The organism is Algoriella sp. (assembly GCF_036647415.1).
In the GTDB taxonomy this organism is placed as follows: domain Bacteria; phylum Bacteroidota; class Bacteroidia; order Flavobacteriales; family Weeksellaceae; genus Empedobacter.
The window spans coordinates 1-57,671 of the sequence record NZ_JAVXKG010000014.1 but is presented as its reverse complement, the minus strand read 5'-3'; the positions used below and the strand labels follow the sequence as shown (position 1 = coordinate 57,671).

General features: G+C 29.9%; 60 protein-coding genes (1 of these 60 running past the window's edge). 50 read left to right on the top strand and 10 right to left on the bottom strand.

Going from position 1 to position 57,671, the window contains the following annotated elements; genetic code table 11:
- The 3 genes from rlmF to RSC72_RS07910 all read left to right on the top strand — a co-directional run.
- Positions 1 to 174, top strand: the final stretch of a protein-coding gene (gene rlmF / locus RSC72_RS07920; protein ID WP_332544104.1) for a 23S rRNA (adenine(1618)-N(6))-methyltransferase RlmF. 741 nt of this gene lie to the left of the window's left edge; the window shows 174 of its 915 coding nt (coding positions 742-915); the start codon falls outside the window, past its left edge; the stop codon is at positions 172 to 174.
- 111 nt (positions 175 to 285) lie between these two features.
- Positions 286 to 780, top strand: a complete 495-nt coding sequence (locus RSC72_RS07915) for a c-type cytochrome (RefSeq protein WP_332544105.1) — start codon at positions 286 to 288, stop codon at positions 778 to 780.
- Between the two features lie 68 nt (positions 781 to 848).
- Complete coding sequence (locus RSC72_RS07910) at positions 849 to 1,196, top strand: hypothetical protein (protein ID WP_332544106.1); 348 nt, start codon at positions 849 to 851, stop codon at positions 1,194 to 1,196.
- Between the two features lie 63 nt (positions 1,197 to 1,259).
- On the opposite strand, the gene RSC72_RS07905 is transcribed toward RSC72_RS07910, so the two are convergent.
- Positions 1,260 to 2,339, bottom strand: coding sequence for a TerC family protein (locus RSC72_RS07905; protein WP_332544107.1), 1,080 nt, complete (start codon positions 2,337 to 2,339; stop codon positions 1,260 to 1,262).
- 111 nt (positions 2,340 to 2,450) lie between these two features.
- On the opposite strand from RSC72_RS07905, the gene RSC72_RS07900 reads away from it, so the two are divergent.
- The 6 genes from RSC72_RS07900 to RSC72_RS07875 all read left to right on the top strand — a co-directional run bounded on the left by RSC72_RS07900 (position 2,451) and on the right by RSC72_RS07875 (position 11,746).
- Positions 2,451 to 4,205: a glycoside hydrolase family 3 protein gene (locus RSC72_RS07900; protein WP_332544108.1), complete on the top strand. Its 1,755-nt coding sequence runs from the start codon at positions 2,451 to 2,453 to the stop codon at positions 4,203 to 4,205.
- Between the two features lie 44 nt (positions 4,206 to 4,249).
- A complete protein-coding gene (locus RSC72_RS07895; RefSeq protein ID WP_332544109.1) occupies positions 4,250 to 5,332 on the top strand; it encodes a serine hydrolase domain-containing protein in 1,083 nt (360 codons plus the stop codon).
- A gap of 23 nt (positions 5,333 to 5,355) precedes the next feature.
- Entirely contained in the window at positions 5,356 to 6,492 is a 1,137-nt protein-coding gene (gene bshA / locus RSC72_RS07890) for an N-acetyl-alpha-D-glucosaminyl L-malate synthase BshA (RefSeq protein WP_332544110.1), read from the top strand.
- 42 nt (positions 6,493 to 6,534) lie between these two features.
- Complete coding sequence (locus RSC72_RS07885) at positions 6,535 to 7,146, top strand: hypothetical protein (protein WP_332544111.1); 612 nt, start codon at positions 6,535 to 6,537, stop codon at positions 7,144 to 7,146.
- Positions 7,147 to 7,335: 189 nt separating this feature from the next.
- The gene (gene lon / locus RSC72_RS07880; RefSeq protein ID WP_332544112.1) at positions 7,336 to 9,774 is read left to right on the top strand and encodes an endopeptidase La; all 2,439 of its coding nucleotides are present in this window, start codon (positions 7,336 to 7,338) and stop codon (positions 9,772 to 9,774) included.
- A gap of 190 nt (positions 9,775 to 9,964) precedes the next feature.
- On the top strand, positions 9,965 to 11,746 hold the full coding sequence (locus RSC72_RS07875) for a WG repeat-containing protein (RefSeq protein WP_332544113.1): 1,782 nt from the start codon (positions 9,965 to 9,967) through the stop codon (positions 11,744 to 11,746).
- A 72-nt stretch (positions 11,747 to 11,818) separates the two neighbouring features.
- Here the strand turns inward: RSC72_RS07875 and RSC72_RS07870 are convergent, their stop codons facing one another.
- Genes RSC72_RS07870 through rlmD form a run of 3 tightly spaced genes read right to left on the bottom strand, consistent with a single transcriptional unit; the run spans position 11,819 to position 14,492 of the window.
- Complete coding sequence (locus RSC72_RS07870; RefSeq protein ID WP_332544114.1) at positions 11,819 to 12,505, bottom strand: DUF6048 family protein; 687 nt, start codon at positions 12,503 to 12,505, stop codon at positions 11,819 to 11,821.
- Complete coding sequence (locus tag RSC72_RS07865) at positions 12,459 to 13,058, bottom strand: DUF6452 family protein (RefSeq protein WP_332566006.1); 600 nt, start codon at positions 13,056 to 13,058, stop codon at positions 12,459 to 12,461. The genes RSC72_RS07870 and RSC72_RS07865 overlap by 47 nt, the downstream gene beginning before the upstream one ends.
- A gap of 15 nt (positions 13,059 to 13,073) precedes the next feature.
- The gene (gene rlmD / locus RSC72_RS07860; RefSeq protein WP_332545360.1) at positions 13,074 to 14,492 is read right to left on the bottom strand and encodes a 23S rRNA (uracil(1939)-C(5))-methyltransferase RlmD; all 1,419 of its coding nucleotides are present in this window, start codon (positions 14,490 to 14,492) and stop codon (positions 13,074 to 13,076) included.
- A 179-nt stretch (positions 14,493 to 14,671) separates the two neighbouring features.
- Between rlmD and RSC72_RS07855 the strand changes: the two genes are divergently transcribed.
- Genes RSC72_RS07855 through RSC72_RS07840 form a run of 4 tightly spaced genes read left to right on the top strand, consistent with a single transcriptional unit; the run spans position 14,672 to position 18,685 of the window.
- Positions 14,672 to 15,697: a hypothetical protein gene (locus tag RSC72_RS07855; RefSeq protein ID WP_332545359.1), complete on the top strand. Its 1,026-nt coding sequence runs from the start codon at positions 14,672 to 14,674 to the stop codon at positions 15,695 to 15,697.
- Positions 15,698 to 15,701: 4 nt separating this feature from the next.
- A complete protein-coding gene (locus RSC72_RS07850; protein ID WP_332545358.1) occupies positions 15,702 to 16,631 on the top strand; it encodes a hypothetical protein in 930 nt (309 codons plus the stop codon).
- On the top strand, positions 16,631 to 18,139 hold the full coding sequence (locus RSC72_RS07845) for a hypothetical protein (RefSeq protein ID WP_332545357.1): 1,509 nt from the start codon (positions 16,631 to 16,633) through the stop codon (positions 18,137 to 18,139). Before RSC72_RS07850 ends, RSC72_RS07845 begins: the two co-directional genes overlap by 1 nt.
- Positions 18,140 to 18,685, top strand: coding sequence for a thermonuclease family protein (locus RSC72_RS07840; protein WP_332545356.1), 546 nt, complete (start codon positions 18,140 to 18,142; stop codon positions 18,683 to 18,685). It abuts the gene before it with no gap.
- Between the two features lie 4 nt (positions 18,686 to 18,689).
- Here the strand turns inward: RSC72_RS07840 and RSC72_RS07835 are convergent, their stop codons facing one another.
- Positions 18,690 to 19,478 (bottom strand): hypothetical protein, encoded by a 789-nt coding sequence (locus tag RSC72_RS07835; RefSeq protein WP_332545354.1) that lies wholly within the window; start codon positions 19,476 to 19,478, stop codon positions 18,690 to 18,692.
- Between the two features lie 337 nt (positions 19,479 to 19,815).
- Between RSC72_RS07835 and RSC72_RS07830 the strand changes: the two genes are divergently transcribed.
- The 3 genes from RSC72_RS07830 (at position 19,816) to RSC72_RS07820 (ending at position 22,428) form a co-directional block, all read left to right on the top strand.
- Positions 19,816 to 20,004: a hypothetical protein gene (locus RSC72_RS07830; RefSeq protein WP_332578467.1), complete on the top strand. Its 189-nt coding sequence runs from the start codon at positions 19,816 to 19,818 to the stop codon at positions 20,002 to 20,004.
- A 63-nt stretch (positions 20,005 to 20,067) separates the two neighbouring features.
- Positions 20,068 to 21,747, top strand: a complete 1,680-nt coding sequence (locus tag RSC72_RS07825) for a tetratricopeptide repeat-containing sensor histidine kinase (RefSeq protein ID WP_332545351.1) — start codon at positions 20,068 to 20,070, stop codon at positions 21,745 to 21,747.
- A gap of 15 nt (positions 21,748 to 21,762) precedes the next feature.
- On the top strand, positions 21,763 to 22,428 hold the full coding sequence (locus RSC72_RS07820; protein ID WP_332545349.1) for a response regulator: 666 nt from the start codon (positions 21,763 to 21,765) through the stop codon (positions 22,426 to 22,428).
- Positions 22,429 to 22,491: 63 nt separating this feature from the next.
- On the opposite strand, the gene RSC72_RS07815 is transcribed toward RSC72_RS07820, so the two are convergent.
- The 3 genes from RSC72_RS07815 to RSC72_RS07805 form a co-directional block, all read right to left on the bottom strand.
- Positions 22,492 to 23,148 carry an SCO family protein gene (locus tag RSC72_RS07815; protein WP_332545347.1) on the bottom strand — a complete coding sequence of 219 codons (657 nt, stop codon included), beginning with the start codon at positions 23,146 to 23,148 and terminating at the stop codon, positions 22,492 to 22,494.
- Positions 23,141 to 23,437, bottom strand: a complete 297-nt coding sequence (locus RSC72_RS07810) for a YHS domain-containing protein (RefSeq protein ID WP_332545345.1) — start codon at positions 23,435 to 23,437, stop codon at positions 23,141 to 23,143. The genes RSC72_RS07815 and RSC72_RS07810 overlap by 8 nt, the downstream gene beginning before the upstream one ends.
- Before the next feature lie 101 nt (positions 23,438 to 23,538).
- Complete coding sequence (locus RSC72_RS07805; protein WP_332545343.1) at positions 23,539 to 23,904, bottom strand: hypothetical protein; 366 nt, start codon at positions 23,902 to 23,904, stop codon at positions 23,539 to 23,541.
- Positions 23,905 to 24,059: 155 nt separating this feature from the next.
- Here RSC72_RS07805 and ppk2 (RSC72_RS07800) point away from each other — a divergent pair, with 155 nt between their 5' ends.
- From ppk2 (RSC72_RS07800) to rplS, 4 genes are all read left to right on the top strand, one after another.
- Entirely contained in the window at positions 24,060 to 24,911 is an 852-nt protein-coding gene (ppk2, locus tag RSC72_RS07800; RefSeq protein WP_332545341.1) for a polyphosphate kinase 2, read from the top strand.
- A gap of 12 nt (positions 24,912 to 24,923) precedes the next feature.
- Entirely contained in the window at positions 24,924 to 25,742 is an 819-nt protein-coding gene (gene ppk2, locus RSC72_RS07795) for a polyphosphate kinase 2 (protein ID WP_332545339.1), read from the top strand.
- Between the two features lie 12 nt (positions 25,743 to 25,754).
- Positions 25,755 to 26,561: a polyphosphate kinase 2 gene (ppk2, locus tag RSC72_RS07790; protein ID WP_332545337.1), complete on the top strand. Its 807-nt coding sequence runs from the start codon at positions 25,755 to 25,757 to the stop codon at positions 26,559 to 26,561.
- A 124-nt stretch (positions 26,562 to 26,685) separates the two neighbouring features.
- Complete coding sequence (rplS, locus tag RSC72_RS07785; protein ID WP_092908369.1) at positions 26,686 to 27,036, top strand: 50S ribosomal protein L19; 351 nt, start codon at positions 26,686 to 26,688, stop codon at positions 27,034 to 27,036.
- Between the two features lie 92 nt (positions 27,037 to 27,128).
- Here the strand turns inward: rplS and RSC72_RS07780 are convergent, their stop codons facing one another.
- Positions 27,129 to 27,989 (bottom strand): cupin-like domain-containing protein, encoded by an 861-nt coding sequence (locus RSC72_RS07780; RefSeq protein WP_332545333.1) that lies wholly within the window; start codon positions 27,987 to 27,989, stop codon positions 27,129 to 27,131.
- 54 nt (positions 27,990 to 28,043) lie between these two features.
- Positions 28,044 to 29,303, bottom strand: coding sequence for an NAD(P)/FAD-dependent oxidoreductase (locus RSC72_RS07775; RefSeq protein WP_332545363.1), 1,260 nt, complete (start codon positions 29,301 to 29,303; stop codon positions 28,044 to 28,046).
- 86 nt (positions 29,304 to 29,389) lie between these two features.
- Here RSC72_RS07775 and RSC72_RS07770 point away from each other — a divergent pair, with 86 nt between their 5' ends.
- From RSC72_RS07770 to RSC72_RS07625, 30 genes are all read left to right on the top strand, one after another.
- Positions 29,390 to 30,901, top strand: coding sequence for an HAL/PAL/TAL family ammonia-lyase (locus tag RSC72_RS07770; protein ID WP_332566005.1), 1,512 nt, complete (start codon positions 29,390 to 29,392; stop codon positions 30,899 to 30,901).
- 3 nt (positions 30,902 to 30,904) lie between these two features.
- Complete coding sequence (locus RSC72_RS07765) at positions 30,905 to 32,017, top strand: WG repeat-containing protein (RefSeq protein ID WP_332545327.1); 1,113 nt, start codon at positions 30,905 to 30,907, stop codon at positions 32,015 to 32,017.
- Between the two features lie 17 nt (positions 32,018 to 32,034).
- Entirely contained in the window at positions 32,035 to 32,766 is a 732-nt protein-coding gene (fabG, locus tag RSC72_RS07760; protein ID WP_332566002.1) for a 3-oxoacyl-ACP reductase FabG, read from the top strand.
- Positions 32,767 to 32,772: 6 nt separating this feature from the next.
- A complete protein-coding gene (locus RSC72_RS07755; RefSeq protein WP_332544681.1) occupies positions 32,773 to 33,999 on the top strand; it encodes a beta-ketoacyl-[acyl-carrier-protein] synthase family protein in 1,227 nt (408 codons plus the stop codon).
- Between the two features lie 2 nt (positions 34,000 to 34,001).
- A complete protein-coding gene (locus RSC72_RS07750) occupies positions 34,002 to 34,250 on the top strand; it encodes an acyl carrier protein (protein ID WP_332544679.1) in 249 nt (82 codons plus the stop codon).
- Between the two features lie 5 nt (positions 34,251 to 34,255).
- Positions 34,256 to 35,125 carry an LpxL/LpxP family acyltransferase gene (locus RSC72_RS07745; protein ID WP_332544677.1) on the top strand — a complete coding sequence of 290 codons (870 nt, stop codon included), beginning with the start codon at positions 34,256 to 34,258 and terminating at the stop codon, positions 35,123 to 35,125.
- A gap of 50 nt (positions 35,126 to 35,175) precedes the next feature.
- Positions 35,176 to 36,084: a dialkylrecorsinol condensing enzyme DarA gene (locus tag RSC72_RS07740; protein ID WP_332544675.1), complete on the top strand. Its 909-nt coding sequence runs from the start codon at positions 35,176 to 35,178 to the stop codon at positions 36,082 to 36,084.
- 2 nt (positions 36,085 to 36,086) lie between these two features.
- A complete protein-coding gene (locus RSC72_RS07735) occupies positions 36,087 to 37,226 on the top strand; it encodes a beta-ketoacyl-ACP synthase III (protein ID WP_332544673.1) in 1,140 nt (379 codons plus the stop codon).
- Position 37,227: 1 nt separating this feature from the next.
- On the top strand, positions 37,228 to 37,668 hold the full coding sequence (locus RSC72_RS07730; RefSeq protein WP_332544671.1) for a hypothetical protein: 441 nt from the start codon (positions 37,228 to 37,230) through the stop codon (positions 37,666 to 37,668).
- Between the two features lie 3 nt (positions 37,669 to 37,671).
- A complete protein-coding gene (locus tag RSC72_RS07725) occupies positions 37,672 to 38,127 on the top strand; it encodes a hypothetical protein (RefSeq protein ID WP_332544669.1) in 456 nt (151 codons plus the stop codon).
- Positions 38,124 to 38,531 carry a hypothetical protein gene (locus RSC72_RS07720; RefSeq protein ID WP_332544667.1) on the top strand — a complete coding sequence of 136 codons (408 nt, stop codon included), beginning with the start codon at positions 38,124 to 38,126 and terminating at the stop codon, positions 38,529 to 38,531. Before RSC72_RS07725 ends, RSC72_RS07720 begins: the two co-directional genes overlap by 4 nt.
- On the top strand, positions 38,527 to 39,522 hold the full coding sequence (locus RSC72_RS07715; protein WP_332544684.1) for a BtrH N-terminal domain-containing protein: 996 nt from the start codon (positions 38,527 to 38,529) through the stop codon (positions 39,520 to 39,522). Before RSC72_RS07720 ends, RSC72_RS07715 begins: the two co-directional genes overlap by 5 nt.
- Positions 39,522 to 40,247, top strand: a complete 726-nt coding sequence (locus RSC72_RS07710; protein ID WP_332544665.1) for an ABC transporter ATP-binding protein — start codon at positions 39,522 to 39,524, stop codon at positions 40,245 to 40,247. The genes RSC72_RS07715 and RSC72_RS07710 overlap by 1 nt, the downstream gene beginning before the upstream one ends.
- Positions 40,247 to 41,527: an ABC transporter permease gene (locus RSC72_RS07705; RefSeq protein WP_332544663.1), complete on the top strand. Its 1,281-nt coding sequence runs from the start codon at positions 40,247 to 40,249 to the stop codon at positions 41,525 to 41,527. Before RSC72_RS07710 ends, RSC72_RS07705 begins: the two co-directional genes overlap by 1 nt.
- Positions 41,502 to 41,939: an acyl-CoA thioesterase gene (locus tag RSC72_RS07700; RefSeq protein WP_332544662.1), complete on the top strand. Its 438-nt coding sequence runs from the start codon at positions 41,502 to 41,504 to the stop codon at positions 41,937 to 41,939. The genes RSC72_RS07705 and RSC72_RS07700 overlap by 26 nt, the downstream gene beginning before the upstream one ends.
- Positions 41,939 to 43,060, top strand: coding sequence for a beta-ketoacyl-[acyl-carrier-protein] synthase family protein (locus RSC72_RS07695; protein WP_332566001.1), 1,122 nt, complete (start codon positions 41,939 to 41,941; stop codon positions 43,058 to 43,060). Before RSC72_RS07700 ends, RSC72_RS07695 begins: the two co-directional genes overlap by 1 nt.
- Positions 43,053 to 43,592, top strand: coding sequence for a 3-oxoacyl-ACP synthase (locus RSC72_RS07690; protein WP_332544658.1), 540 nt, complete (start codon positions 43,053 to 43,055; stop codon positions 43,590 to 43,592). The genes RSC72_RS07695 and RSC72_RS07690 overlap by 8 nt, the downstream gene beginning before the upstream one ends.
- A 30-nt stretch (positions 43,593 to 43,622) precedes the next feature.
- Positions 43,623 to 43,880, top strand: coding sequence for a phosphopantetheine-binding protein (locus tag RSC72_RS07685; protein ID WP_332544656.1), 258 nt, complete (start codon positions 43,623 to 43,625; stop codon positions 43,878 to 43,880).
- The gene (locus tag RSC72_RS07680) at positions 43,880 to 45,073 is read left to right on the top strand and encodes a beta-ketoacyl-[acyl-carrier-protein] synthase family protein (RefSeq protein WP_332544654.1); all 1,194 of its coding nucleotides are present in this window, start codon (positions 43,880 to 43,882) and stop codon (positions 45,071 to 45,073) included. Before RSC72_RS07685 ends, RSC72_RS07680 begins: the two co-directional genes overlap by 1 nt.
- Positions 45,073 to 46,074: a beta-ketoacyl synthase chain length factor gene (locus RSC72_RS07675; protein ID WP_332544653.1), complete on the top strand. Its 1,002-nt coding sequence runs from the start codon at positions 45,073 to 45,075 to the stop codon at positions 46,072 to 46,074. The genes RSC72_RS07680 and RSC72_RS07675 overlap by 1 nt, the downstream gene beginning before the upstream one ends.
- Before the next feature lie 116 nt (positions 46,075 to 46,190).
- A complete protein-coding gene (locus RSC72_RS07670; protein WP_332544651.1) occupies positions 46,191 to 46,844 on the top strand; it encodes a polysaccharide deacetylase family protein in 654 nt (217 codons plus the stop codon).
- On the top strand, positions 46,834 to 47,460 hold the full coding sequence (locus RSC72_RS07665) for a LolA family protein (RefSeq protein WP_332544649.1): 627 nt from the start codon (positions 46,834 to 46,836) through the stop codon (positions 47,458 to 47,460). The genes RSC72_RS07670 and RSC72_RS07665 overlap by 11 nt, the downstream gene beginning before the upstream one ends.
- Positions 47,438 to 48,055 carry a hypothetical protein gene (locus RSC72_RS07660; RefSeq protein ID WP_332544647.1) on the top strand — a complete coding sequence of 206 codons (618 nt, stop codon included), beginning with the start codon at positions 47,438 to 47,440 and terminating at the stop codon, positions 48,053 to 48,055. Before RSC72_RS07665 ends, RSC72_RS07660 begins: the two co-directional genes overlap by 23 nt.
- Before the next feature lie 61 nt (positions 48,056 to 48,116).
- Positions 48,117 to 48,488: a 3-hydroxyacyl-ACP dehydratase gene (locus tag RSC72_RS07655; RefSeq protein WP_332544646.1), complete on the top strand. Its 372-nt coding sequence runs from the start codon at positions 48,117 to 48,119 to the stop codon at positions 48,486 to 48,488.
- Complete coding sequence (locus tag RSC72_RS07650; protein ID WP_332544644.1) at positions 48,488 to 48,970, top strand: hypothetical protein; 483 nt, start codon at positions 48,488 to 48,490, stop codon at positions 48,968 to 48,970. The genes RSC72_RS07655 and RSC72_RS07650 overlap by 1 nt, the downstream gene beginning before the upstream one ends.
- A gap of 5 nt (positions 48,971 to 48,975) precedes the next feature.
- A complete protein-coding gene (locus RSC72_RS07645) occupies positions 48,976 to 50,157 on the top strand; it encodes a DUF2062 domain-containing protein (RefSeq protein WP_332544643.1) in 1,182 nt (393 codons plus the stop codon).
- A complete protein-coding gene (locus RSC72_RS07640; RefSeq protein ID WP_332578466.1) occupies positions 50,150 to 53,809 on the top strand; it encodes a 1-acyl-sn-glycerol-3-phosphate acyltransferase in 3,660 nt (1,219 codons plus the stop codon). The genes RSC72_RS07645 and RSC72_RS07640 overlap by 8 nt, the downstream gene beginning before the upstream one ends.
- On the top strand, positions 53,784 to 55,352 hold the full coding sequence (locus RSC72_RS07635; protein ID WP_442879136.1) for a phytoene desaturase family protein: 1,569 nt from the start codon (positions 53,784 to 53,786) through the stop codon (positions 55,350 to 55,352). The genes RSC72_RS07640 and RSC72_RS07635 overlap by 26 nt, the downstream gene beginning before the upstream one ends.
- A complete protein-coding gene (locus tag RSC72_RS07630; RefSeq protein WP_332544636.1) occupies positions 55,345 to 57,006 on the top strand; it encodes a C45 family peptidase in 1,662 nt (553 codons plus the stop codon). The genes RSC72_RS07635 and RSC72_RS07630 overlap by 8 nt, the downstream gene beginning before the upstream one ends.
- Positions 56,973 to 57,671: phenylacetate--CoA ligase family protein (locus RSC72_RS07625; RefSeq protein WP_442879428.1), on the top strand; the 699-nt coding region annotated here is incomplete at its 3' end. The genes RSC72_RS07630 and RSC72_RS07625, both read left to right, overlap by 34 nt.

Below are 57,671 nucleotides of genomic sequence, written 5' to 3'. Positions count from 1 at the left end.
AAAGAAAGTGCCGAATTTAAACATCAAGTGAAATGGTTTTCTACATTAGTTTCGCGCAAAGAAAATTTACATAGTTTAGAAAGTGTTTTGAAACGTGAAAAAGTAAGAGATTACAAAATCGTGAATATGCAACAAGGGAATAAAATCTCTAGAATTTTAGTGTGGCGTTTTTAATTATCTGTAAATAAAAGAAATAAAGAAGTTATTTAAAATTAATCCAAATTTTATTGATCAATAATTAAGATTAATAATTGTTTTAACTTGTCTTAATCAAAAAGAGACAACATGAAAACAAAAAAAATAATTGCTTCATTAGGTGTAATAGCACTTCTGTTTAGTATTTTTTCATTTACAACTTCACGCCAAGTTGACACAGGAAAAGAAGTATCTGATTCGCAATGGAAAAACTTAAAAGTTTTGCCGCAAAATATATCAGAAGATAGTTTAAAAGGATTAATGCGCGGTTATAACACAGCATTAGGAGTAAAATGTAATTTTTGCCATGCCGATAATCCAGAAACAAAAAAGATGGATTTTGCGAGTGATGCAAAAAAAGAAAAAGAATTTGCACGTCACATGATTGTGATGACTCGTGATTTAAATGCAAAGAATTTCAATTGGAATAATGCAAAAAATCCAGAACAAATCAATGTTGTAACATGTGTTATGTGCCACAGAGGAAATGAAAGTCCTACAAAATCATTACAAGAGACAACAAAAATAGAAAGTGTTACGGAGGTTGTAAAACCAATGAAAGAAGCAATAAAGAAAACAAAATAAAAAATACAAATATAAGCTCCATTTTTTTGGAGCTTTTTTATAAATTTAAACTTGTTAACATTGTTGATATGATTAAATTTTTATACATTCTTATTACTTTATTAATATTTAGTTGTAATAAAACAGAAAGAAATTTTCAAAATAAAGATAAAATAGATTCTAAAAGCCCAATGGTTAAAAAATATTACTATGGTTTTGGTAGATATTCTCATCCTTTATATCTATATGATGAGTTTGAAATGAAAGATTCAACTAACTTTAAAAACGCTTATTATATAGGATTTTATAGAGATAATCGATTAATTAAGATTGAAAAATATCTTCGCCAAAATTTTGAATTTGGATTTATTTATAATTATAGCGAAAATGGAGATTTGGATAAAGTAATAAATTTACCAATTAAAACTGAAAAATGAAATTTATAAAAATAAAAAAGCCGTTCTTACGAACGGCTTTCAATTTATCTATAAGAAATTATTCTACTTTTTAGCTTCCTCTTTCTTATTTGCAAGTAAAGACCAAATAATTGTTATTGCTAAAACTCCACCAATAATTGCAAGTGAAACAGTTGATTCGAAATGATAAAAAGGCATAATAATCATTTTAAGTCCAATAAAGCTTAAAATAATTGCCAAACCATAATGCAGTTTATTGAATTTATCCATCGAATTTGCCAATAAGAAATACAATGAACGAAGTCCTAAAATTGCAAAAATATTAGATGAATACAAGATAAAAGGATCATTAGGTGCAACCGCAAAAATAGCAGGAATACTATCTACAGCGAAAACCAAATCGGTAACTTCTATAACCATTAACGCGACAAACAAAGGTGTTGCCATTTTGATTCCATTCTGAACTGAGAAAAATTTATCGCCATCAAAATTTGGTGTTACTTTGAAAAATTTATGAACCAATTTTACACCAAAATTCTTCGATAGATCTTGCTCTTCGTCATTATCAGACTTCCAAGATTTTATTCCAGCAAAAACTAAGAAAAATCCGAAAATAGTTAAAACAACATTTGGTCGGAAAAATTCTTTCGCAGCAAAATTTGCATGTTCTGCATCTTCAGCCAAATTAAAATTCCAATCGCCAATAGAGAAAGCTGGTAAATAAGTCATTTTAATTAACTCTACACCTGCAAAAATAAAAATTGCTCTGAATAATAAAGCGCCTAAAATTCCCCAAAAAAGAACTTTGTGTTGATATTCTTTCGGAATTTTGAAAAATCCGAAAACTAAAATAAAGACAAATAAATTGTCCACAGACAATGCTTTTTCTATCCAATATGCAGCTTGAAATTGGGAGAATTTTTCCATTGCAAAATCATGTCCGTCTGCATTTTTGAACACAAAATAGATTACTCCACTAAAAATCATTGCCAAAGAAATCCAAACAACAGACCACGTAAGTGCCTCTTTGTTAGATACGGCGTGCGCATTTTTGTTAAAAACACCCAAATCAAGCAGTAACATAATAATTACCGCGACTCCAAAAACAGTTATTAATCCAGGATGATTTAACATATTATCCTGTACTACACTGAAAATATTCATAGAATTCAATTTAATTTCACAATTTACTATAAATTTACAAATCCAAAACTGATTAGACCTAAATTTATGTTTCCTATTAAGAAAAAACGTACAAAATTAATTTATTTCGGAATGAAAAGAATCATCCAACTTGCAATCTTAACAATTATTTTACCTATCGCTTCGCAAGCGCAACAACTTTCGCCATTATATAAAGATACTATTCAATTGAAATGGGTAGATGAAAAATATAATTCGATGTCGTTAGAAGAGAAAGTTGGACAATTATTTATTGTCGCAGCTTACACGAACAGAGATTCTATTCATGAAAATGATATTATGAAATTAATCAAAAACGAGCATATCGGTGGATTAATTTTTATGCAAGATCAAGCAGTTAAACAAATTGATTTAACAAATAAATTTCAAGCAAATTCTAAAGTTCCATTGCTAATTGGAGTTGATGGAGAATGGGGATTGGCTATGCGATTGAAAGGTGTAGAGCGTTTTCCGTGGAATATGACACTTGGAGCTTTACGTGATAATAGTCTAATTTATCAAGTTGGTAAACAAATCGGGATACAAGCAAACCGTGTCGGAATTCAGTTCAATTTTGCGCCTTCTGTTGATGTTAATGTCAATCCAAATAATCCGATTATTGGTAATCGTTCTTTTGGTTCAAACCCAGATCGTGTGGCTGAAAAAGGAATTGCGTACATGAATGGAATGAAAGAGCAAAACGTACTTTCTTCTGCAAAACATTTCCCAGGACATGGAAATACAGACCAAGATTCACATAAAGTTTTACCTTTGATTCCTGATAATAAAGCGGATTTAGAGAAATATCATATTGCGCCTTTCAAAAAAATGATAGAGGCTGGTGTGCAGTCAATCATGGTGGCGCATCTTAATGTGCCGGCTTTAGAACCAGATCCGAAAATTCCTTCAACCTTATCCAAAAAAATTATTACAGATTATTTAAAAGGCGAATTAGGTTTTAAAGGAATTGTAATTACAGATGCACTTAATATGGATGGTGTCGCAAAAATGTATCCTGCTGGTGATGTAGATTACAGAGCATTTGTGGCAGGAAATGATATTTTGTTATTTTCTCAAAATGTACATATAGGGAAACAAAAAATTATTGATGCAATACAAAAAGGAGAAATTTCTGAAGCACGTTTGGAAGAAAGTGTGAAGAAAATTTTGATGGCAAAATATATCACGGGATTAAATGATTTGAAACCTCTTGATCCAACAAATGTTTTTGATGTTTTAAATTCTCCAGAAAATTTAGCATTAACAACGAAGATTTTTGAGAAAGCAACAACGGTTGTTAAGAACAATGATAAAACATTGCCAATCAAAAAAGTGAATCAAAAAATTGCATTTGTTCCGTTAGAGCAAACAGATTATGAGCCATTTTTGACACATTTACAGAAATATGCAAACGTAGAATTGGTAAAAGTTGATCATCCATCAAAAATTAATTTATTAAATGATTTTGACGTGATTATTTCGGGAGCGTTTTTATCAAATGAAACGGTTTATAAACCATATAAATTATCAGATAATTCGAAATCAATTCTGAATGCTTTACCAAAAAATAAAAAGAAGATTTTCTCTTTATTTACAAGTGCTTATGGTTTGAAAGATTTAGATTTATCAAATTTAGATGCAGTTACGGTTCAGTATCAAAATACAAAAGATGCACAAGCAGCGGCTGCACAAGTGATTTTTGGAGCGATAGATTCGGAAGGAACTTTACCTGTTGATATCAATCAAAATTTGAAAGAAGGACAAGGAATTGTTACAAAACATATCAAACGTTTAGGATTTACTGCACCAGAAAATGTAGGTTTAGGAAAAAAAAACTCTCAGAAATAGATAGACTTGCCGAAGAAGCAATCGCTAATCATTATACGCCCGGAATGCAAATTTTGGTGGCAAAAGATGGTAAAATTGTGTATGACAAAAGCTTCGGAACGCAAGATAAAAATTCGACAAAAAAAGTGGAGTGGACAGATTTGTATGATGTCGCTTCGGTAACAAAGGTGACGGCGACGTTGCCTTTGTTGATGTTGGAGGTTAACGAAAATAAATTAAATCTTGATCAAACACTTGGCGAAATTGATGCAGAAGCAAAAAACTCGAACAAATCTTCTTTGAAAGTTCGTGAAGTGTTGGCTCATCAAGCGGGTTTAAAACCTTGGATTGGTTTTTACAATGAAACCGTAAACGTAAAAAATGCGCGCTTGTATTTAGATTTCTATTCAAGAAAACAAGACGAAGAGCATCAAATAAAAGTTACGGATAACATTTATATCATTAATACGATAAAAGATACGATTTACGAAGATATTTATAAATCGTCGCTTGGACGAAAAACGTACGAATATTCAGATTTAGGTTATTATATTTTCAAGAAAAAGTTAGAAAAAGATTTTGATAAAGATTTGAATCAATTGACGCAAGAAAAATTTTATCAATCATTGGGTATGTATCGTACAACTTTTAATCCAAAAGAGAAATTTAAACTTGAAGAGATTATTCCAACCGAATATGACAAAACCTACAGAAATCAATTAATTCACGGATTTGTACACGATCAAGGTGCAGCAATGATAGGCGGAATTGCAGGACATGCAGGTTTATTTTCTACTTCTATTGATTTAGCAAAATTGATGCAAATGTATCTAAATGGTGGCGAATATGGAGATGAGGTTTATTTAAAACCCGAAGTTGTAGCCGAATTTACAAAGCAACAATTTGCAGGAAATCATCGTGGAGCTGGCTTCGATAAAATGCAAACGACTTCTAAAGTAGGTCCATCAGCAGATAGTTTTGGGCATACAGGTTTTACGGGAACAATGGTTTGGGCAGATCCTAAATATAATATGGTGTACATTTTTCTCTCTAATCGAGTAAATGAAATTGTCGAACCAAATTATCTTTCGATAAAAAAAATTAGAGAAAATATCCGTCAGTTAATTTACGACGCAATTTTACCTTAAATTTGACCAAATAAAAATAATAGATGAAGATAGGAATTGTATGCTATCCAACTTATGGTGGTAGCGGAATTGTGGCAACTGAGCTTGGAATGGATTTGGCCGAATCTGGTCATCAAGTTCATTTTTTTAGTACAAGTTTGCCTGCTCGTTTAGATAATAGATTACCAAATATTTATTTTCATCGTGTTTATGTAGAAACTTATCCATTGTTTCAATATCAACCATATGATCTTGCATTAAGTACATTATTAGGCGAAGTTGCAGAAAAATATAAATTAGACTTGGTACATGTGCATTATGCAATTCCACATGCGTATGCAGCATATTTTACCAAAATGATGTTGCGCGAAAAAGGAATAAATTTACCTGTAATTACAACTTTGCACGGAACAGATATTACGTTAGTAGGGAAACATCCTGTATACAAATCGGCAGTTGAATTTTCTATAAATCAATCAGATATTGTAACATCTGTTTCAGAAAGTTTAAAACAAGATACGTTAGATATTTTTAAGATTAAGAATGAGATTTGTGTTGTACCGAATTTTATCGATAATAAACAATATCTGCCAGAACAAAACAGCTGTTGTAGAAGTAATTTTGCTTCAACTGGAGAACGTATTATTTTACATGTTTCCAACCTTAGAAAAGTGAAACGTATACAAGATGTAATCGGAACATTTAATCTTATTCAGAAAGAAATTCCAGCACGTTTAATTATTTGTGGAGAAGGACCTGAATGGGAAATGGCAGAACAACTGATAGAAGAATTAGGAATTGGAGATAAAGTAAAAAGTCTAGGAATGGTAAATGATTTACATTCAGTTTTACATGCTTCGGATTTATTTCTTTTACCATCAGAGCAAGAAAGTTTTGGTTTAGCAGCTTTAGAAGCAATGGCTGCAAGTGTACCAGTAGTTTCGTCGAATGCAGGAGGTTTGCCTGAAGTAAATATTGATGGTGTGACGGGGTATACTTGTCCAATTGGAGATATAGAAATGATGGCTGAAAAAAGTTTAGAAATTTTAAGAGATGATAAAATTTTAAATGAATTTAAAAATCGAGCAAAGCAACAAGCTCTTGCTTTTGATAAAAAAAATATACTGCCACAATATGTAGAAATATATAAAGAGGCTATTGAAAAATCTAAAATCGGGTAATTCCCGATTTTTTTATTAGATTTATTTAACCTAAAACTTAAAATGATGTTATCAAAAGTTACTTTTCCCAATCCATTTGGATTTCCGAAATCTACAAAAGAGGAAATTCAATCATTACAAGAAAAATATAAATTTTCAGATGAGTACTCAGTTTTTTTGTTAGATCAAAATGGGTTTAATGATTTAGTCTTTTTTAATGTTGATTATAAGAATTATACTACTAATTATACTGATGAAGAACCTTGGCAATTATTTGGTTGTTTATATGGATTAGATGCAGGTTCTGATTATTATGATTTACAACTTGCACAAGAATACAATATTTTCGAATCTATTTTTTTCAAAATTGGAACAGACCCTGGAGGAAATGAATTTGTTGAAGTTTTACAAGGCGATAAAAAAGGTTGGATTGGTTGTATCGATCACGATTTATATATTACCCATGATACGCTAGATTCTTTTATGGAAGAAGTAGAAGAAGAAACAGATTACGAAAATCTGAAACAATTATCAAGTGAAGATTTAACAGAATTATTGATTTCAGAGGATTTCGGAATGATTAATTTTCATGCAAAATCAATGAATAAATTTCTTGAAAATTGTTTTATAATTAAAGATCAGACCATCTTGATAAAAGATCTTGAAGTAAAATAATTATTTATCCTCATTATAAACCTTTATTGAAAAACTGACAAGATTTTTAATTGGCACAAGGTTTGTCTTATTTATACTCGCTTTTCTAATCAGATTAAACCTGATTAATTAATGATTTATAGTAATCATTTTTAAAGCTATCGTCAGTCAAAAATAGTTTTACTGACACTTTGAACGTTTAAGAAAATTATGAATATAGACAATTTGTCATTAGCACAAGTAATGGAAGAAGAAATCGAATTAATTCCTTTGATGAGTAAAGACGAAGAAAGCAAGCTGAGTAAGCAAGATATTTCTTCGACATTGCCTATTTTATCGTTAAGAAATACAGTCTTATTTCCGGGCGTGGTTGCACCAATCACAGCAGGAAGAGATAAATCTATAAAACTTTTAACACAAGCATACAAAGAAGATCGTATTATTGGTGTTCTTTCTCAGAAAGATATTGCTGTAGAAGATCCTATGCCAGCGGATTTGTATCAAGTTGGTACAGTTGCGAAAATTATGCGAATGATAAAATTACCAGATGGTAACATTACGGTAATTTTACAAGGAATGAAACGCTTTAAGGTTAAGAATTATGAAACGGAAGATCCATATTTTAAGGCTGAAGTAGAAATTTTAACAGAAAAAGTTCCGACTTCTCGTAACAAAGAATATCCAATTATTATAGATTCTATTCGCGATTTGGCTTACCAAATAGTAGAAGAAAATCCAATGTTACCTTCAGAAGCCGCATCAGCAATAAAAAGTATAGAAAGTAATACGTTTTTAATCAATTTTGTAGCGTCTAATTTGATGTTAAATATTGATGAAAAACAATTATTGTTAGAGATTTCTGACATGAAATTGCGTGCGATGGAAGTAATGCGTTTCATGAATTTGGAATTGCAAAAACTTGAACTGAAGAACACTATTCAGAATAAGGTTCGCAAAGAATTAGATCAACAACAAAAAGAATATTTTCTTAATCAGCAGATCAAATCTATTCAAGAAGAATTAGGAGGAAACTCGACTGAAGAAGAAATAAATGAAATGCGCAAACGTGCATTGACAAAACGTTGGAGCGAAGAAGTAGCCAATCATTTTGATAAAGAAATAAATCGTCTTTCTCGCCTTAATCCACAAATGCCAGAACATAATATTCAACGTAATTATTTAGATTTTATGTTGGATTTACCTTGGAATGATTTAACAAAAGACAACTTTGATATTAAAAATGCAAAGAAAATCTTAGATCACGATCATTACGGATTAGAAGATGTGAAAGAACGTATTCTGGAGCATTTAGCTGTTCTAAAATTGAAAGGAGATATGCGTTCGCCAATTCTTTGTTTATATGGACCTCCGGGTGTTGGTAAAACATCGTTGGGGAAATCTATTGCAGAGTCTATTGGTCGCAAATATGTGCGTATGTCTTTGGGTGGTTTACACGATGAATCTGAGATTCGTGGTCATCGTAAAACCTATATTGGTGCTATGCCAGGGCGTATTTTACAGTCTATCAAAAAAGCAGAATCATCAAATCCTGTTTTTGTTTTAGACGAGATAGATAAAATGACGGCGAGTGCACACGGAGATCCTTCATCAGCAATGTTAGAAGTTTTAGATCCTGAGCAAAATTCAACGTTCTACGATAATTTCTTAGAAATTGGATACGATTTATCAAAAGTATTTTTCATCGCGACAGCCAATAATATTGGTGATATTCCAAGTCCATTACGCGATCGTATGGAGATGATAAATATTGCAGGTTATACGATAGAAGAAAAAGCCGAAATTGTAAAACGACACCTTTTACCAAAACAATTATTAGATCATGGTTTGGGAGAAAAAGATGTAGTTTTAGGTAAAAAAGAAATTGAGTATTTGATAACTGGTTATACACGCGAATCGGGTGTACGTAATCTAAATCAAAAAGTAGCTAAATTGGTTCGTGCAGCGGCAAAACATGTTGCTTTAGAGGAAGAATTTAATAAAAAATATTCAACAGAAGATATTTCGAAGATTTTAGGACCATCTATAACGCCAGATCAGTATGAAAATAATGATGTACCGGGTGTTGTGGTTGGTTTAGCTTGGACAAGTGTTGGTGGAGATATTTTATTTATAGAATCTATTTTATCAAAAAGCAAAAATGGAGGTCTTTCTATTACTGGAAATTTAGGTACGGTAATGAAAGAGTCTGCGACAATTGCGTTAGAATATATCAAAGCTCATGCAGACGAATTAGGAATAAAACCGGAGGTTTTCGAAAACTATAAAGTTCATATTCACGTGCCAGAAGGTGCAACACCAAAAGATGGACCATCTGCCGGAATCACAATGTTGACGTCCTTGGTATCATCATTTACTCAACGCAAGGTAAAAGCGAAATTAGCGATGACAGGAGAAATTACTTTACGTGGTAAAGTGTTGCCTGTAGGTGGAATTAAAGAAAAAATATTGGCTGCGAAACGTGCAAATATCAAAGAGATTATTTTGAGCGATGACAACCGAAAAGATATTGAAGAAATTAAGGCTGAATATGTAAAAGGAATGACTTTTCATTACGTAAAAGAAATGAAAGAAGTTCTGGAAATCGCTTTAACAGATCAAAAAGTAAAAGGAGCAAAGGTTTTGGATTAAGCTGAAATCTTTGTTGTGTCATTCTGAATGGAACGTAAGTGGAATGAAGAACCTAGATTCTTCGACAAGCTCAGAATGACAGAAACGATAAGTTAAGCTGAATTTATTTCAGCTTCGCATTAAGACAAAAGGAACTCAATTAGAGTTCCTTTTTTTATTGTATATTAATCAAATAATTAACTTATTTAATATGCGTTTTTCTTTATTATTTATACTCTTATTTTCTAAGATATGTTTTTCTCAGACTGAAACGAGTCAACAGAAATATTCTAGAGTAGATAAAAATAACTTTTGGGGATATATAGATAATAGCACAAAGGAGATGAAAATTCCTTTAGGTAAATATAAATTTTTGAATCCAATGGATGAAGAAAATATGATTCTTGCTCAAAAAGATGGTAAAGATGGTTATATTGATATCAATGATAATATTTTAATTCCATTTATTTATGATGATTTAAGTGTTTTTTCAGATAATGGTTTAGCTTCTGCTCAAGTTAAAGATAAATTCGGAGCAATAAATAGAAAAGGAGAAATTGTAATTCCATTTCGTTATGATCGGTTAAATTATTTTTATAAATCTGGTTTAGCTATAATTATTAAGAATGGAAAGCATGGATTTATTAATAAAAATGGAAAAGAAATAATTCCCCCTATTTATAATTCTGTAGACCAATCAATGAATGATAGTGTTATGTTTGTGAAAAATAAAGACAAATGGGCTATTTTTAATAATAAAGGAGAACAATTAACGGATTTTATTTTTGATAATCATGGAGAAGATATAATTGTTGAATCTAAATATGGTTTTGAAGGTAGAGAAGGAACAACATATTTTATTGATGGAGCTATAAAATTATCGAAGAATGGTAAAATAGGTTTATTAAATAGAAATTTAGAAGAAGTATTAGAGTTCGGAAAATATGATAATATTTTTAAATTTAATCAAAAAGGTTTTGCTATAATTCAGAATAAAACAAAATATGGTATAATAAATTCGAAAGGAAAAATCGTTTTAGATATAATTTATGATTCAATTGCTAATGATGGATTTTATGGAAATAAGTTAGAAACTTTTGTTATTAAAAAGGATGGGAAATTAAAACTACTTTCCGAAGATTTAATTTCGGTTTCTGGAGATAAATGGTTGAAAAATATAGATTATGAAGGTGGTATTAGATTGAATGATACATTTGTCTCACTCTTTAAAGTAGAAGATTTTACAAACCAATTTGGCGTATTGACTTCTGATGGTAAAGAATATATAAAAATAGAAAATCAAAAAGTGATATTAATTAACAATAATAAAAATGCTCTCATAAAAAAAGATAATAAAATATTTTTGCAAACTCCAAATCAAAATATTAGTATAAAAACTGATTTTACAGACTTTTATTATAGTACAGAGCAAGGAGAAATTATTCTCAAAAAAGATAACTTCTTTGGTTTAGTTGATACATTAGGTAAGATTTTATTTCCTCCAATATATCAAAATATTGAACCAGTTTTTGATAGACAAAACAATTTTATTGTAAAAAAATATAATAAAATAGGTGTTATAGATAAGTTTCAGAAAATAATAATTCCTTTAGAGTATGATACAATATCTAATTGGGTAGAGTATGGGCCAGATGAGTATATTGTTTCTAAAAGCGGGTTATTTGGATTAATTTCTCGAGAAGGTCAGGTTTCAATACCTTGTATTTACAAAGATTTTAGTTACGCGAACGGTTACTTTTTTGTAAGTAAACAAGGGAAATATGGAGTTGTAGATAAATTGAATAATCAATTAATTCCATTTGATTATGATGATTTGAAGTTTAATTGGAGTGATTTTTATTTTAATTATGATAATAAATCAATTAGTATAGCTGTTAGAAAAAAAGATCAGAGAATGTTAATTGATTTGAAAAATAACATAATAAAAACTAATTTATCACAAGAAGAATGGGATAAGTTTGGATTATATTAACCTAAAAAAGGAACTCAATTTTAGAGTTCCTTTTGTTGTATTAATTTTCTGAAACGAGTTCAGAATTATATTCTACTTTATCTTATAAGCAATTCCCCAAAAAACAGACATATTAAATGGACCACTATTTTTCCCATAACCAGGAATCACTAATGGGTCGATATTATCATCTTTTTTACCACCTAAATATGCTGAAGGATGCAAGGCAAGTTCTCCATAAAAATTCTTCAAAATCTCTACTCGTCCTCCTATTACAGCTTCTACCCAAAAAGCACTTACATCTGCTTTGGAGCGGCTACCATGATTTATAACTATATTAGATTGTAAATCGCGAATAGGATATTTATTAATTGTTTGCGAATATTTAGAATACGCAGCACGTCCACCAATGTAAATTCCGTTCGATTGATTTTCTACATCTTGTGTAATAAACCAATTTGCACCAATTTTAGCAAAAGCACCGTCTACATCTACATTCCAGTTAATTTCGTCGAACTTATTTTTTTCGTATCCAACTTCTGCAACCAAATGCCATTTACTATTTAGTTGATAAGAAATGTAAGCACTTGCTCCTTTTTTATCTGTAAACGCAGAAACAATTGGGTTGAACAAATCTACACCGATAAAAATATCGTGGTATTTATTTTTTGAGATAGTATCTGTTACAGAAACCTTTGTAGAATCTGTTTTGTTTTCCTGTGCGAAACTAAAATTAGTTACGAGGATCAGCAAAAAGCTTAATAATAGTCGTTGAGCCATCTTTAATTTCTGTATTTACAGTTTCTATACTTTTTATCCAATTCCCTGGTCCCGAACCTTTTTTGGTTACCAATGATACTTTTATACCTTTAAAAGTTAACCCAAAACCACATGCTTTTGATGTATATGCGTTACCAATTTCATCATATTCTAAAATCAAACGATCGCGTTTTGCTAAAATTGTTTCTGTAACTTGATTCGTAACAGGATCTTTAATTTCTATATCAGGTCCTTGTGCAACGGTATAAAATATTTTTTTATTAGGATTATTACGTAAAGCAATTCCAAAACTAGACTTCATTGAAACACTTCCATTTTCTATTTGAATTGTATCCGTTTTATCACCTTTTATCTCATCAGCCAAAATGTATGCCCAATAATAATAGGAATCTTCTAATTCTGTAACTTTATCCGTATCATAATACGTATCGGCAACCATACGCGGAACTTCGCCTTCGTCTGTACAAATATCGTCGTCCTCGCAACTATAAAATGCCGAAGCAATTATAAATGCAAATAAACTGTATTTGAAGAAAGATTGAATTTTTTTCATTTGATTGATTGAATTTTAAATTCGCTCTAAAAGTACAATATTTTCTACATGATGTGTTTGTGGAAACATATCAACTGGCTGAACTTTAACAATTTTATATTGCTCTTTCATCAATTCCAAATCGCGCGCTTGTGTTGCAGAGTTACAAGAAACATAAACCACACGTTTAGGATTCATAAATAATATATTTTCAACTACTTTTTTGTGCATACCATCGCGAGGAGGATCAGTAATCAAAACATCTGGAATACCATGTTGCTCGATAAATTCTTGATTTAATACATCTTTCATATCACCACAAAAGAAATCACAATTTGTAATTCCGTTTTGTTCTGCAGCAGCTTTGGCAGCAGCAATAGCTTCTGGAACAGATTCTACACCAACTACTTTTTTCGCTTTTTTAGATACAAATTGTGCAATAGTTCCTGTACCTGTATATAAATCGTATACTAATTCTTCGCCCGTTAATCCAGCAAAATCACGTGTCAATTTATATAATTCGTAAGCTTGTTCTGGATTTGTTTGATAAAAAGATTTTGGACCAATTTTGAAATCTAAATCTTCCATTTTCTCCATAATATGATCTTTTCCAGCAAACGTTTCGATATCTAAATCATAAACAGAATCGTTTTGTTTTGGATTGATTGCATACAATAAAGATGTAATCTCTGGAAATTTATCTTTTAAGTTTTGTAAAAATGCTTCGCGATTTTCTTTTTCTTCACGGAAAAATTGAACCAAAACCATTACTTCACCATTTTGAGAAGTTCTAATCATTAAAGTTCTTAATAATCCTTCTTGATTTTTTAAATCGAAGAAATCTAAATTATGTTCTAATGCAAAACGCTTTGCTTCAACACGAATCGCGTTTGACGGATCTGTTTGTAAATAACATTTTGTAACATCTAAAACCTTAGACCACGCACCTGGAATATGAAAACCAACAACATCGCGGTCGTCAAATTCTTTACCAGATTGTATTTCTTCTAATGTTAACCAACGTGCGTTAGAAAACGTGAATTCTAATTTATTACGGTAAAAATATTGTTCTTTTGAACCTAAAATCGGTACAATTTCTGTGTCTAATTCTTTGAAACCACCAATGCGAACCAAATTATTTACAACTTCGTCGTGTTTAAATTTTAGTTGAGCATCATAGCTCATATCTTGCCATTTACAACCACCACAAACGCCAAAATGTTCACATTCTGGACCAACACGATAAGGTGATTTTGTATGAATTTCGATTGCTTGTCCTTCTAAATAGCTACTTTTTTTCTTCAAGACATGTACATCTACAATATCTCCAGGAATAGCGCCTTTTATCAAAACAGTCTTTCCCTCTTCTGTTCTACCAACCGATACACCTTTTGCACCAGCACGTAAAACTTCTATATTATTTAATATGATTTTATTCTTTACTTTTCTTGACATTCTGCAAAGGTAAAGTTTTAAATAATAATTGAAAATAGTCAAGGTCAGTTTTATTGATTTGTTTTTTTTATCAATTATGTGAAACCGTAAATATTAATTTAGATAAAAAAGTAATCTTGTAAAATAAAAAAATAATCATTTATTTGTAGTATTAATAACTAATTGAAAAAGAGTTGAACATGGGTAAAACAATTAAAGCGACAGATCTATTCCTAGCATTTTTAGCAATATTACTAATAAGTGTAAGTTTTTATCAAACTTGGCTAGGTTTACAGCAGATATTTGGTGGTGCATCATTTGTCATTGCACTGGTATTATCACTACTTCTTTTGTTTTTATGTTGGATGATTCATTCGGCAAAATTAGAAGGTAAATCGGTAAAAGGATTAATAGGGATTTATATTTTTATAGCTTCATTTTGTTTTATAGCCAATTTTAATGCATTGTATACAAGGTTTATGAGAACCGATATTTATACAACAGAATTACGAGATATAAATGATAAGTACAATAACTTAGAAACAAATGTTGAGGGTAAATTAAGCTATAAATACAATAAGGAGACTACTCAGAATATTGAGATAAAGAAAAAACAATTAATCGAGCAAATAAAAGATCCTGGTAACAAAGGAATTGGAAAACGTGCGCAAGATTTGATTAAAGATATTGAAAAATTAACTGGACAAAAAGTTGATTTGTTAACACCAGTTGGCAATGATTATGCAGATTTAGCGGAACGAATGGGAACACAGATTGATAATATGATTTCTGATTTGTCTCCTGATGAAAAAACATTGAAAACGGATATTCATATTGCAGTAGAAAAGTGGAACAAAAAGATTCAGGAATTTCTTTTATTACCAAAAGATGAAAAAGATGGAGCTGCACAAACTTTAATAGATGAATCGTTAATCGAGTATAATAAGTTAGGAACTAGAGCACAGACTGTTTTAGGTCAAGAAAAGTATAAATTTGAACCATTTATTTCTCAAACACAAGATATTGGTAAAATTGGATATGCTTTTGATCACGCAATTAAGAATTTCGGAATGTATCAATTTGTAGTATTAGCAGGTTGTATATTGTTAGATTTTGTAATTGTGATTATCATACTTTTAGTAACAGATCCTACGAGTAATGGAAATAATAACGGAAGTGTTTTTAATAATAAACGTAGTGGTAAAACTTTAATTCCAAATAGTTAATAAGATGAACGAAGAAAAAGACGAATTAAAACCATTGTCATTCGGTTCTGAAGATGACTCAAGACCGTTATCATTTGATACAAATCATTCATCAGAAGATGATTTTGTTCCTTTAGGAAATACAACAAAAAATGAAATAAAAAATAAGGATAGTAATTTTGTGTTCTTTTTTGGAACTGCAGAATCTGGAAAATCTGTTATTTTATCATCTATGTTATATTATTTAAGCTCTCAAGCAGGTGTTTTGAGACCAAAATTAGGTACACCAAATACAAAAGAAGCGCAAGTTCTGTTATCAGATTTTTTCGAGAATATTCGTCAAGGGATTTTACCAAACAGAACAACGCGAGATCAAGTAACACGTCTTGATTTGGTCTTTGAACCGAATAATAAATCCAAAAAAGTACCACCAATTAATCTAACTTTCTTAGAAACTTCGGGCGAAAATCACAACGAAATAAGACGAGGCGGCAATTATCATAGTAGTATAGAATCTTATCTTAATGCAAATATACCACTCACATTTATAATTGTAACAAGCTATGAGTCTGCTCATAAAGATGATAATTTGATTAATGAATTTTTGGATGAATTAGAACGAAAAGGGAAAAATCTTAAATCTGTTAATGTAATTCTTGTCGTGTCTAAATGGGATAAATCTGGACGAATGGATGTCGCTAGTGCAGAAGAATTAGATAGTTTTATTGACGAAAGATTGAGTAGAACTAGCCAAAGAATAAACACATACGGTTTAAGTAAAACATATTACACAATAGGAAGTTTGCATAACAATAATGGAGAAGAACGAATCGGAATGTTGAGTTTAGCAACGGCAGAAGTTCTCTCAAATTGGTTATATAGTAGTATTGTAGGTTATGATTTAGATTATGAAGGGACATTTTGGGAGCGTTTAAAATTTAATTTCACCAATTAATGGAGAATAATTATTTTGTTTCTGCTTTCGGAACTTTTGGTAGTCCAAACGGTTTTAAGAACTCATTTTTTTATATAAATGATAATTTACATTCTATTGCAAAATCAATCAAGACATTTGATTTAAATACCAATGCAATAATGGTATTTCCAAATTCAGAATTATTTGCAATTCGAAAAGAAAATATTCAAAATAATTGCATCATTTCATACTGTAAATACACTTTTGCGAAAGAACCAAATTCAGATAGAGGAGGATCATTTATTGGCTCAAGTTTAATATTTGTCGATAAAGTAGCAACAGAAAATATTACAGTTTCACAGTTAAATAATTTTCATGAAAATCTAATTAATAATTATGTGATTGATGATACAATCAATGTGAAAAATTCAAGTGATTTTTCGATTAATCGACCAAATGATTATGAGAAAATTAAAAATAATTTGAAAGTAATTGAGGATTTAAATACTCTTCAAACAAATAAAATGTTGGTTGTCTTTTGTGAAACTTCTATCGATAAACTTCAAGAATATTTCAAAAAATCAATTGATTTACTAAATGTTTATGACACGATTTATTTTACTCAAAGCGAAGAAATAGCGAAATACGTGAAGTTGAAAAACATTGTTCCTTTGATACAAAATGTGGGAGATCTAAAAGAGTTTGAATTAGAGATTCAGAAATTAAACGAAGATAGATTAAACAAAATAGAAGCGTTCAGAAATGAATTGGTTCAGGAAAAAGAAAAATTATCAAAAGCAAAAGAAGTAAAGAAACAAGAGTTTGCAAAAAATATAGAAACAAATAAAAAAACGCATCAAGACAATCAATCAAAAATTGAAGAAACAGAAAATCAACTTAAAAAAATAGGTTCTGATTACAATGAATTGTCCAAAAAAATTGATGAATTAATAGAAAAACTTAATAAAGGAGAAAGTATTGAATTTATAAAGCAAAAGCTCACTCAATTTAGTCAAGATTTTAAAAATTTAGAAGTTAATTCTCGATCAACAAATTCTATAACACCTCTTCCTAATGTGAATAGAGCAAATAGTCCTCAAACCAATTTAGAAAATTTTTACGAATCAAATCATCATCATAAAAATCAAAAAGTAAGCAAATTAGGTTATTATAAAATTGCGACTATTTTATTGTCAATTGCTTTATTAGGCGTTTTGGGATGGTTTTTATATCCGCTTTTAACTGAAGAAAAACCAATTGAAAATACAAATTATACACCCGAAGTTGTAGAACAAACAGATACAGATACTTTGAAATTAAATCCATTACCAAATTCAGTATCAAATATTAAAGTGAAAACGGACGCCAAAATAGCAGATATTGTAAAAGAAATTTATAAAAATGATACCATTATAAAATTCTATAAACATCAAAAAGAAGATTATTCTAAACATTTATTTAAGCTAAATGAAGGTAAATTCCTTATACAAGCTTCTGATACTATTTTAAAAGATACCATAATATTCTATCCCATTTTTAAAAAATAAATGAAATTTAATTATCTAATTATTTTATTCTTTGGTTTATTTTGGAGTTGTAATCATCCAGAAATCAAGGAATATGAAAGAAGTTTGTCTGCTACTTCAACTATTTTATCTGAGAATAATGAAATAAATAATGAATCAAAATATCAGGTTTATAAAGTAATCGACGGTGATACTTTTTATTGTGTAGATGCGCAAAATACAGAATATAAAGTAAGATTGATTGGCGTTGATACACCCGAAATTAGAAATTACGGAAAAAAGCAAAAAGGTTACTACGGTAAAGAGGCGAAAGATTTTTTAACCGATTTATTGTTGAATAAAACTGTTTTTTTAGAATTTGATTTGGATAAATACGATCAATATAATCGGGTATTAGCCTACGTATATTTAGAAGACAATACTTTTGTTAACGCCGAATTAGTGAAAAATGGTTTTGCACGTATTATGACCATTCAACCAAATTCTAAATATGCAGATTCGTTTTATAAACTACAACAAGAAGCAAGAGAAAATAAAACAGGATTATGGGAAGTAGAGGAATTTTAAGACTCTACTTTTCTATCGCATATTTTTTCAACATATACTCAGTAACAGGTTTCAACGTTTTACCATTCTCAGGATGTAAGCCATAATTTGTAAAAAAATCTACTTTCCCATTACTTTTATTGTACCACACATTTCCTATTGCATTATCTAAATTCAACGTATCTGTACGTGTTATTTTTTGCAACTGAGAAATATCTTCGTTGTATGGAATAGCGTTCATCTGCGGATTTGTTTCATTACATTCAATTTCTTCATAATGATTTTCTTTCCAAACCATACATGTATTATCTGTATTTGGATTATTTAGTAATAAACTTCCAGCAACTAAAGCCGTTGCAATTCCTCCACCAGTAAAATATTTTATGTTTTGATTTTTTATAGCTTCAAAAAAACTCTTTTTTTTAGGAAGTTTATCTTCAATAAATGGTTTTTCAACGATTTTTTCTAATTGATAAGGCTCATCAACCAAAATAGCATCTTCTTCTTCCGAAATAATTATGGGTTGTAAATCATTTTCTATTTTATCAAATTGTTGATTAAAATCTGCAAAATTTTCATGACCAAGATATTCCGCTAAAATATTCAATAATGCAGGATTTATCTCTTTTTCTAAATTATCTCCTTTTACAAAATCATTATAATGTCGCGAGAAAGATTTACTTGTGATAGAATAGTTATAATCATCAGAAATAATTTTTTCTAGATAGACAGACATTCCATTTTTAGATTGATTTCCACACTCTCTTTTTGCTTTCTCAAAAACTTTTTCGAATAGATATTTTTTCGTAGACATTTTCTTTAATAATTCTTTTACAAAGAAGACAAATTTTGGACAAACTACATTACGGTTTCCCGTAAAATGGGCTGTCTACATATTGTCCAAATATTGTCTAAGTTTTGTCTAACACCTTGTTACGTTTCTGTTTTTACTTTGCAATAGAAATCAGATAAAAACAAAACAATTCAGATTTCTAAAATCATAAAGCAATAAACAGTTGAGGTTAACTGAAATGGGAAGCTTTTTTCCTTGACTGTTTATTCTTTGTAAAACTTCCCAAAAATTAAAGAAGCGCTTCTTTTCTAAAAATGTGAAAACCTGCTTGCAATCTGTTTTGCGAGGAAGAGCACCTATGTCAAAAAACAAAAATTTAGAAAAAATGTTAGAATTATTATTATCGTTATTGGGACTTTTATTTCCTAATCAAAATACAGCAACTACATCACAAGATCAAAATCCTATTGTGATACAAACAACTACAACAAATAGTGTTGATGGTGATACAAATGGAGAAACAGGGAGTATTCCACCAAAAAAATAATTAATAAACGGATAGAGTAATCTATCCGTTTTTTATTTAGCTTTATTGCAAAATAGTTTTGTTTTGAAAAAATGTCTACTTTTATTGTTTATTTTTATACTATCAGCTTGTCAATCTACAGATAAGTCTACAAATCAGCAAGGATCAGCTGATAATAAAGCCTATGATATTGCATGGGAGTTTTATGAAAAACATGAGAATGACAGTGCGTATGTTTATTTTAACAAAGCCTATTCTATTTTTACCAAACAAAATAATAAGCATCAAGCATCAAAATGTTTGATTAATATGGCTTATATAAGTCATTACAAAGGAGATTGGTTTGGTAGCCAAGAACTCATTATTTCTTCGTTAAAATTATTAAATCCAAAAAATAAAGAAGAAAGGGAAACATTATCTAGTGCTTACAATAGTCTTGGTCAAAGTATACATGAATTAGGAAATTATGAAGAGGCGATTCGATATTATCAGAAGTCAATTGATTTCTCAATAGATAATACAGTGAAAATTATCAATGAAAATAATATTGCAAATAGTTATCGTTACGATAAAAATTTTAATGAAGCCATCAAAATTTACCAGGATTTATTACAAGAAAAGCAGATAAAAGATTCTCCCAAGGAGCATGCGCGTATAATAGATAATTTGGCGTATACAGAGTGGTTACAAAACAATAAAAAATCGGTAGAAACAGATCTGAATAAGGCTTTAGCTATTCGTATAGAGGAAAAAGATTTGTTTGGACAAAATGCGAGTTATGCGCATTTATCGGATTATTTTTATGATCGAGATAAAACAAAAGCCTTGCAATATGCACATAAAATGAGCAAAATTGCTGCCGAAACAAATAGTGTAGATGATCAATTAGAAGCTTATCAAAAATTAATTTCATTAGATAATCCTACAAATTCTAAAAAATATTTTGCCGCTTTTACAAGGTTGGATGATAGTATTCAGTTTGATCGAAATAAAGCAAAAAATCAATTTGCTTTGGTACGTTATGATTCGGAGAAAAATCGTGGAGATTTTTTGAAAGCTGAAGCAGAAAACGAGAAAAAGAAGAATGATATATTAAAGCTTTATATAGTTGTTGGTTTATTGTGTTTTGGATTGATTGGCGTTTATTTCTGGTACAAACGTAGAAAACAGAAACTTGAAGAGCAAAAACGTTTAGAAGTTAAGAATACAGAACTAAAATATTCGAAAAAAGTACATGATAAAGTAGCAAACGGAATTTATCAGATTTTATCCGAAGTTGAAAATAATCAATCATTAAGTAAATCGGAATTATTAGATAAATTAGAAGAAGTTTACGAAATTTCGCGTGATATTTCTTATGATAAAAAAGACATTGATTTGATGCAAAATTTTACAGTGAAATTAGCAGAAATGATGAAATCGTATAGTTCTGATGAGGTAGAAATATTTATTTTAGGAAACGAAGATTTGCTATGGAAAAATATATCAGCACACACAAAAGCAGAAATTTATCTTGTTATTCAAGAGCTTTTAACAAATATGAAAAAGCATAGCGAAGCTTCACGTGTTATTTTGAATTTTAGTCAAGAAAATAATCAAATTAGAATCAATTATACAGACAACGGAATAGGAATTTCTGAGCTAAAACCTAAAAATGGTTTGCAAAATACGGGAAACCGTATTAATAATATAAATGGGCAACTTATTTTTGATACTGAAAATAATAATGGATTGAAAATCATAATTTCTTTTCCTAACCAATAATTTGAATTATAATTTATGTTTAAAAAAGTATTAATAGCAGAAGATTTCGAGAGTTTTAATATATCAATTCAGAAAGTTTTAAATGATTTGAATGTTAACGACCCAAGTTATGCCTATTATTGTGATGATGCTTATTTAAAGATAAAAGCAGCATTACAAGACGAAGTTCCATACGATTTATTGATTTCGGATTTATCATTTGAAGAAGATCATCGCGAACAAAAACTAAAAGGTGGAAAAGATTTAATTGCAGCTGTAAGAAAAATTCAACCAGACTTAAAAGTAATTGTTTTTTCGGTCGAAAAAAAGCCAGATATGGTAGATAATCTTTTTAAAGAATATAGAATAAATGGATTTGTTGCCAAAGGTCGCGAAGATTCCAAAGAATTAAGAACAGCGATAGAAACTGTGTATGAAGATCAAAAATACATCGGTTTGAATCTGAAAAAAACAATAAAAGACAAAAATTCATTTGAATTTACTTCTTACGATATTACACTTGTTTCTTTACTTGCTAACGGAATATTGTTAAAAGATATTCCTACTTATTTAAAGGATAATGACATAAAACCAGCCAGTTTAAGCAGTGTAGAAAAACGATTAACAATTCTCAAAGAATCTTTACAATTGATAAATAATCATCAATTAATTTCGTTTTTCAAAGATTTAGGTTCAATTTAAAATTGAGTCAATTTTAAGAAATTAGAGATAAAAAAATCCAACTTAATAAGTTGGATTTTTTTGTTATTCAGCTAAAAGTTTTTGAATATCTTCTTTTAATAATTCAATTTCAGGATGATATTTTCCTCCCAAAGAAGGCTCTTTTCCTTCTGCGTCTTTATAATTTAATCCAGAATAAAATAGCATCGGAACACCCATTTTATCATATCTACTACGAATATTTCCTTGTTTATCTACCAAAGCCAATTTTCCGCTGTGGTTTAAACCTTCTGCAGTCGATTCATCTTTTCCAACATAAATATTAAACTGTTCACTCAATTTTTCAATCGATTCTCGATCAGAAGTTAAGAAGTGCCAATTCGGCGATTTTACACCAATCTGTTGTGCATGTTCTAATAATCGTGCAGGCGTATCACGTTTTGGATCAATTGTAACCGAAATAAAACCAAGGTTTTGATGATTAACTTGGTCTTCTATCCAACGTAAATTTTGATTCATAACAGGACAAATCGTAGGACAACTTGTAAAGAAAAATTCGACCACATAAACTTTTCCCAACATATCTCGATTCGTAATAGTTTGATTGTGTTGATTAATCATTTCAAATTCAGGAACTCTCATTACAGTGTATAACTCATCTTTTGGCTTGTTTTTTAACCAAAAAACAGTTCCTATAACACCCAAAATAATAACAACTATAGTAATTAATTGTTTATTCATGAATATATTTTTCTGGATTTTTTAAAAATTCATCTTTACACATTGACGAGCAAAAACCGTATGTTTTTCCTTTGTAAGTAGCAGTAGAACTCAAATGATCGGCAGTTTTCATTCCACAAATAGGATCAAGTTCGTTTACAACAGCAACATCCAATTTAGTTGCAGTTTTCATTTCTTCGTGAGAAACATGTTTTACTTCAAAATTCTCTTGTTTTGGTTGTTCTTTCGTGCAAGAAAAAAATGATACAGCTAAAGTTGATAGAACGATTATATTTTTTAAATTTTTCATTTTAAATGGATTATTATTGATTTTTTCATTAAAAAATCATGTAATTAATTGTTTTTTTGATTGCTTTTAATAATTTGATTCAACGATTTTGAATCAAAGAATCAAACAATCGGTGGATGAAAAACTTGTTGAGTTTCTTGTGTTGAAGTAATATCTTGATACAAATCAAAAATAGAATTTGTTTGCGTTGCTAAATAATTTTTTGGAGAAATAAATTGTTTTTGAGGAACAATCGCCTCTAAAACTTTTACCGTATTTTTAATAAAATTATTTTGAGATCTATTCTTTTCGGTTTTATTTACTTCGCTTTTCAAATAACAAAAACCATTACATAAAAGTTCTGGTTTTTCTTTATTCTCACATAATTCAGTTGTTATTTTGGTATAATTTATCGCATAATCTATCATTGGCATTAGCGGACGAAATGCAATGGAAAAAATAATGGTGATAAAAAATAAAATTCGCAAACTGAGTTAATTAAATCTGTACAAAATTAAGGAAACTTATGACTTCTTAATATGATATATTTTATGATTTAAGAAACTATTTTTTATCATTTTATTTAGAGATTTTTTTCTCAAATTTCTTATCTTCAAAAAAGATTTAGAATTAATCTATTATAATGAAAAAACTTAAAATTACAGACTTCACAAAAACGGAAGAATTATATAATTTTTTGCTCGAAAATCAAGATGAAAATCCTTTATATAAAAATGTTTTAAAGAAATATGAGTACGAAACCGAATTGCTAAAATTACAATCTCAATTGGTTAATTTGCAAAATTGGATTTCTACCGAAAATAAGAAAGTCGCTATTATTTTTGAAGGACGAGATGCTTCAGGAAAAGGTGGTACAATACGTCGTTTCAGAGAACATCTTAATCCACGATCTATGCGAGTTGTGGCATTAAATAAACCAACAGAAGTTGAACAAAATCAATGGTATTTTAATCGATATATCAAAGAATTACCAAATGCAGGAGAACTTGTTTTTTTTGATCGTAGTTGGTACAATCGGGCAGTTGTAGAGCCGGTTATGGGATTTTGTACAGAATTACAATACGAGCAGTTTATGGTTCAAGTTTCAGAATTTGAACACATGTTGTACGAGTCTGGAACTCACATTATCAAACTTTGGTTTTCTGTGACTAAAGAAGAACAACAAAATCGGTTTGATTCACGACTAAACAATCCTCTAAAACAATGGAAATATAGTCCTGTAGATGCAAAAGGGCAAGAACTTTGGGACGAATTTTCGTATTATATTAATCAGATGTTTACGCGTACGCACAATTCTTTTTCGCCATGGATTATTGTTAATGCAAACAATAAAAATGCTGCGCGATTAGAGACGATTCGTCATGTTTTATCATTATTTAATTATGATGGAAAATTTGAATCTGATGCAGATTTGATGGTTGATCCTAATATTATTCAGCGCTATTATCGCATGGTAAAAGAAATTAACCTTTAATTAAAACATGAAATGGATTTAAAACCGAAAGATTTAAAATTAATTGAAACCAAAAAAGGGTTAATTAGTCTTTTACAATCAGATCATAATCATTTAAATTTTGCAAAAGCATTACGTACAGTGAAATATGAAAAAAGAATTGAAGAATTACAAGAAGAGTTAATAAAACTACAAACATGGGTTTCCGAAACAAAACAAAAGGTTGTAATTGTTTTTGAAGGACGAGATGCAGCAGGAAAAGGAGGTGCAATCCGTAGAATTGTAGAACATCTAAATCCTCGTGAACACCGTATTGTTGCATTGCCTCAACCGAATGAGGCTGAACGTGGACAATGGTATTTTCAGCGTTATGTGAGAAAATTACCAAGAGAAGGTGAAATCGTATTTTTTGACCGTAGTTGGTACAATCGTGCCGTTTTGGAGCCAGTGAATAACTTTTGTACAGAGAAAGAGTACAATACTTTTATGGATGAAGTGAATGATATTGAAAGAATGTGGGTTAATTCTGGAATTTATCTCATAAAAATCTACTTTTCAATTACGAAAGAACAACAATCAAAACGTTTTGAGGATATTAGAAATTCACCAATCAAACGCTGGAAATATAGTAGTGTAGATCAAAAAGCGCAAGATTTATGGGATATTTATTCGGGGTATAAAGATGTAATGTTCGAAAAAACAAATACGCAACTCTCTCCTTGGAAAGTAATCGATGCAAATAAAAAGTACAAAGCAAGAGTAGAAGCGATGGAATATATTTTAAATAAAATTCCGTACGGTGTAAAAAATAAACGTATTTTGAAACATCAAAACTTAGAAGACGAAGCATAAAAACCTAATAATATGGCCGAATTTGATTTAAAAGATTTAGAAGCGATCAATAGTAAACAAGAAATAATTGATTTTTTGGTAGAACATGATATCATAAAAGAAAAAAAGTTTAGAGAACAATTAGCCTACGAAAAGGAATTGCAACAATTACAAGAAAATTTACTTGCGTTACAGTCTAATATAATTGATCAAAATAAACGTGTACTTATTATTTTTGAAGGGCGTGATGCTTCAGGAAAAGGAGGTACAATTTCTCGAGCTACAGAATATCTTAATCCTAAAAAATACCGTGTAGTTTCGTTACCAAAACCAAATGAATTACAACAAGGACAGTGGTATTTTCAGCGTTACTTTGAGGAATTACCAAATGCAGGAGAAATCGTTTTTTTTGATCGTAGTTGGTACAATCGTGCTGTTGTAGAGCCTGTTTTCGATTTCTGTACGAAAGAACAATATGATAAATTTTTGAAACAAGTAGTTGATGTTGAGAATTTATTGCAAGATGATGGAATTATTTTGATTAAAATATTTTTATCAATTTCTAAAAAAGAACAAGCCGAACGTTTACAAGATCGAAAAGATGATGAATTAAAAAATTGGAAACTGGGTTCATTAGATCAAAAAGCACAAGAACTTTGGGATAAATACACGGATTATATTACGACAATGTATGCGAAAACAGGAACAGAAAATTCACCGTGGATAGAGATTGTGACTGATGATAAAAAAACGGCACGTTTAGAAGCCTTAAAAATTATTATCAACGCTTTGTCAACTAAAAAGCACGAAACAGAAATGGTGAACATTTATCCGTCATAAATAATAGATAATTCTGATTATCATTTGGATAATCAATAAAAATGATTAATTTTGCACGCACATTGTTCAACCTCTGACGAAAGACGTTTAAGTTGCTCAGTACAAATAAATTGAAATTATTACAATGGAAAATTTAGTAAAATACGTACAAGAAAAATACGTAGCTAAAAAAGAGTTCCCAGCTTTTGCTGCTGGTGATACTATCACAGTTTATCAAGAAATTACAGAGGGTGGAAAAACTCGTGTTCAGTTCTTTAAAGGGGTTGTTATCCAAAGAAGAGGACAAGGAACTACAGAAACTTTCACAATCCGTAAAATGTCTGGTGATGTTGGTGTAGAGCGTATCTTCCCAGTTAACATGCCAGCTTTACAAAAAGTTGAAGTGAACAAGAAAGGTAAAGTTCGTAGAGCTCGTATCTTCTACTTCAGAGCGTTACGTGGTAAAAAAGCACGTATTAAAGACGCTTCTTACTAAAAAGAAATTATTTAGAAGAAATAAAAAATCCGTTCGAGTTATTCGAGCGGATTTTTTTATGATTTAAATTTTGATCTTATTTTTAACTATTTCTAAATTTTATAATAGTTATGACTTTGTTTGATTGCCCATTTTTCTTTGAATTTAATCCATTTTTCTTTGAATATTTTACGCATTAATTTATCTGTATAGCGCATAATAAAAACATGATAAACGGTATTAAGTACTTGTAAAAATTCATTTGGAAAAGCACGCAACGACATCGAAAATCCAGGCGCTAAATAGCTGTTGTAATGCCAATAACCACGTGGAATAAACAATGCATCGCCATGATTCATCACAAAATCAAAACCTTTTGCATGTTTCAGAGCAGGGAATTTTTCGTAATCAGGATTGTCGTAATCAATTTCATAAATAGTATGTACAGAAAGCGGAACTTTGTACAAGGCTTTTGATTGTTCTGGCGAAAAAAGCAAAATACGTTTATCGCCTTCGAACTGAAAATGAATAAAATCCGTCATATCCACATCATAATGCATCAAAACTTTCGCCTCACTACCACCAAAGAAGAGTGTTGGTAAACGTTCAAAGTATTTTAGACCAAGATCAGGAAATGTGAAGTTTTTTAATAATTCGGGAATTTTATCTTTTATAATAAAGAAGAAAATACGCAAATCACTCGGTTCTTTTTTTATCAAATCCACATATTCATTAAACTTCATGTGCGTAGCCGGTGTGTCCGAACTTTTGTTTGCATCAGCCGGTTTGCTATCGTATAATGGCACAGTTTGATCGCCAGCGACATCACTAATATAATCTAAATTCCACTTATCAAAATTTGTCCAATTTTTCGCGTAACCTTTTAGTAATAAAGGTTTTCTTTTTTTGAGATAATTTTTGATAAAATCTTCTTTCGAAATAGATTCAACTGTGTCGATCGCTTGAAATTGCATGCGTTTTTTGTATTGATTAACTCAAAAATAATTAAACTAAATGAATTTTAACTATTATTTTTCTGATGAATCTTCCATATCTTTTACCATATTAATCAAATACGCCATATTACGGATAACGCTATTGTGTTTTTTGACAAAAGGATTCTCTTTGTTCCAAACATATCCAGCCAAAACAGCACAAATTTTCTTTTTAACATTAGGATTTTCAGGTTGATGAAAGAATAATTCTTGTAAATTTCCCGTGTACCATTCTTTTACATAAGTTGTGAAAACATCAATTCCTGCTTTCATATAATCTTCATAATCTGTTTGCCAATCTACAACTTCGCCTTTTAATTCTTTTACAGCTAATTTAGCAGCTTTCAAGCCACTTTCTGTTGCAAAACAAACACCAGAAGAAAAAACAGGATCTAAAAATTCGGTACTATTTCCAGTTAAAACATAGCCATTTCCGAACATTTTTGTAACAGCTGCTGAATAATTTTTTAACCAAATTGGTTCAAATTCAAAAGGTAAATTACCAAAACGATTGATATAAAAATCTGACTTCTGAATAGCATTTTGTAATGCTTTCGCAGCATTTTCATTTGTCGTTAAACTATTGATGTAATCAGTTGGACCGACAATTCCGACACTTGTTTTTCCGTTAGAAAAAGGAATTACCCACAACCAAACTTCAGTTTCTATAATATCAAAAGAAATTTGTGTTCCTTCGCGACCTTCAGGACGGCGAATATCGTCAATATGCGTAAAAATTGCTGAATGAGGATTTAGTTTTGATGGACTATCAATTTGTAATAATCGCGGTAAAACTCGTCCATAACCACTTGCGTCAATTAAGAATTTAGATTCAATTTTATACATTTCTCCATTCTCTTTTTTGACTGTTGTAATTGAGTTTTTTCCTTCAAATTGTACATCAATTACTTCTTCATTGTAACGTAAATCGGCACCTTTATCTACTATTGCATTAGCTAAAGTTAAATCGAAATCTGCACGAGGAACTTGCCAAGTCCAATCTTTACCATCGCCAAATTTTTGACTAAAATCGAAAATACATATTTGATTACCTCTTATAAATCTTGCACCAGGTTTTACCTCAAAATTTTGTTGTTCTAAATAAGGCAACAAACCAGCTTCTTCAAAATGATCCATAGAGCGAGGAATCAAACTTTCGCCAACAACAATTCTCGGAAATTGAGTTTTTTCTAACACAATTACGTTGATATTTTGTTGTCTCAAATATGCTGCCGCAACCGAACCAGAAGGTCCAGCTCCGATGATTAAAACATCAGTATTTTCAATCATAATTTTTTATATTCATTTTATAATTATTTTTGTGCAAATTTGAAGTACCAAATAAACCGAATAATTAAAAGTTACACGTGATAAATAATATGACAAAATTAACAATAGAAGTTATAGAAAACATACTTTTTTGTGATAAAAAAATAAGTTTAGACGATTCAACTCTAAGTCGTGTAAATGAAAGTTATCTTTTTTTAGAAGAATTCTCTAAAAATAAAATAATTTATGGTGTAAATACGGGGTTTGGACCAATGGCACAATATCGTATTGATGACGAAAATAAAATACAATTACAGTATAATTTAATCCGTAGTCATTGTACTGGAATTGGAGAACCGTTGACATTAGAGCAAACAAAATCTGCAATTATTGCCCGATTAAATACGTTGTCATTAGGTTTTTCAGGAATTCATCCGTCAGTTTTAGTTTTGATGCAGGAATTGGTCAATCGAAATATTTTGCCTGTTATCTATCAACACGGTAGTGTTGGCGCAAGTGGAGATTTGGTTCAGTTGGCGCATTTAGCTTTAACATTGATAGGAGAAGGAGAGGTTTTTTATAAAGGAGAAATAAAATCTACAAAACAAGTTTTTGAGTTAGAAAATATTCAGCCAATTAATATTTATATACGAGAAGGTTTGTCAATAATGAACGGAACTTCTGTAATGACGGGTATTGGCGTAGTTAATTTGATTAAAGTAAATCAGTTGATTAATATTTCTGTAACCTTAAGTTCGTTGATGAATGAGATTGTAGAATCTTTTGACGATCATTATTCAAAACCATTGAATGAAGCAAAACAACATTACGGACAACGTTATGTTGCAGAAAAAATGACCGAGTTTTTGAGTGACAGTAAGTTGGTGAAAAAACGTGCAGATGAAATGTATCAAGAACGAACTGAAAAGATTTTTGAAGAAAAAGTACAAGAATATTATTCGCTGCGTTGTGTTCCTCAAATTTTAGGTCCAATTTACGATACATGGAAATCGGCAAAAGAAGTGTTAGAAAACGAATTAAATTCTGCAAGTGATAATCCAATTATTGATGTTAAAAATCAAACTGTTCATCATGGTGGTAATTTTCATGGCGATTATGTTTCGTTGGAATTAGATAAATTAAAATTAGCGGTTACACGTCTGTCAATGCTAAGTGAGCGTCAATTAAATTATTTGGTCAATCCAAAAATTAACAATCGTTTACCAGCTTTTGTTAACTTAGGCACACTTGGTTTTAACTTTGGTTTGCAAGCGGCTCAATTTACGGCAACGTCTACAACTGCTGAAAACCAGACGCTTTCTACGTCGATGTACGTGCATAGTATTCCCAACAATAACGATAATCAGGATATTGTAAGTATGGGAACTAATGCAGCGACAATTTGCGCAAAAGTGATTGATAATACATTTGAGGTTTTGACAGTGCAAAGTTTGGCTGTAACACAGGCAATTGAGTTTTTGGCAATACAAGATAAGCTTTCGTCTAAAGGGAAAAAATTTTATGAATTGATTCGTAAAATTGTTCCAGTTTTTAAAGAAGACGAAGTAATTTATCCTTACCTTAAAGAAATTAAAGAAAATTTATTAAAATATAAAGATTAATAGATGAAGAAATTTTTTATAGTATTAAGTATATTTTTTTCGCTAAATAGTGTATTTGGTCAGAAATTAGCTTTGGTTAAAACTGATGGAAAATTTGGATTTTTGAATGAGTCTGGTCAATTTACAATTCAACCTCAATATAAAGAAGCGAAAGAATTTTCCGAAGGTTATGCGGCTGCAAAGCAAGGTAATCTTTGGGGATTTATTGATAAAAATAACAACTGGATTATCGAGCCTCAATTTACCAATGCAAAATATTTCAATTCTGGAATTGCAATGGTTGAGAAAAATAAAAAATGGACTTACATTAATACAAAAGGTGAAGAATTAAATTATCCAACAACAGATAAAGTATACGATTTTTATAACGGAGTCGCTTTTACTCGTAAAGGAGATTTGGTTGGATTGATTAACACCGAAGGTAATATTGTCATAGAGCCTACTTATGAAGTTATTCGCCCTTTTGATGGAGATTTTGCTAAAGTTGCGCTCAATAAAAAATGGGGAATAATAGACAATAAAGGTAATGTTGTTGTAAATCTTGAATATGACGAAATCGGAAATTTTAGTCAAAATTTTGTTTGGGCTAAAAAAGGTTCAGAATTCGGAATTGTGACAGATAATCAATTCAAACCAATTGTTGGTGTTGATAAAATATCAGATTTTGGAACAAATAATTTATCAATTGCCAGAAAAAATAATAAACTTGGATTTATTAATAAAAATGGAGAATGGATTATAGAACCAAATTATTCTAATGCAAAAGATTTTTCGAATGGATTAGCTCCAGTCGAAAAAAATGGAAAATGGGGATATATTGACGAATCTGGAGAAATTAAAATTCCTACAAAATACAATGATGCCGAACTTTTTAGTGATAATGGTTTAGCGCCAGTAAAGCAAAATGGAAAATGGGGATTTGTAAATAAACAAGGAGAATTGGTAATTCCTACAGAGTATGATATTTCGGTAAGTTTTGGATTTATGCAAAAGGACAAAGGATTTAACGGAAATATTGCACGCGTAAAAAAACAAGGAAAATGGAGTTTTATCGACAACCAAGGCAAAGTAATTGCTGATAAATGGTTTGATAATGCCGAACTTTTTAACGATTAAAAATAGAGAGAAATAGCATGAAATGTGCAATAATAACAGGTGGTTCACGTGGTATCGGAAAAGCAATTTGTCTAAAATTGGCTGAAGAACATCAATATCATCTTTTAATAAATTATCATTCAAACGAAGTCGCAGCTTTAGAAACTCTTCAGGAAGTTAATGCTTTAGGCGGAACAGGAGAAATTCTGAAATTTGATGTAGCGAATACAGAGGAAGTGAAAAAAGTTTTGACTGATTGGACGGATAATAATAAAGAAGCAATTGTAGAAATTGTTGTAAATAATGCAGGTATTACAAACGATAATTTATTTATGTGGATGACACAAAATGATTGGTCGAGTGTTATTAATACAAGTTTAAACGGTTTTTACAATGTAACTCAGTTTTTTATAAATCAATTATTACGAAATAGATATGGTCGTATTGTAAATATTGTATCTGTTTCTGGATTGAAAGGAACGCCAGGACAAACCAACTATTCGGCAGCAAAAGCAGGAATTATTGGGGCAACAAAAGCATTGGCACAAGAAATTGCAAAACGTAATGTTACCGTAAATGCAGTTGCACCTGGATTTATAGAAACTGAAATGACAGATAATTTAGATCAAAAAGAATTGGTAAAATTAATACCAACTAATCGATTTGGGAAAGCAGAAGAAGTTGCAGATTTGGTAAGCTTTTTGGTATCTAAAAAATCAAGTTATATTACAGGAGAAGTAATTAATATTAATGGAGGAATTTATTCTTAATTTAAAATGAATCAAAGAGTTGTAATTACAGGAATGGGAATTTATTCTTGTTTAGGAACATCGTTAGAAGAAGTAACCGAATCGTTGAGACAAGGAAAATCAGGAATTATTTTTGATGAAGAAAGAAAAGAATTTGGCTTCAAATCTGCTTTAACAGGTACAGTTCCGCAAGCCGATTTAAAACCGTATTTAAGTCGTCGTCAAAGAATTACAATTGGCGAAGAAACAGAATATGCTTATTTGGCAACAAAAGAAGCAATGAAAAATGCTGGGCTTACAGAAGATTTTTTTAAAACAAACGAAGTCGGAATTATTTATGGAAATGATAGTGTTTCTAAAGCGATTATAGAAGCAATAGATGTTGTACGAGATAAAAAAGACACAGAATTAATCGGTTCTGGAGCAATTTTCAAATCAATGAATTCTACTGTAACGATGAATCTTTCGACTATTTTTGAATTAACGGGTATCAATATGACCATTAGTGCTGCTTGTGCAAGTGGTTCGCATTCTATTGGTTTAGGATTTATGATGATTCAGAATGGTATGCAGGATATGATTATTTGCGGAGGCGCACAAGAAATCAATAAATATGCAATGGCAAGTTTTGATGGTTTGGGTGTTTTTTCTGATCACGAAGAAAATCCAACAAAAGCATGTCGTCCATTTGACAAAAATCGAGACGGTTTGGTTCCAAGTGGTGGTGGAGCAACGTTGATTTTAGAAAGTTATGAATCTGCTGTAAACCGTGGTGCGACTATAATTGCAGAAATTTTAGGGTATGGTTTTTCATCCAATGGTGGGCATATTTCTACTCCAAACGTAGAAGGTCCAGCAAAAGCAATGGAAAGAGCGTTGAAACAAGCCAATATTTCGGCAGATGAGGTACAATATATCAATGCACACGCAACTTCTACACCTGTAGGCGATGCAAACGAGGCAAAAGCAATCGATCAAGTTTTTGGTAAAACAAAACCTTATGTAAGTTCTACAAAATCTATGACAGGGCATGAATGCTGGATGGCTGGAGCAAGTGAGATAGTTTATTCTAATTTGATGATGATGAATAACTTCATTGCACCTAATATTAATTTTGAAGAAGCTGATGAGGATTCTGCTAAATTAAATATTGTTAAAGAAACCTTAAATAAAGAATTTGACGTATATTTGTCGAATTCATTTGGGTTTGGAGGTACAAACTCTGCCTTGGTAATTAAAAAATTTAATCATTAAAAATGGTGAAAAGTAAAATCGCAGAAAAATTAAATAATATCTTAATCGACGAATTTGAAGTTGATCCTTCTGTTATTTCAGAGGAAAAAAATGTAAAAGAATCTTTGGATTTGGATAGTTTAGATTATGTTGATTTAGTCGTAGTTATAGAAGCTAATTTTGGTGTGAAATTAGTAAAAGAAGATTTTCAAAACATTATAACTTTTGAAGATTTTTACACAATTGTAGAACAAAAGTTAGACGATAAATAACAAATATGAAACAATGGGATGGACGTTCTAAAGGAACGGTCCTGGGCTATAAAATATTTGTTTACGTAATGAAAAAGCTCGGAATAAAAGCTGCTTATGTAGTTTTATATTTTGTAGCTTTTTATTATTTTATGACGGCTCGTAGTAGCAATAAATCGATAAAATATTATTTTAAAAATCGATTAAAATTTTCAACTTTCTATTCTATTTTAGCAACATACAAAAGCTATTTTATTTTTGGACAAACACTTATTGATAAAGTAGCAATTAACGCTGGTTTGCGTAGCAAATACACGTATGAATTTGATGGAATAGATTTATTGAAAGATTTATTAAATCAAAAACAAGGTGGAATTTTAATCAGCGCACATGTAGGAAATTTTGAAGTTGCCGAACATTTTTTTGCAGACATAGATTTCGATTGTCAAATCAATTTGGTGACGACAGATATGGAAAGAAGTGTAATCAAAGAATATTTGGAGAGTATTTCGATGAAACCTTCTATCAAGTTTATTTTGATTAAAGAAGATTTATCCCATATTTTTGAAATCAATAATGCATTAAGCCAAAACGAATTAATTTGCTTTACAGGCGACCGTTATTTTGAAGGAAATAAAACGATGCAAGCAGAATTATTAGGAAAAGAAGCCGATTTTCCTGCTGGGCCATTTGCTATTGCCTCACGCCTCAAAGTCCCTGTGGCTTTTGTTTATGTGATGAAAGAAAAGAATTTACACTACCATTTATACGCTCGTCAAGCGGTTTTTAAACATCGTGATGCAAATGCATTGTTGAAGGAATATTGCAACAATTTAGAAATAATTGTAAAAAAATATCCGTACCAATGGTTTAATTATTTCGATTTTTGGAAGTAAATTGACACAAAATATGAATTACCAACTAGCTATAAAACTTAAATTAATCAATGAACAATGTACTTGTTGTTTACTATACCCAGTCAGGTCAGTTAAAAGAAATTGTTGATAAAACGACTTTAGCACTTTTGCAAAGTCAAGATATTCAGATTTCTACATATAAAATAGAAATGGAAGAAGAATTTCCTTTTCCATGGGATTTTTATTCCTTTTTTGATGCTTTTCCAGATAGTTTTCTTCAAAATCCGAAGAAAATTAAACCAATTCCTGAAGATATTCTTAATAAAAAATACGATTTAATCTTATTGTATTATCAAGTTTGGTTTTTATCGCCATCAATTCCGATTAATTCATTTCTAAAAAATGAACAAGCCAAACAATTATTAGAGAATTCTAAAGTTATTACAATTAGCGGAACGCGAAATATGTGGTTTTTGGCACAAGAAAAAGTGAAACAATTATTGAAAAATAATCAAGCCAAACTTGTTGGTAATATAGCTTTAGTTGATCATACAACAAATTTGATAAGCGCTCTTACAATTGTAAACTGGATGTTTTCGGGAGTTAAAAAACGAATGTTCAATTTGTTGCCTTTGCCAGGAATTAGTCAAAAAACGATAGAAGATAGTAGTAGATTTGGAGAAATTATTCTATCTTCAATTCAAAATAATAATTACACAGATTTACAACAAAATCTTGTCGATAATGGAGCTGTTCGGGTAAGACCTTTTCTGGTTTCGGTGGATACAAAAGGAAACCGAATGTTTAGAATTTGGTCAAAATTAATTCATCCAAAACAAGGAGAGCAACGACGTAAGTTTTTAAAGTTTTTTTATTATTATTTGATTTTTGCTATTTGGTTTTTATCGCCAATAGTAAATTTGTTATATATTGTATTTTACCCGTTTAATTATTTTAAATATAAAAAACAGGTCAAATATTACCAAGGAATAGAATAATTATGCAGAATGTTTATATAACGAGAGCTTCTAAGTTTTTGCCAAATCAACCTGTTGATAACGACGAAATGGAAGATTTTTTAGGAATTATTAATCAAATTCCTTCAAAAGCGAGAAGAATAGTTTTAAGAAATAACGGAATTAAAACGCGTTTTTATGCGCTTAATAAAGCAGGAATTGTAACACACAGCAATGCTGAATTAACAAAAAATGCGATTCTAAATTTATTGAATAACGATTTTACTACCAATCAAATCGAGGTTTTGTCATGTGGAACTTCCACACCAGATTTGTTGTTGCCATCACACGCAGCAATGGTTCATGGTTTGTTGCAAAATAATAATTCGGTCGAGTTAAATTCGTCATCTGGCGTATGTAATTCCGGAATGAATGCGTTAAAATATGGATACCTTTCTGTAAAGTCAGGTAATTCTAAAAATGCAGTTTGTACAGGATCAGAACGTGTTTCGACTTGGATGAAAGCAGAAAAATTTGAGAATGAAATCGAAAATTTAAAAGATCTTGAAGAACAACCAATCATCGCATTTCGTAAAGATTTTTTGCGTTGGATGTTGTCAGATGGAGCCGCAGCTTTTTTATTACAAGATTCGCCAAATGAAGATCAACTTTCTCTGAAAATAGAATGGATGGAATCGTATTCGTACGCACATCAATTGGAGACGTGTATGTATGCGGGTGGAGATAAATTAGAGAATGGAGAAATGAAACCTTGGAGCGATTATTCTTCTGCAGAATGGTTAAAACAATCTGTATTTTCATTAAAACAAGATGTAAAAATCTTGAATGATAATATTTTGATAAAAGGTGTAGAAAGTATGAAATCTGCAATGGATAAACATCAACTTTCATCAGATCAAATTGATTATCTTTTGCCACATGTTTCTTCAAATTTCTTTGTACAAGGCTTGTTCGACGAATTTAGTAAAAAAGGAATTCATGTTCCGTTGGAAAAATGGTTTATGAATTTGTCTAAAGTTGGAAATGTAGGTTCAGCCTCAATATTTTTGATGGTCGAAGAACTTTTCAATCAAGGAAATTTAAAAAAAGGCGACAGAATTATGCTTTGTGTTCCCGAAAGTGGACGCTTTTCGTATTCGTACGCGTACTTAACAGTTGTTTAAAATGAATAACATACAATTACCAATTATTGATTACGATTTTATCAAAAAATTAATTCCACAACGCGAACCAATTATTATGGTTGATGCTATTTTTGAATACGAAGAAAATAGAATTGTTGGCGGTTTATCGATAAAAAAAGAATCGATTTTTGTTCAAAATAATGAATTTAAAGAACCTGGAATTTTAGAGCACATGGCGCAAACTGTGGCTTTGTATACAGGTTATCAATATTACATCAATCAAAAGGAAGCGCCGACAGGTTACATTGGTTCGATGAAAACAATTGAGATTTTTCGACTACCAAAAGTTGGCGAAAAATTACGTACAAAAGTGGATATTTTGCATGAAGTAATGGGCGTAACATTGGTTCATATTGAGGCAAAAATAGAAGATGAGGTAATTGCGAAAGGAGAAATGAAAACGGTTATTGCAGAAACATAATATATGAAGGTAAATCAGCAAATTGATATTCAACAATTTCTTCCACATCGTAGACCAATGCTGTTTGTAGACACGATAACTTGGATAGAAAAAACTTATGTTGAAGCATTATTTACAATTAAGCCAAATCAATTATTTATTCAAGATGAATATTTTACTGAAATTGGTCTGTTGGAGAATATGGCACAAGTTTGTTCTACAATTATAGGACAAAATTATTTTATTAATTTTTCTGATTTGCACAAAGGCGATGTTATAGGATTTATTAGCACAATAAAATCTGCTGAAATTCTACGTTTGCCAAAGATTAATCAAACAATTACGACAAAAGCAACTTTGTTAGAAGTTTTTGATTATGATGAATTTACAATTAGTTTGATGGAGTCAAAAGTGATGATTGATGAAGAAGTTTTTGCGACTTCTACAATGAATTTAATGTTACAAAATCACAAAAAATGAAACAATCCGAAGTTCCACAAGATAAAGGTCATTTAAGTAAAGATAATTACAATGAAGTTTATTACGCAATAAATGAAGAAGGAGAGTTTTCTAAAACATTAAGCACAGGTTGGGAAGCTAAAAATATTGTACAATCTGAGACATTAAAAGTGTTAGAAGAAAGAACAGAAGCGGCAAGAAAAAAAGTTGAAAATGGAGAAATAAGTCCAATTTTATATTTTATGGAATTGAAGCGAATGGATTTAGAAATTTTATCGAATTACGTCGGAATTTGGAAATTTTTCATCAAACGTCACGCAAAACCAAACGTTTTTAAAAAATTAAAAGAATCAACCTTAAAAAAATATGCCGAAGCTTTTGAGATTTCGGTAGAAGAATTAAAACATTTTGATGGAAAAAATTAGTACTGATTTTAAACATTTCCAATCCGCACATTGCGAAAACGGTGTTGCTTCTAATCTATTAAAAAATAAAGGAATTGATATTTCTGAACCAATGATTTTTGGTCTTGGTTCGGGTTTATTTTTTGTCTTTTTACCTTTCCTGAAAGTCAATCATGCGCCAGCAATTAGTTATCGTCCAATGCCAGGAATGATTTTTAATCGTGCAGCAAAAAATCTTGGAATTAAAGTTAAAAGACATAAATTTCGTTCATCAAAATCTGCACAAGAGTTTTTGGATCAGCAACTTTTGGCAAATCGTCCGTGTGGTTTACAAGTTGGAGTTTATAATTTGACTTATTTTCCAGAAGAATATAAATTTCATTTTAATGGGCATAATTTGGTCGTTTATGGCAAAGAAAATGATTCGTATTTGATTAGTGATCCTGTCATGGAAAAGACCACTGTTTTAACAGAAAGTGAACTGGAAAAAGTTCGTTTTTCTAAAGGAGTTTTAGCGCCAAAAGGACATTTATATTATCCAGAATCTATTCCAGAAGAGTTAAATTTTGAAAAAGCAATAAAGCAAGCAATCAAAAAAACATGTCGAGATATGTTGGCGCCAGTGCCAATTGTTGGTGTTCGTGGAATTAGAATGGTTGCGAAAAGAATTAAAAAATGGCCAGCTAAAATTGGGAATGCAAAAACCAATTATTTTTTAGCGCAAATGGTTCGTATGCAAGAAGAAATAGGAACTGGAGGCGGAGGTTTTCGCTACATATATGCCGCATTTTTACAAGAATCTTCAGTTAAATTAAATCGTCCAGAATTGAATGATTTTGCCATAGAAATTTCTGAAATTGGTGATAAATGGAGAGATTTTGCTGTAAATGCTTCACGTGTCTATAAAAAACGTAGTAATACACAAGATATTTATAATGTTATTTCTAATCAATTATTAGAACTTGCAGATTTAGAGGAATCTTTTTTTAAACGTTTGAGAAAAATTATTTAATGATTGAGATTAATAAATTATATAAAAAATATAAAAATTCCGATGTTTTTGCATTAGAAGATTTCAATTTAGAGATCAAACAAAATGAAATTCATGGTTTACTTGGTATTAATGGCGCTGGTAAAACGACTTTGATGTCAATTTTATCTGGATTAATAGAGCCAACATCTGGCAAAATTGTCATTCAAGGATTTAATCAAAATTCAGATCTCAATCAAATTAAGAAAATTATCGGAATTGTTCCGCAAGAATATGCACTTTATCCAACATTGACAGCAAGAGAAAATTTAGAATTTTTTGGAAAAATATATAAAGTTCCAACCAAAGAATTGACTGAAAAAATTAATTCATTGACTGAAAAAATAGGAATGTTGAAGTTTTTAGATAAAAAAATAGAATCTTTTTCGGGAGGAATGAAACGCCGAATAAATTTGTTAGCAGGAATTTTACATCAACCCGAGATTTTATTTCTTGATGAACCAACTGTTGGCGTTGATATTCAGTCAAAATTGATTTTATTAGACTATTTAAAAGAGCTTAATCAACAAGGTATGACAATTGTTTATACGTCGCATCACATGGCGGAAGCAGAGGATTTTTGTACTTGCGTAACGATTATGAATAACGGAAAAGCAATTATAACAGAAGAACCAAAAAAGTTGGTAAAACAGTATAATGCACACAGTTTAGAAGAAGTTTTTGTTTCATTAACTAAAATATCATAATGTTTACACAACTTTTAGCTTGTATAAAAAAGGAAATTTTATTGTTAAGTCGCGATATTGGCGGATTAATTATATTATTTATTATGCCTTTGATTTTGGTTGTCACAGTAACTAAAATTCAGAAAAGTACCTACGATTCTTTTTCAGACACAAGCATTCCAATTTTATTTATAGATAACGATCAAGACAGTATTTCTTCTGTGATTAAGAAACATGTTTCTTCTTCTGGAAATCTAAAAATTGTTTCAGAAATTAATCATAAAAATATTACAGAATCACAATTACAATCGGAAGTTTTTAAAGGAAATTATCAAGTAGGAATTGTTATTCCAAAGAATTTATCAAAAGATTTAAATTATAAAATCAATCAAAATGTTGAAGAAATTTTAAATCAATTTTCTATTGATAGTTCGCAAATTCAGTACAACAAAGCGGTAGAAAATAAGACGATAAAGTTATATTTTGATCCAGCGACTTCTATTGCGTTCAAGCAAAATGTCCTTAATATTCTGGATAAATTAATTACAGAAACAGAAAATAAAAGTATCTACACAGCTTTCCAAAAAGAGATGGGAAGTGAGGATGATTCAGCTTTTCAGAACGATAAATTTATCAATTTCAAAGAAATTGTTCCACAAACAAGTACAACAACACTCAAGCCAAATGTTACGCAACACAATGTACCAGCATGGACATTGTTCGCTATATTTTTTATCATTGTTCCTCTATCTATCAATATTGTAAAAGAGAAAAATTTAGGTACGCACGTTCGTTTGTTAGTAAGTCCTATGCCTTATTCTGTACAGATTTTAGGGAAAACAATCACATATTTAATTATTAGTTTATTTCAATTTCTAATGATTTTAGGAGTTGCAAAATTCATTTTTCCTCTGATAGATTTACCAGGTTTTAGTACTGAAGGAATTCTAATTCCAATTTTTGGATTAACTATTTTTGCCGCATTAGCCGCAATCGGATTAGGATTATTGATTGGTACAATTGCAAAAACACAAGAACAATCAGCTCCTTTTGGTGCAACATTTGTCGTTATTTTGGCGGCAATTGGCGGAGTATGGATTCCTGTTTTTGCAATGTCAGATTTTATGCAACATTTCTCTAAAATTTCACCGATGAACTGGGCTTTGGACGGTTATTATAGCCTAATTTTAAGAAATCAGTCTTTCGTGCAAATTTTACCCAATATTATTTTATTAACTTTGTTTTATATTATTACTTCTATTGCCGCAATATATTATGATAAATTCAGAAGAGAAGAGTAAAACTTTGATCCATAATTCTAGTTTTTCGGTTCGTTTTAACGAAGTTGATTCGCTGGGAATTGTGTGGCATGGTAATTATATTACTTATTTTGAAGATGGAAGAGAGGCTTTTGGACGTCATTTTGGAATTAGTTATTTAGATATTCAAAAAAATGGCTTTGTAACACCAATTATTAAATCTGTTTGTGAGCATAAGTTTCCACTAAAATATGGAGATGTTTGTCGAATTGAAACGACTTATGAAGATACTTTGGCTGCAAAAATGATATTTAAGTTTAAGATTTTTAATCAAGATAATAAGTTAGTTTGTACTGGAGAAACGATTCAAGTTTTTTTGGATAATGAAGGAGAATTAATGTTGACATTTCCTCCGTTTTTTGTAGAATGGAAACAAAAAATCGGTTTATTATAATGGAAAAAGTTTATATTAATCGATCAAATATTTTAACTCCTTTTGGGTTTTCTGTTGAAACAAATTGGGAACAATTGGTTTTAGGAAATTCAGCTGTCTCAAAAATAGAATCTTTTGGACATCTTAAGAATTTTTATGCAGGACAAATAGATGAAAATATTTTCCGAAATATTAAAAATCAAATAATTAATAATGAGAAATATACTCGATTAGAACTAATTGGAATATATTCTCTATTTCAGATTGTTGATAAATCTAAAATTGATTCAAGAACTGGTTTTGTTTTATCAACAACAAAAGGAAATATTAATCAAATTTCTAATTCTTTAGAGGAAGCATCAATTCCTTTATTTGCACAAAAAATAGCAGATTATTTTGATTTTGAAACTGAACCAATTGTAGTCAGTAATGCATGTGTTTCTGGCGTGTTAGCAGTAAATATTGCGAAACGTTTTATAGAAATGGATTTTTTTGATGACGTTTATGTTTTGGCCTTAGACGAATTAACTGATTTTGTTTTAACTGGTTTTAATTCATTTCAAGCAATGGATTTTGACCAATGTAAACCATTTGATAAAGACAGAAAAGGTGTTAATTTAGGTGAAGCAGCGGCTTGTGTTTATATTTCTAAAGAAAAAACGAATAATTCTTTTCAAATAGTAGGTGAAGCGACAATCAATGATGCGAATCATATTTCTGGTCCTTCACGTACTGGCGAAGGTTTGGTTTCGAGCATAGAAAATGCACTAAAAGAATCGGATATTACTTCGAATAAGATTGATTATATTTCTGCACATGGTACAGCTACTTTGTACAATGATGAAATGGAAACAATAGCCTTTAATCGTTTAGAAATGCAAAATATTCCGACGAATAGTTTAAAAGCTTATTTTGGGCATACATTAGGTGCTTCAGGTTTATTAGAATTGGTTTTGGCAATGAAACAAGCGCAAGAAAATTTAGTTTTGAAAAGTTTAAATTATACTGAATTAGGGACTTCTGTTGAGCAAAACATTACCAAAGAAAATTTAAATAAAGAGATTAATTATATTCTAAAAACATCTTCTGGTTTTGGCGGAAGTAACGCAGTAATCATTCTTAAAAAGGTTGAAAATGACTGAAGTTGTAATTAAAAATGAGCAAATTTGGTTGAATGACATCTTGTTTTTTGAAGAGAAATCAACTGATTTTAATACTTTTTCGAAGAACTGTTTTAAGTTTTTAAATATCAATTATCCTAAATTTTACAAAATGGATCAACAAAGTAAATTGGCTTTTTTAGCTGCTGAAATTTTGTTGAAAAATGAAAATACATTAACCGAAAATCAAAATATTGCTTTAGTTTTTGCAAATAAAAATTCGAGCTTAGATTCTGATCTTAAACATGCAGAAAGTATTCAATCTGAAAATGAAATTTTTCCTAGCCCAGCAGTTTTCGTCTATACTTTGGCAAATATTTGTTTGGGAGAAGTGAGTATTCGCCATCATTTGAAAACAGAAAATGCTTTTTTTATAGCGAATAATTTTAATGAAAATCAGTTGAAAAAGTACGCTCATTATTTGATAGATTCGCATCGAGCAAATAAAGTTGTCGTAGCTTGGGTAGATTATTTACAAGGGAATTATGAAGCAAAAATGATTTTAATAGATTAAAAACAATATTACTTAACAATAAAAAATACTATGGAAAATTTAATTACTGAATTAAAAGTAAAAATTATCGAAATCTTAAATTTAGAAGATGTAACTGTGGAGGATATCAAGGATAATGATACTCTTTTTGGAGACGGATTGGGATTAGATTCTATTGATGCTTTGGAGTTGATTGTTTTGTTGGACAAAGAATATGGTATCAAAATTACGGATCCAAAAGAAGGAAAAACAATTTTTCAGTCGGTTGAAGTAATGGCAGATTATATCGAGAAAAATAGAACAAAATAATGGACAAAAAAGTTGCAATAACAGGGATGGGAATTATTTCGGCAATAGGTTATAATGTCGAAGAAAATTTGCAATCACTACTTCATCAAAAACATGGTTTATCACGTTTACAAAATTTTGAATCTATACATAAAGATCAAATTTTTGTGGGTGAAATTAAACAAACTAATGAGGAATTAGCAACTTTTTTAAATCTATCATCAGATAATAATTTCACTCGTACAGCGATGTTGGGACTTGTCGCGGTGAAAGAAGCATTGAATGATGCACAAATTACAAATGTAAATGAATTCAGAACTGGATTGATTTCTTCAACAAGTGTTGGAGGAATGGATATTACAGAAAAATATTTTTTGAATTATGAAGATTTACCCGAAAAGCAGAAATATATTTCAACGCACGATTCGGGTACATCTTCACAACAAATCGCTCAAGAAATAGGATTACAAGGTTTTGTTTCTACAATTAGTACTGCATGTTCTTCCGCTGCAAATGCAATTATGTATGGTGCTCGGTTGATAAAATCAGGAAAATTGGATCGTGTCATTGTTGGTGGAACGGACGCTTTGTCGAAATTTACAATTAATGGTTTCAAAAGTTTGATGATTTTGTCGGATGAATTTAATCAACCATTTGATCTTAATAGAAAAGGTTTAAATCTTGGTGAAGCCGCTGCTTATTTGGTTTTGGAATCAGATGAAATGGTTCAAAAAACAAATAAAAAAGTGATTGGACATTTGGCTGGATATGGAAATGCAAATGATGCTTTTCATCAAACGGCTTCCTCTGAAAATGGGGAAGGAGCGTATTTAGCAATGAAAAAAGCTTTTGATATTGGAGAGATTGATCCTGAAAAAATTGATTATATCAATGTTCATGGAACAGCGACTAATAATAATGATTTAACAGAAGGTAGAGCTCTGTTACGTATTTATGAAAATGATTTACCAAAATTTAGTTCTACAAAGCCTTTTACGGGACACACTTTAGCTGCTGCTGCAGGAGTTGAAGCGGTTTTTAGTCTGTTAAGTTTACAAAATAATGTGATATATCCGAACTTAAATTTTCAATTACCGATTGAAGAGTTGAATATCTTTCCGACAACTACTTTAGAAAAGAAAGATATTCAATATGTTTTATCAAATTCGTTTGGTTTCGGAGGAAATTGTTCAACTTTAATTTTTTCAAAATAATGAGAGAAGTATTTGTAAACGGTTTAGGTGTTGTAAATGCACAATTTATAGATAATATTTCTGATGAAGTTTCAGTTTTGACAGAAAATATTACCAAAGCGAAATCCCCATCACTCAAAGAAATTATTTCTCCAGCTATGAGCAGACGAATGGCTTCGGGTGTTAAAATGGGAATTTATACAGCCAAAAAAGCATTAGATGAAGCGGAGATTGACACTTTAGATGCAATTATTACTGGAACTGCTTTGGGGTGTTTAGTTGATTCTGAAAAGTTTTTGACAAATATTATTCAGAATAATGAAGAATTTTTGACGCCAACAGCTTTTATACAATCAACACACAATACGGTAGGTTCGCAAATTGCATTACATCTTAATTGTAAAGCGTATAATTTCACTTATACCAATGGGTTTAATTCTTTTGAGAATGCTTTATTAGACGGTTTCCTTCAGATTAAAAGTGAAGAATCATCAAATGTTTTGATTGGTGGAATTGATGAAATAGGAGAAAGAACGTATCAATTACAACAATTGATTGGCGAGATAAAATCTGAAACTAATCAAGGAAAAAGATACAGTGAAGGTGCGCATTTTTTTGCAATTTCAGATAAAAAATCAATAACATCTTATGCGAAAATAATTGATGTAAGTATTCAGAATGAGTACGATAAAGAAAATTTATTTTCTGAAATTTTAAAATTTATTCAGTTGAATAATATTAATTTATCCGAAATTGACGCGATAATTTCTGGAATAGATGATTTACAAATGATTAATGAAATTAATTCTTCAATTACAATTTTTACATACAAAGATTTTATTGGCGAGTTTGGAACTTCTTCAGCATTTGGATTGACTTTAGGTTGTGAGATTCTTAAAAATGAAACTTTTCCAAAAGCATTTTTAGCAAATCAAAATCAACCAGATGAATTAAGAAATCTACTGTTAATCAATGGTTATAAAGGAAGAGATTTAAGTTTTACGCTACTTCAATCTATATGAAATTTAGAATTGTAAATTTTGTTTGTCTATTATTTTTAGTCTTTTTACTAATTTTTTGTTGGCAATTTGAATTCAGTTTTTTCGCGTTAATAATTCCATTTTTTGTTTGGATAACATTGACAATTTTTGGAGTTTTTGAGATAAGATTAAATTATTTTCTGAAAGCTTTTCATCAACAAAAAAATAGTCAACAAAAGATTATTTCGTTAACTTTTGATGACGGTCCAACGGAATTTACTCCTCGAATATTGGATATTTTAGAAAAAAATCATGCTAAAGCTACTTTTTTTTGTATAGGTAAGCAGATAGAAAAGTATCCAGAAATACTTAGAAATACATCTAATTTAGGGCATATTATAGGAAACCATACGTTTCATCATTCCTCTAAAAATGGCTTTTATTCTTCACAAAAAATAGTTGAAGAAATAAGTTCTACAAATGAAATAATTTTTGATACAATTAACCTTAAACCAAAATTATTTCGACCGCCTTTTGGTATCACAAATCCACATATAGCCGATGCTATTTCACAAACAAAACATGATGTAATTGGTTGGAGTTTACGGTCATTAGATACAATAATAGATGATGAGCAAAAGCTTTTTGATAGAATTTCGAGCAAAATAAAACCAGGTTGTATTGTTTTGATGCATGATACTTCGGATAAAACGGCGAATGTTTTAGAGCAATTATTTGTATTTTTACAGAAAGAAAATTATAAAGTTGTTCTATTGGACGAACTTTTGAAAATTGATGTTTATGAAAATTAAAATAGTATTCTTTTTTGCACTTTTTGTGATGAAAATTTCTGCGCAAGAAAGTAAAATGAGTAATATAGAAATAGAAAAATTTAAAAAAGATATTATTTCAGATTCAAAGAATATAGAGACTTTGATGGCTGATTTTACACAATATAAAGTGATGAGTTTTTTAGAAAAACCTATTATCTCAAAAGGCAAATTGTATCTTCAGAATCCGAAAGCAATGCGATGGAATTATACGCAACCAATAGATTATAATGTGATTTTCAACAATGGTAAAATCTACATAAATGATGAAGGTAAAAAAACAAGTGTAGATCTACAAGGAAATAAAAAATTTGAAAAGCTAAACCAGCTGATAGTTGGAAGTGTAAGCGGAAATCTTTTCAATACAAGTGATTTTGATATTACGTATGCAAAAACAGATAAATCTCGTATTGCTAAATTACAACCTAAGTTAAAGGATATAAAAAAATACATCAAAGAGATTCAATTAACCTTTTATACAGGGCAATCTACGGTTACAGAGGTTAAGATGATTGAGCCATCTAATGATTATACAAAAATTTTATTTACCAATAAATCTTTAAATAAAACTATAAATGCATCGGTTTTTACTCCTTAGTTTATTTATTTTTTGTTCTTGTGGTACAACTTATAAAGTTTCTGATATTCAGCAAGAAAAACGATTGAATCAAGTTATTTCTAATCCTTACTTTAATAAAGTCAATAAAGAGTATGCGTATAGATTCAAAATTACTTTTATGAAAAAAGAAATGAAAGGTAATTTTGTTGTAAAAAAGATAGATAAAACAACTCATCGTGCTGTAATGATTTCAGATTTTGGAAATACGCTTTTTGATTTATCTATTTTCAATAATGAATATACGTTACATTATGCAATGCCAGATTTGAATAAGAAAGTAGTTGTAAAGACACTTGCAGAAGATTTACAAACTATTTTTCAAAATGATTTTGAAGTTAATCAACACTATATTACTAAAGATAATTTGATTTTGAAATCTGAAAATATTAGTTTAGTTTATCCTAAGAATAAATCATTTTTTTTTACAGAACTAATTCATTTAAAGAAGAATAAAATAAAGACGATGAATCAATTTGAAGTTGATAAAACCGATTTTCCGAAAAATATTTTGATAAAACATAATCATTTTAATTTATCAATCGAATTAATTAAGGTAAATACAGAGTTAGAGTAACTTCAACTAACGTTTTTAATAGTAAATTTTAGATTATCTTTGTTAATCAAAACAATTGCAAATGCTTATTCCTAACCTTTATAGTATAAAAAAATCTGAAACGATTGACGACTTTAATTTTAATATTCAAATAGAATTAAATCCGAAACATGAGATTTTTGATGGACATTTTCCAAATAATCCAATTATGCCAGGAGTTTGTATGATTCAGATAATAAAAGAGTTAACGGAATTGTTTATCTCTCAAAAATTGTATTTGTCTAAGGTTTCTAATGTTAAATTTATGGCAATTATTAATCCTTTTACTCATTCTGTTTTAGATCTGAATTTGAATATTATGAATAATGGGGAAGAAGTGAAAGTTAAAAATTCTTCCTTTTTTGAATCGACAAATGCATTAAAATTTAGTGCTGTTTTTAAAATTTTAGAATAATGAAAGTCTTTCTATCACTTCTATTTTCGATTACATTTTTCTTTGGATTAACTTTATCTGAATTAAGAACTGATTTTGAAAATGCTTCAAAATCAAGTAAAAATATTGATGTTTTATACAATAAATTAAATGATTATTCTGGTGATAATCAAACTATTATTGCTTACAAAGGTGCTTCTAAAATAATGAAAGCAAGATTTGTAAAAGATAAAGCTACAAAGAAAAAATATTTTACAGATGGTGCAAATTTGATAAATGATGCTGTAAAAAATGATGCAAAAGATGTTGAAAATCGCTTAATTCGCTTAATTATTCAAGAAAATATTCCAAAATTCATCAAATACAATCAAAATATAGAACAAGATAAAAATTTTATTGTAGAGAATTATCAATCTTCGTCAAAAGAAGTTCAGAATTTGGTTAAATCTTATGCGAATAAGTACAAAACATTCACGCCACAACAACTCAAAAAAATCAAATAATTTGAATGGAATCCTCAATTATTAGACATAAAATTGATGAATTTAAAATCTGTGTTTTAATTCCCACTTATAATAATGACAAAACTTTGCGTCGTGTTATTGATGGAGTTTTGGCGTATACAAATCATGTTTTTGTCATAAATGATGGATCTACAGACACGACATTAGCGATTTTAGAAAGCTATGAAAAGCAAATTTCTGTTGTTACAATTCCGATAAATAAAGGAAAAGGAAATGCGTTGCAAGTAGGTTTTAGAAAAGCGAAAGAATCGGGTTATGATTTTGCAATTACAATAGATTCTGATGGTCAACATTTTCCGCATGATATTCCTAATTTTGTAATGAAATTAGAAGAAAATCAGCCTGTTTTATTGATTGGGAGTCGACAAATGGAACAAGATGGAATTCCGAAAAAAAGTAGTTTTGGGAACAAGTTTTCTAACTTTTGGTTTTGGTTTGAAACAGGAATTAAACTTGATGATACACAATCTGGTTATCGCTTGTATCCGTTGAATTTTTTGCCAAATAAATTTTGGACAAATAAGTTTGAATTTGAGATAGAAGTGATTGTTCGTTCGGCTTGGAAAGGAATTAATGTCGTCAATATTCCGATTGATATTTTGTACGATCCTAATGAAAGAGTTTCTCATTTTAGACCATTTAAGGACTTTACTCGAATTAGTATTCTGAATACTTTTTTGGTCTTTTTGACCATTTTTTATATCAAACCACGAAATTTTTTGTTCAGTTTCAAAAAAAAAAACATCAAAACTTTTTTTAAAGAAGACATTTTAGGTAGTAATGATTCTAACAAAGTAAAAGCCTTGTCTATTTCGTTGGGCGTTTTTCTGGGAATAGCTCCTTTATGGGGTTTCCAGACTTTTTTAGCCATATTTTTAGCTTCAATGTTTCGTTTAAATAAAGTAATTAGTTTCTTTTTTTCCAATGTAAGTATTCCGCCAATGATTCCGATAATTATCTATTTATCGTTATTGACAGGAAGTTTTATACTACAAGACAAAATGGAGTTTGATTTTGATGTAATTTCATTCCAAATTATCAAGAAAAATTTAGTGCGATATGTAATTGGAAGCTTCGCTTTTGCTACATTTTGTAGTATTTTGAGCGGAGTTATTAGTTATTTTATACTCTCTTTTTTTAGTCAAAAAACAGTAAAAAATGCATAAGTTTTTTTACAAAATATTTTTATTCATTCAACAAAACAAATTATTAAGTACAATTGGTTTTGTATGTTTTTTATTGGTTTGTATCTTTTTTGCAAATCGATTAAAATTTGATGAAGATATTACTCGAATTATCCCAAAAAATGAAAAAAATACAGCAGTTACCAAAGTTATTTCTCAATTAAAATTTACTGATAAAATTGCTGTAATTATAGAGAAAAAAAAGGGAGGGACAATAGACGACATGTCTGCTTTAGCGTCTGATTTTTTAGACAGCGTTCAGCCTTATAACAAGTATTATAGCGATATACAAGGATATTATGATTTAGATAATTTTGCTGCTACATTTGATTTTGTGCATCAGAATTTGCCACTTTTTTTAGAAGAAAATGAGTATAAAAAGTTTGACGAAAAATTAAACAAAGATTCTATTTCGAAAATTGTCGAGAGCAATTACAAAAGTTTAATTACGCCAACTGGTATTGTTTCAAAAGAATTTATGTTGAAGGATCCGCTTGGATTTACATTTCTGGCATTAAATAAGTTGAAAGAAAGGAATTTAACCGATGATTTTGAGGTTTATAATGGATTTATTGTAACCAAAGATCATTCAAAATTATTTCTTTTTATTAATCCTAAATTTTCTGGTAGCGAAACAGAACATAATGCAGATTTTGTTGATGATTTGAATGGAATAAAAGATAAGTTAAACCCAATTTATAAAGGAAAAACAGAACTTTCATATTTCGGTTCAAGCTTTATTGCAGTTGCAAATGCAAAACAAATAAAACAAGATATTATAACCACAGTATTGATTTCGATGATTACGTTAATGGTTATTTTAATGGTTTTTTACCGTAAAATTTATATTCCGATCATCATTTTTATTCCATCTGTTTTTGGATTTTTCTTTGCTTTAGCAACATTGTATTTTATTCAAGGAACAATTTCCGCAATTTCGTTAAGTATTGGTGCTATTTTATTGGGAATAACCATTGATTATTCGTTGCATATTATGACACATTATAAGCACAATAGTAATTCTAAAATATTATTTAGAGAAATTACAAAACCGCTTATAATGAGCTCTACAAGTACGGCTATTGCATTTTTGTGCTTGTTATTTGTAAAGTCTGATGTGTTAAGAGATTTAGGAATTTTTGCTGGAATAACAGTTGTTGTATCGGGTATTTTTTCGTTATTAATTATTCCTCATTTATATCATCCGAAAGCAAATTCAGTAGAAAATAATTCATCAATTATAGAAAAATTAGCATTTTTCTCATTTCATAACAATAAATTCTTGATTGGAATTTGCTTGATTTTGATTGCTGTAAGTTGTTTTACGTTTAATAAAGTAACTTTTGACCAAGATTTATCGAAGTTAAATTATATTCCTCAAGATCAAAAAATTGCTGAACAAAAGCTGGAAACGTCTTCTAATTCTATTTCAAAAGCGTTATATGTTGTGAATTATGGGACAAATCAAGATGAAGCTCTAAAACAAAATTTAGCGTTGACTAAACGATTGGCTAAGGCAGAAAATAAGCAGGATATTTTAAGTTATAATTCCATTCAATCATTGGTTTTACCGACGGATATTCAACAAGAAAAAATAAAAAATTGGAATACTTTCTGGACAAAAGATAAAGTCAATTTTGTAAAACAACAATTTGTAAGCGAAGGAAAAAAATATGGTTTTAAAACTTCTGTTTATGATGATTTCTTTTCAATTTTTGATAAAAACTATACTGTATTAAAGTTAGAAGATTATAAAGCATTTAATCCTTCACTTTTTAATGAATTTGTATCCGAAAAAGATGGTTTTTATACCATTTCTACATTGGTAAAATTGAAAGAAGAAAACCGAGAAAATTTTATTAAAACATATCAAAATAATGAAACAATAGTTATTGATCGAAAACAATTGAATGAAAATTTTCTGGAAAATTTAGTCAATGATTTCAATAATTTAGTTAATTATTCTTTTATAGCAGTATTGTTAATTTTATGGTACTTTTTCAGAAGAATAGAATTGGTTATTATTAGCGCAATTCCAATTGCACTTTCAGGTTTAGTAACCGCTGGATTAATGGGACTTTTTGGTATACAATTTAATATTTTTAGTAGTATTGTTTGTACACTTATTTTTGGTCACGGAGTAGATTTTAGCATTTTTATGACAAGTGCTTTGCAGAAAGAATATACGACAGGTAAAGACGAAATGCCAACATACCGTACGTCAATTTTATTAGCTGTTATTACAACTGTATTAGCCATTGGAGCACTGATTTTTGCTAAACATCCAGCGCTAAAATCCATTGCTTCTGTTTCTCTTGTTGGGGTTATTGCTGCTTTGGTTATAACGTTTATTTTTTACCCAATTTTATTTCGATTTTTTATTGCAAATCGTCCACAAAAAGGTAAAAGTCCGCTTACATTATGGTTAACAATTCAAAGTGTATTATTTTTCATTTATTTTGGATTAGGAGGTATTTTGTTTTCGGTAACATTACGATTATTGATGATTATTTTACCGATTTCTAAAACAAATAAGTACAAATTATTTGGTAATGGAATGGCACTTTTTATGAAATCTGTATTGTATATAAAACCAACAGTTATCAAAAAAGTTATCAATCCGTATCACGAAGATTTCTCGAAACAATCTATTATTATTGCAAATCACACATCATTTTTAGACACTTTGGCAATTGGTATGTGTACACCTTATATCGTTTTTTTGGTGAACGATTGGGTTTATAAATCGCCAATTTTTGGTAAAGCAGTTAAAATGGCAGGTTTTTATCCCGTTTCTAGTGGTGTTGAAGACAATGTTGATGTGATAAAAGAACGTATAGGAAAAGACTTTTCATTAATGATTTTTCCAGAAGGAACGCGTTCTCTCAACAATAATGTAACTCGTTTTCATAAAGGTGCTTTTTATCTTTCAGAGAAATTACAATTAGATATTTTACCAATTTATATACATGGAAATTCAGAAATTATTCCAAAAGGAGATTTCAATGTTTATGACGGACATATTTTTTCGGTTATTGGTGAACGAATTGCTTGGAATGATGAATCCTACGGGAAAACTTATTCGGAGAGAACAAAGAAAATTAGTCGAAAATTTAAAGAAGATTTCCAGAATATTAGAAATCAATACGAAGATGAGAATTACTTTAAACAGAAATTATTTTTAAGTTTTCTTTACAAAGAAAATGAAATAATAACTGAAGTAAAAAAAGATTTTAAACAGAATAAAAACGTTTATCATAAATTAAATGAAGCTTTTACGATTAATGAAAAAATACTTCATTATGGAAATGATTATGGACAAATCGATTTTCTATTAGTCATGCAACAAGCTGCTCGTCAATTATTTTCGTTTGTCAAAAATGAAGAAAAAAGAGAAATTGCTTCGACAAATTATATTACAAAAACCAGAAATTTGAAGTATATTCATAATCTTAACGTTATAGACGATATAAAAACTCTGTTGATTTCTACTACAATTGATGATGAAGACCAAGAATTAATTCAATTTTTTGAGAAAATTGTAGTCTTGAAAAATAGAAAAATTGATGTAACGTTTTTAACTTCTTTTACCAAACAAATTGAAACTGATGGGTATGTTGTCTACACAAAATAATCAAATCAAAAAATACGATGTAGTCGTTATAGGTAGCGGTTTGGGAGGACTTGTTTCTGCGCTTATTTTGGCAAAAGAAGGTAAAAAAGTAGTCGTTTTAGAGAAGAACAATCAATACGGAGGAAACCTACAAACTTTTGTCCGCGATAAAGTTATTTTTGATACGGGCGTTCATTATGTTGGTGGTTTAGATAAAGGAGAAAATCTGTACAATTACTTTGATTATCTTAACATTGCGGACAAACTAAAATTGCAGAAATTAGACGAAGATGGTTTTGATATTATTTCTTTTGATGATGACGAAATTGAATATCCTATTGCGCAAACATATCAAAATTTTGTCGATCAATTAGCTGTTTTTTTTCCAGAAGAAAGAGAAAATTTAATCAAATACAGTAATAAATTAGAGGATTTGTGCACCAAATTTCCTATGTACAATCTTAATATCGGAACATTTGAGGACGAAGAAAATCTATTGTCAATAAATGCAAAAGAATTTATAGATTCTATTTTTACAAATGAACGATTAAAGGCTGTTTTGGTTGGTAATAATTTTTTGTATGTTGGTCAGTCCGAAAAAACTCCACTTTACATTCATGCTTTGTCTGTTAACTCTTATATACATTCAGCTTGGAGATGTGTAAATGGAGGAAGTCAGATATCAAAATTGTTGATTAAAGAGTTGAAAAAATACAATGGAGAAATTTATAAATACCAAGAAATAGATACTTTTATTCAAGATGAGCATGAAAATTTAATTGGTTGTCAGGCTAAAAATGGAGAACAATTTTTTGGAGATTTATTTATTTCTAACATTAATATAAAAAGAACAATTGAGATGTTGGGCGAAAGTAAATTTGGTAAACCATTTTCTCGTCGAATAAAAAGTTTAGAAGTTACACCTTCTACGTTTACGGTTTATATTGTTTTCAAGCCAAAAACCTTTCCTTATATCAATCATAATATTTATCATTTTAATTCGATTGATGACGTTTGGGATACGTTTGAGAAAGAGGTGGAAGATTGGCCCAATACTTATATTGCAACTTTCGGAATGGATATGAAAAATAAAGCATTTTCGGAAGCAATGACGATTATGACTTATATGAAGTTTGAAGAAGTTGAGCAATGGGAAAATACGTATAATATTGATGTGAACGAAAATTATGGAAATAGGGGAGAAACCTACGAAGAATTCAAAGAGAGAAAAGCACAATTAATCATCAATAAATTAGAGAAAAAATATCCAAATTTCAAAGATAAAATACAATCTGTTCATACTTCTTCGCCATTATCTTACCGAGATTTTATTGGTTCTGAAAAAGGAAATATGTATGGTTATTTAAAAGATAGCAACAATCCTATGAAGACATTTATTTCATCAAGATCTAAAGTCAAAAATTTATTTTTCACAGGACAAAATGTCCGTGTTCATGGTGTTTTAGGCGTTACAGTTGGCGCTTTTGTTACATGTAGTGTAATTCTTGGCGCGGAATATTTGATGAATAAAGTGAACAAAGAAATAAAGGAAAAGCATGAATAAACTCTTCTACATTTTACTTTTTATTCTTTTTACTTCATGTGGTGTTCAAAAAAGTTTAAAAGATCGTCCAGACTTATCAACTTATCATTCGCAAAAATATACGAGAGATAAGGTAAATGATAGTTTATTTTATATTGCGGATAATTTTTTGAAAAAGAATAAAACGCAAAATTGGGAATTATATGTTTCTGGAGATCCGTTAGAAATTGGTCAGAAAACAGGCGTTTTAACAAAAGAATTGTACGCGTTTCAGGAGCAATCATTCATGAATCTGATTGATGATTATATTCCTTCTAAGCGTCGAAAAAAGTTTTTATTTAAAATTCTAAAGTATTATAACAGAGATTTACATCAATATATTACAAACGAACATAAAGCAGAAATTTTAGGACTTTCCGAATCCGCAACAAACCGTTATGATTCGTTGATGGATAAGTATAATCGTAATTTATTTTTGCACGGCGCACACGATATTGGTCACGCAATGCACGATTTAATGCTTGTTGGTTGCTCTTCTTTAGCCGTTTGGGATGAAAAATCAGAAGATGGCGGATTGTTAATTGGGCGTAATTTTGACTTTTATGCAAACGATGATTTCGCAAAGAATAAAATAATTTCTTTCGTAAAACCCAAAGTCGGTTATCCTTACATGTCAATTACATGGGCTGGAATGATTGGCGTTTCTTCTGGTATGAACTTGGAAGGACTCACAGTAACGATAAACGCAGGAAAATCCTCGATTCCGTTTAAAGCAAAAACACCAATATCTCTTGTTGCATTAGAAATTCTACAACATGCCTCAACAATAGAGGAAGCGATTGCAATTGCCAAAACAAAAAAAGTATTTGTCTCAGAAAGTATTATGGTAGGAAGTAGTAAAGATCATAATGTTGCATTAATCGAAATTTCGCCTAAAAATTTTGGTGTTTATCAAGTAAAAAATCAACCGTATTTGGTTTGTACTAACCATTTTCAGAGCGAAGAATATAATAATGATAATAGAAACAATAAACAGAAAGAAGAAAGTCATTCGGTTTATCGTTTTCAGAAATTAGAAGAACATTTAGCACAAGATAAACAATTGAATCCTACCGAAATGGTCAAACTTTTGCGAGATACAAATGGTCTTAAAAATGAAAAATTAGGTTACGGAAACGAAAAAGCATTAAATCAACTTTTGGCACATCATGGTGTTGTTTTTCAGCCAGATAAACGATTAGTTTGGGTGTCGTCAAATCCATATCAATTGGGAGAGTTTACCGCTTATGATTTGAATAAAATATTTAATGATTCAATTCAAAATTTTACAATTAATGTAGATAGTTTAAAAATTGAAAAAGATATTTTTTTAACGACTGAGGATTATAAAAATTATAAAAAATTCAGAATTGATAAACATTTTATCGAAGATAAAATAGATAGAAAAGAAACAATTACAAAAGAGTTTTTAGAAAATTACATCAATACAAACCCTGATTTTTGGTTGGTTTATGCAAATGTTGCAGAATATTATTTTACACAAAAAGACTATTCACAAGCAATAAATTATTATAAATTAGCTTTATCTAAAGAGATTACAACAATTCCGGATAGAAATAAAATAGAGAAAAATCTAAAAAAATGTTTACAAAAAACATCCAAATCAGTAAATTAGAACAACTTTCTGCGCAAGAAATAGAAGACTTTCAGAATCAAAAATTGCAAGAACAACTTGCATATTTGATGAAAAATTCTACTTTCTATAAACGTATGTTTGCTGAACACAACATTGATTGGACATCAATAAAAACATTAGTAGATTTGAAACGTTTACCGCTTACTACAAAAAATGATTTACAACAATTTAATCAAGATTTTTTGTGCGTAGAACCTTCAGAAATTATAGATTATTCCACAACTTCGGGTACTTTAGGCGATCCTGTAACATTTGGTTTGACAGATAAAGATTTGGAACGTTTGGCGAATAATGAATTGAATTCTTTTCAGCGAATTGGTGTACAAAAAGGCGATGTTGTACAATTAATGACAACAATAGATCGTCGTTTTATGGCAGGTTTGGCTTATTTTTTAGGCTTACGTAAATTGGGTGCAGGAGTAATTCGTGTAGGTGCAGGAGTTCCGCAGTTACAGTGGGATTCTATCTTAAAATACAAACCTAAATACTTAGTTGCAGTTCCGTCTTTTTTATTGAAAATGTTAGATTATGCAGAAAAAAATGAAATTGATTTCAAAAATTCTAGTGTAAAAGCTGTATTGTGTATTGGCGAATCTTTACGAGAAAAAAGCCTTGAACCATCACTATTAGCACAAAAAATCACT

What these genes read in the sequence shown, in the direction of transcription:
- RSC72_RS07915 (WP_332544105.1), top strand. Translation starts at nt 286, where the DNA reads ATGAAAACAAAAAAAATAATTGCTTCATTAGGTGTAATAGCACTTCTG.
- RSC72_RS07910 (WP_332544106.1), top strand. Translation starts at nt 849, where the DNA reads ATGATTAAATTTTTATACATTCTTATTACTTTATTAATATTTAGTTGT.
- RSC72_RS07905 (WP_332544107.1), bottom strand. Translation starts at nt 2,339, where the DNA reads ATGAATATTTTCAGTGTAGTACAGGATAATATGTTAAATCATCCTGGA.
- RSC72_RS07900 (WP_332544108.1), top strand. Translation starts at nt 2,451, where the DNA reads ATGAAAAGAATCATCCAACTTGCAATCTTAACAATTATTTTACCTATC.
- RSC72_RS07895 (WP_332544109.1), top strand. Translation starts at nt 4,250, where the DNA reads ATGCAAATTTTGGTGGCAAAAGATGGTAAAATTGTGTATGACAAAAGC.
- bshA (WP_332544110.1), top strand. Translation starts at nt 5,356, where the DNA reads ATGAAGATAGGAATTGTATGCTATCCAACTTATGGTGGTAGCGGAATT.
- RSC72_RS07885 (WP_332544111.1), top strand. Translation starts at nt 6,535, where the DNA reads ATGATGTTATCAAAAGTTACTTTTCCCAATCCATTTGGATTTCCGAAA.
- lon (WP_332544112.1), top strand. Translation starts at nt 7,336, where the DNA reads ATGAATATAGACAATTTGTCATTAGCACAAGTAATGGAAGAAGAAATC.
- RSC72_RS07875 (WP_332544113.1), top strand. Translation starts at nt 9,965, where the DNA reads ATGCGTTTTTCTTTATTATTTATACTCTTATTTTCTAAGATATGTTTT.
- RSC72_RS07870 (WP_332544114.1), bottom strand. Translation starts at nt 12,505, where the DNA reads ATGGCTCAACGACTATTATTAAGCTTTTTGCTGATCCTCGTAACTAAT.
- RSC72_RS07865 (WP_332566006.1), bottom strand. Translation starts at nt 13,058, where the DNA reads ATGAAAAAAATTCAATCTTTCTTCAAATACAGTTTATTTGCATTTATA.
- rlmD (WP_332545360.1), bottom strand. Translation starts at nt 14,492, where the DNA reads ATGTCAAGAAAAGTAAAGAATAAAATCATATTAAATAATATAGAAGTT.
- RSC72_RS07855 (WP_332545359.1), top strand. Translation starts at nt 14,672, where the DNA reads ATGGGTAAAACAATTAAAGCGACAGATCTATTCCTAGCATTTTTAGCA.
- RSC72_RS07850 (WP_332545358.1), top strand. Translation starts at nt 15,702, where the DNA reads ATGAACGAAGAAAAAGACGAATTAAAACCATTGTCATTCGGTTCTGAA.
- RSC72_RS07845 (WP_332545357.1), top strand. Translation starts at nt 16,631, where the DNA reads ATGGAGAATAATTATTTTGTTTCTGCTTTCGGAACTTTTGGTAGTCCA.
- RSC72_RS07840 (WP_332545356.1), top strand. Translation starts at nt 18,140, where the DNA reads ATGAAATTTAATTATCTAATTATTTTATTCTTTGGTTTATTTTGGAGT.
- RSC72_RS07835 (WP_332545354.1), bottom strand. Translation starts at nt 19,478, where the DNA reads ATGTCTACGAAAAAATATCTATTCGAAAAAGTTTTTGAGAAAGCAAAA.
- RSC72_RS07830 (WP_332578467.1), top strand. Translation starts at nt 19,816, where the DNA reads ATGTCAAAAAACAAAAATTTAGAAAAAATGTTAGAATTATTATTATCG.
- RSC72_RS07820 (WP_332545349.1), top strand. Translation starts at nt 21,763, where the DNA reads ATGTTTAAAAAAGTATTAATAGCAGAAGATTTCGAGAGTTTTAATATA.
- RSC72_RS07815 (WP_332545347.1), bottom strand. Translation starts at nt 23,148, where the DNA reads ATGAATAAACAATTAATTACTATAGTTGTTATTATTTTGGGTGTTATA.
- RSC72_RS07810 (WP_332545345.1), bottom strand. Translation starts at nt 23,437, where the DNA reads ATGAAAAATTTAAAAAATATAATCGTTCTATCAACTTTAGCTGTATCA.
- ppk2 (WP_332545341.1), top strand. Translation starts at nt 24,060, where the DNA reads ATGAAAAAACTTAAAATTACAGACTTCACAAAAACGGAAGAATTATAT.
- ppk2 (WP_332545339.1), top strand. Translation starts at nt 24,924, where the DNA reads ATGGATTTAAAACCGAAAGATTTAAAATTAATTGAAACCAAAAAAGGG.
- ppk2 (WP_332545337.1), top strand. Translation starts at nt 25,755, where the DNA reads ATGGCCGAATTTGATTTAAAAGATTTAGAAGCGATCAATAGTAAACAA.
- rplS (WP_092908369.1), top strand. Translation starts at nt 26,686, where the DNA reads ATGGAAAATTTAGTAAAATACGTACAAGAAAAATACGTAGCTAAAAAA.
- RSC72_RS07780 (WP_332545333.1), bottom strand. Translation starts at nt 27,989, where the DNA reads ATGCAATTTCAAGCGATCGACACAGTTGAATCTATTTCGAAAGAAGAT.
- RSC72_RS07770 (WP_332566005.1), top strand. Translation starts at nt 29,390, where the DNA reads ATGACAAAATTAACAATAGAAGTTATAGAAAACATACTTTTTTGTGAT.
- RSC72_RS07765 (WP_332545327.1), top strand. Translation starts at nt 30,905, where the DNA reads ATGAAGAAATTTTTTATAGTATTAAGTATATTTTTTTCGCTAAATAGT.
- fabG (WP_332566002.1), top strand. Translation starts at nt 32,035, where the DNA reads ATGAAATGTGCAATAATAACAGGTGGTTCACGTGGTATCGGAAAAGCA.
- RSC72_RS07755 (WP_332544681.1), top strand. Translation starts at nt 32,773, where the DNA reads ATGAATCAAAGAGTTGTAATTACAGGAATGGGAATTTATTCTTGTTTA.
- RSC72_RS07750 (WP_332544679.1), top strand. Translation starts at nt 34,002, where the DNA reads ATGGTGAAAAGTAAAATCGCAGAAAAATTAAATAATATCTTAATCGAC.
- RSC72_RS07745 (WP_332544677.1), top strand. Translation starts at nt 34,256, where the DNA reads ATGAAACAATGGGATGGACGTTCTAAAGGAACGGTCCTGGGCTATAAA.
- RSC72_RS07740 (WP_332544675.1), top strand. Translation starts at nt 35,176, where the DNA reads ATGAACAATGTACTTGTTGTTTACTATACCCAGTCAGGTCAGTTAAAA.
- RSC72_RS07735 (WP_332544673.1), top strand. Translation starts at nt 36,087, where the DNA reads ATGCAGAATGTTTATATAACGAGAGCTTCTAAGTTTTTGCCAAATCAA.
- RSC72_RS07730 (WP_332544671.1), top strand. Translation starts at nt 37,228, where the DNA reads ATGAATAACATACAATTACCAATTATTGATTACGATTTTATCAAAAAA.
- RSC72_RS07725 (WP_332544669.1), top strand. Translation starts at nt 37,672, where the DNA reads ATGAAGGTAAATCAGCAAATTGATATTCAACAATTTCTTCCACATCGT.
- RSC72_RS07720 (WP_332544667.1), top strand. Translation starts at nt 38,124, where the DNA reads ATGAAACAATCCGAAGTTCCACAAGATAAAGGTCATTTAAGTAAAGAT.
- RSC72_RS07710 (WP_332544665.1), top strand. Translation starts at nt 39,522, where the DNA reads ATGATTGAGATTAATAAATTATATAAAAAATATAAAAATTCCGATGTT.
- RSC72_RS07705 (WP_332544663.1), top strand. Translation starts at nt 40,247, where the DNA reads ATGTTTACACAACTTTTAGCTTGTATAAAAAAGGAAATTTTATTGTTA.
- RSC72_RS07700 (WP_332544662.1), top strand. Translation starts at nt 41,502, where the DNA reads ATGATAAATTCAGAAGAGAAGAGTAAAACTTTGATCCATAATTCTAGT.
- RSC72_RS07695 (WP_332566001.1), top strand. Translation starts at nt 41,939, where the DNA reads ATGGAAAAAGTTTATATTAATCGATCAAATATTTTAACTCCTTTTGGG.
- RSC72_RS07690 (WP_332544658.1), top strand. Translation starts at nt 43,053, where the DNA reads ATGACTGAAGTTGTAATTAAAAATGAGCAAATTTGGTTGAATGACATC.
- RSC72_RS07685 (WP_332544656.1), top strand. Translation starts at nt 43,623, where the DNA reads ATGGAAAATTTAATTACTGAATTAAAAGTAAAAATTATCGAAATCTTA.
- RSC72_RS07680 (WP_332544654.1), top strand. Translation starts at nt 43,880, where the DNA reads ATGGACAAAAAAGTTGCAATAACAGGGATGGGAATTATTTCGGCAATA.
- RSC72_RS07675 (WP_332544653.1), top strand. Translation starts at nt 45,073, where the DNA reads ATGAGAGAAGTATTTGTAAACGGTTTAGGTGTTGTAAATGCACAATTT.
- RSC72_RS07665 (WP_332544649.1), top strand. Translation starts at nt 46,834, where the DNA reads ATGAAAATTAAAATAGTATTCTTTTTTGCACTTTTTGTGATGAAAATT.
- RSC72_RS07660 (WP_332544647.1), top strand. Translation starts at nt 47,438, where the DNA reads ATGCATCGGTTTTTACTCCTTAGTTTATTTATTTTTTGTTCTTGTGGT.
- RSC72_RS07655 (WP_332544646.1), top strand. Translation starts at nt 48,117, where the DNA reads ATGCTTATTCCTAACCTTTATAGTATAAAAAAATCTGAAACGATTGAC.
- RSC72_RS07650 (WP_332544644.1), top strand. Translation starts at nt 48,488, where the DNA reads ATGAAAGTCTTTCTATCACTTCTATTTTCGATTACATTTTTCTTTGGA.
- RSC72_RS07645 (WP_332544643.1), top strand. Translation starts at nt 48,976, where the DNA reads ATGGAATCCTCAATTATTAGACATAAAATTGATGAATTTAAAATCTGT.
- RSC72_RS07640 (WP_332578466.1), top strand. Translation starts at nt 50,150, where the DNA reads ATGCATAAGTTTTTTTACAAAATATTTTTATTCATTCAACAAAACAAA.
- RSC72_RS07635 (WP_442879136.1), top strand. Translation starts at nt 53,784, where the DNA reads ATGGGTATGTTGTCTACACAAAATAATCAAATCAAAAAATACGATGTA.
- RSC72_RS07630 (WP_332544636.1), top strand. Translation starts at nt 55,345, where the DNA reads ATGAATAAACTCTTCTACATTTTACTTTTTATTCTTTTTACTTCATGT.